General features: G+C 44.1%; 30 protein-coding genes, 2 tRNA genes and 1 pseudogene. 15 read left to right on the top strand and 18 right to left on the bottom strand.

Annotation, left to right across the window (positions count from 1 at the left end; all coding sequences use genetic code 11):
* Window positions 1-370 precede the first annotated feature (370 nt).
* Window positions 371-1825 (bottom strand): D-alanyl-D-alanine carboxypeptidase/D-alanyl-D-alanine-endopeptidase, encoded by a 1455-nt coding sequence (dacB, locus tag D0T51_RS10060; RefSeq protein WP_163728806.1) that lies wholly within the window; start codon window positions 1823-1825, stop codon window positions 371-373.
* A gap of 59 nt (window positions 1826-1884) precedes the next feature.
* On the opposite strand from dacB, the gene D0T51_RS10055 reads away from it, so the two are divergent.
* From D0T51_RS10055 to D0T51_RS10030, 6 genes and pseudogenes are all read left to right on the top strand, one after another.
* Window positions 1885-3027: an AI-2E family transporter gene (locus D0T51_RS10055; RefSeq protein ID WP_163728804.1), complete on the top strand. Its 1143-nt coding sequence runs from the start codon at window positions 1885-1887 to the stop codon at window positions 3025-3027.
* 81 nt (window positions 3028-3108) lie between these two features.
* Window positions 3109-3184, top strand: a tRNA-Lys gene (locus D0T51_RS10050).
* Between the two features lie 260 nt (window positions 3185-3444).
* Window positions 3445-3621: pseudogene (locus D0T51_RS10045) on the top strand (Arm DNA-binding domain-containing protein); the annotation flags it as partial.
* Window positions 3622-3860: 239 nt separating this feature from the next.
* Window positions 3861-4874, top strand: coding sequence for a sensor histidine kinase (locus D0T51_RS10040; protein WP_373457019.1), 1014 nt, complete (start codon window positions 3861-3863; stop codon window positions 4872-4874).
* Window positions 4875-4881: 7 nt separating this feature from the next.
* On the top strand, window positions 4882-5634 hold the full coding sequence (locus D0T51_RS10035; RefSeq protein ID WP_163728802.1) for a LytTR family DNA-binding domain-containing protein: 753 nt from the start codon (window positions 4882-4884) through the stop codon (window positions 5632-5634).
* Between the two features lie 77 nt (window positions 5635-5711).
* On the top strand, window positions 5712-6965 hold the full coding sequence (locus D0T51_RS10030; protein ID WP_163728800.1) for a DUF418 domain-containing protein: 1254 nt from the start codon (window positions 5712-5714) through the stop codon (window positions 6963-6965).
* 240 nt (window positions 6966-7205) lie between these two features.
* Here the strand turns inward: D0T51_RS10030 and D0T51_RS10025 are convergent, their stop codons facing one another.
* The 6 genes from D0T51_RS10025 to D0T51_RS10000 form a co-directional block, all read right to left on the bottom strand.
* Window positions 7206-7592 (bottom strand): GNAT family N-acetyltransferase, encoded by a 387-nt coding sequence (locus D0T51_RS10025; RefSeq protein ID WP_239056790.1) that lies wholly within the window; start codon window positions 7590-7592, stop codon window positions 7206-7208.
* 401 nt (window positions 7593-7993) lie between these two features.
* Window positions 7994-8075: transfer RNA gene (locus tag D0T51_RS10020), tRNA-Leu, on the bottom strand.
* 78 nt (window positions 8076-8153) lie between these two features.
* A complete protein-coding gene (locus D0T51_RS10015; protein WP_373457018.1) occupies window positions 8154-10814 on the bottom strand; it encodes a DNA gyrase/topoisomerase IV subunit A in 2661 nt (886 codons plus the stop codon).
* Window positions 10815-11249: 435 nt separating this feature from the next.
* Entirely contained in the window at window positions 11250-12368 is a 1119-nt protein-coding gene (dprA, locus tag D0T51_RS10010; RefSeq protein WP_163728794.1) for a DNA-processing protein DprA, read from the bottom strand.
* A 69-nt stretch (window positions 12369-12437) separates the two neighbouring features.
* Window positions 12438-12836, bottom strand: a complete 399-nt coding sequence (locus tag D0T51_RS10005) for a thioesterase family protein (RefSeq protein WP_163728793.1) — start codon at window positions 12834-12836, stop codon at window positions 12438-12440.
* A complete protein-coding gene (locus D0T51_RS10000; protein WP_203583368.1) occupies window positions 12836-14092 on the bottom strand; it encodes a peptidase U32 family protein in 1257 nt (418 codons plus the stop codon). Before D0T51_RS10000 ends, D0T51_RS10005 begins: the two co-directional genes overlap by 1 nt.
* A gap of 203 nt (window positions 14093-14295) precedes the next feature.
* Between D0T51_RS10000 and D0T51_RS09995 the strand changes: the two genes are divergently transcribed.
* Window positions 14296-15240, top strand: coding sequence for a FimB/Mfa2 family fimbrial subunit (locus D0T51_RS09995; RefSeq protein WP_163728790.1), 945 nt, complete (start codon window positions 14296-14298; stop codon window positions 15238-15240).
* A 93-nt stretch (window positions 15241-15333) separates the two neighbouring features.
* On the opposite strand, the gene D0T51_RS09990 is transcribed toward D0T51_RS09995, so the two are convergent.
* From D0T51_RS09990 to D0T51_RS09975, 4 genes are all read right to left on the bottom strand, one after another.
* Window positions 15334-17160 carry a DEAD/DEAH box helicase gene (locus D0T51_RS09990; RefSeq protein WP_239056788.1) on the bottom strand — a complete coding sequence of 609 codons (1827 nt, stop codon included), beginning with the start codon at window positions 17158-17160 and terminating at the stop codon, window positions 15334-15336.
* A gap of 60 nt (window positions 17161-17220) precedes the next feature.
* Complete coding sequence (locus D0T51_RS09985; protein ID WP_163728787.1) at window positions 17221-18282, bottom strand: tyrosine-protein phosphatase; 1062 nt, start codon at window positions 18280-18282, stop codon at window positions 17221-17223.
* A 70-nt stretch (window positions 18283-18352) separates the two neighbouring features.
* Entirely contained in the window at window positions 18353-19282 is a 930-nt protein-coding gene (locus D0T51_RS09980; protein WP_163728785.1) for a carbohydrate kinase, read from the bottom strand.
* A gap of 9 nt (window positions 19283-19291) precedes the next feature.
* Window positions 19292-19906: an SIS domain-containing protein gene (locus D0T51_RS09975; RefSeq protein WP_163728782.1), complete on the bottom strand. Its 615-nt coding sequence runs from the start codon at window positions 19904-19906 to the stop codon at window positions 19292-19294.
* Between the two features lie 164 nt (window positions 19907-20070).
* On the opposite strand from D0T51_RS09975, the gene D0T51_RS09970 reads away from it, so the two are divergent.
* Window positions 20071-21291, top strand: a complete 1221-nt coding sequence (locus D0T51_RS09970; RefSeq protein WP_163728842.1) for a pitrilysin family protein — start codon at window positions 20071-20073, stop codon at window positions 21289-21291.
* Between the two features lie 117 nt (window positions 21292-21408).
* Here D0T51_RS09970 and D0T51_RS09965 read toward each other — a convergent pair whose 3' ends face one another.
* The gene (locus D0T51_RS09965; protein ID WP_163728779.1) at window positions 21409-23100 is read right to left on the bottom strand and encodes a hypothetical protein; all 1692 of its coding nucleotides are present in this window, start codon (window positions 23098-23100) and stop codon (window positions 21409-21411) included.
* 303 nt (window positions 23101-23403) lie between these two features.
* On the bottom strand, window positions 23404-25650 hold the full coding sequence (locus D0T51_RS09960) for a trypsin-like peptidase domain-containing protein (protein ID WP_163728778.1): 2247 nt from the start codon (window positions 25648-25650) through the stop codon (window positions 23404-23406).
* Between the two features lie 138 nt (window positions 25651-25788).
* On the opposite strand from D0T51_RS09960, the gene D0T51_RS09955 reads away from it, so the two are divergent.
* The 4 genes from D0T51_RS09955 (at window position 25789) to D0T51_RS09940 (ending at window position 32203) form a co-directional block, all read left to right on the top strand.
* Window positions 25789-27429, top strand: a complete 1641-nt coding sequence (locus D0T51_RS09955; protein ID WP_163728775.1) for a fumarate hydratase — start codon at window positions 25789-25791, stop codon at window positions 27427-27429.
* 122 nt (window positions 27430-27551) lie between these two features.
* Entirely contained in the window at window positions 27552-28121 is a 570-nt protein-coding gene (locus tag D0T51_RS09950) for an ORF6N domain-containing protein (RefSeq protein ID WP_163728772.1), read from the top strand.
* A gap of 101 nt (window positions 28122-28222) precedes the next feature.
* Window positions 28223-31432: a S41 family peptidase gene (locus D0T51_RS09945; RefSeq protein ID WP_163728769.1), complete on the top strand. Its 3210-nt coding sequence runs from the start codon at window positions 28223-28225 to the stop codon at window positions 31430-31432.
* Between the two features lie 213 nt (window positions 31433-31645).
* A complete protein-coding gene (locus tag D0T51_RS09940) occupies window positions 31646-32203 on the top strand; it encodes an ORF6N domain-containing protein (RefSeq protein WP_163728767.1) in 558 nt (185 codons plus the stop codon).
* A 61-nt stretch (window positions 32204-32264) separates the two neighbouring features.
* On the opposite strand, the gene D0T51_RS09935 is transcribed toward D0T51_RS09940, so the two are convergent.
* The gene (locus tag D0T51_RS09935; RefSeq protein ID WP_163728765.1) at window positions 32265-33440 is read right to left on the bottom strand and encodes a CapA family protein; all 1176 of its coding nucleotides are present in this window, start codon (window positions 33438-33440) and stop codon (window positions 32265-32267) included.
* Between the two features lie 133 nt (window positions 33441-33573).
* On the opposite strand from D0T51_RS09935, the gene D0T51_RS09930 reads away from it, so the two are divergent.
* The 3 genes from D0T51_RS09930 to D0T51_RS09920 all read left to right on the top strand — a co-directional run bounded on the left by D0T51_RS09930 (window position 33574) and on the right by D0T51_RS09920 (window position 36670).
* A complete protein-coding gene (locus D0T51_RS09930; RefSeq protein ID WP_163728762.1) occupies window positions 33574-34221 on the top strand; it encodes a DUF2490 domain-containing protein in 648 nt (215 codons plus the stop codon).
* Between the two features lie 87 nt (window positions 34222-34308).
* Window positions 34309-35880: a beta-N-acetylhexosaminidase gene (locus D0T51_RS09925; RefSeq protein ID WP_163728759.1), complete on the top strand. Its 1572-nt coding sequence runs from the start codon at window positions 34309-34311 to the stop codon at window positions 35878-35880.
* Window positions 35881-35896: 16 nt separating this feature from the next.
* Window positions 35897-36670 carry a head GIN domain-containing protein gene (locus tag D0T51_RS09920; RefSeq protein ID WP_163728756.1) on the top strand — a complete coding sequence of 258 codons (774 nt, stop codon included), beginning with the start codon at window positions 35897-35899 and terminating at the stop codon, window positions 36668-36670.
* Between the two features lie 40 nt (window positions 36671-36710).
* Here the strand turns inward: D0T51_RS09920 and D0T51_RS09915 are convergent, their stop codons facing one another.
* The 4 genes from D0T51_RS09915 to D0T51_RS09900 form a co-directional block, all read right to left on the bottom strand.
* The gene (locus D0T51_RS09915) at window positions 36711-37733 is read right to left on the bottom strand and encodes an NAD(P)-dependent oxidoreductase (RefSeq protein ID WP_163728753.1); all 1023 of its coding nucleotides are present in this window, start codon (window positions 37731-37733) and stop codon (window positions 36711-36713) included.
* A 12-nt stretch (window positions 37734-37745) separates the two neighbouring features.
* Window positions 37746-38504 carry a metal ABC transporter ATP-binding protein gene (locus D0T51_RS09910; protein ID WP_163728750.1) on the bottom strand — a complete coding sequence of 253 codons (759 nt, stop codon included), beginning with the start codon at window positions 38502-38504 and terminating at the stop codon, window positions 37746-37748.
* The gene (locus D0T51_RS09905; RefSeq protein WP_163728746.1) at window positions 38497-39384 is read right to left on the bottom strand and encodes a metal ABC transporter solute-binding protein, Zn/Mn family; all 888 of its coding nucleotides are present in this window, start codon (window positions 39382-39384) and stop codon (window positions 38497-38499) included. Before D0T51_RS09905 ends, D0T51_RS09910 begins: the two co-directional genes overlap by 8 nt.
* A 174-nt stretch (window positions 39385-39558) precedes the next feature.
* Window positions 39559-40227, bottom strand: a complete 669-nt coding sequence (locus tag D0T51_RS09900) for an MIP family channel protein (protein WP_163728743.1) — start codon at window positions 40225-40227, stop codon at window positions 39559-39561.
* Between the last annotated feature and the right edge of the window lie 356 nt (window positions 40228-40583).

Raw genomic sequence — 40583 nt, 5'->3', positions numbered from 1 at the left:
ATCAAACTGCTCCACCACCGGCTACGCCGGCGGTCCCCCTCTTCTTTTCTAAGAAGAGGAGCTAAGATACTTTCCTGTTACCCTAAACACTTTCCTGTCATCCCAAACACTTTCCTGTCATCCTAAATACCTTTTGGTCGCAAATCTTCAATTCACTAATCACTAAACAATAATCATTAATCGTTTATCATTAATCGTTAATCACTAACCAATTTCCAATGTATATTCTATTGCCGATGCGCATCGGCAATATTGCTGAACGTGTTCGTCAATATTGCTGAACAGCATCGGCAACACTGCCGATGCCCATCGACAATAACATTTCCGGCCCATAATGAAAAGAACCACCTTCCCATATGACCTTTTTCAATCAGAAAAGAGCAGTCAACAATCGCTCCAATGCCCGGGTTATCTCCCGCCCCTCACAGTTGTAGTTGTTCGCAAAAAGAGCGACGGCATATCGTTTCCCATCTTTGTCAATATACCCGGCATAACATTTGACGCGACTCATGCCCCCACTTTTCAAACGAGTTCTGCCTTGCAACGAAGAGCCGCGGAGGAAATTGCGGACAGTCCCCTCCAGGCCGGCCTGGGGAAGAGATTGTATAAAAGCCTCCGATTGAGGTGATTGGGTAGCCATATAGACCAATACATCCGCTATAAATGCGGCAGAAAGCCTGTTGGTTACCGCCAACCCACTTCCGTCGTAGATATGCAAGGAAGAGGTATCTATACCTTTCTTTTTCCAAAAGGACTGCATCCATCGAACACCTTTGCCGAAGGAAGAAAGCACTTCTGTACGGGAGGCATCATACTGCAAGCCGAGGGTCTTGAGTAAGGCATCGGCATACAGGTTGTGGCTCTTCTCGTTGGTGACACGGACAATCTGCCGGAGAGGAGGCGAATAGGTGGTCACCAGGGCCGTTTTCTCCCCCGCATGCCATTGCCCGGCCGCATCAAGTTGGCGGTAACAGGAAGGAATGTCTCCGATAAGAAGACCTTCTTTCTGAAGCCGTTCATGCAATAAGCCTGCCAGGAAAAGAGCGGGATCCGGGATATCGCCTTTCAAGACATAGGAGGGGCGGTTGGGGGGTACGACACCGTAGAGGTAGCGATCGGGGGAATAAGGCCCTCCGAGGATGAAAGCACTGTCGATAGGGTAAGAAGCCGAAGTAAGGTAATTATGGAAACGAAGAGTTGGCATCGGGGGAGTCTGGGATTGTATGACCGGACGATCGCCCGGTTTCCCGGTCGTGAGGTGGAGTTGATACAGATTATCAAATACATTGAGCCCGTAACTTCCGGCTCCGTAATAACTTCCCATATCTTCATGTAAGCATTTGGGGGAGATGCCTTCGGTATCGAAAATGCTTTCGTCGGAAATAACAGAGCCGGTTATCTCTTTGATGCCGGCCTTTCGGATAGCTTCAACCCACTGCCGGAGGAAAAGATACCGATCGGAGGTGAAATGAGCCGAGCCTAAAGTCGGGTCACCACTTCCCGTAATGTAGAGATTGCCGTATAAGATACCGTCTTTCAGTTCCCCATCATATGCAAGGGTAGTGGGAAAACGGTAATCGGGTCCGAATACTTCCAAGGCGGTAGCCGTCGTGACGGTCTTCAGAATAGAAGCAGGAGTGACTTGGCGGTCGGCATCGTAACTATATAAAACACTACCTGTCTCCACCTCTTTGGCGATCAGAGAGAAGGAAGCTCCTTTCATTGAGTCGGCTTTCAATAATTGCTTCAGCGGTTGGGGTACTTGTGCTATCAAAGGAAGGATATAAAAAGATACCAGGAGAAGGCTGCATATTTTCTTTATCATGTTCTTATTCTTTTCTACTTTATTCTATCTTTGTCGGTAGCAAAGATAAAAAATATACTATGAATCCATTATTTAATAAGCCTTACACGTTTGACCGGGTAGCCCGGATTGTCTTCAGTATATTGGCGATTGCAGGGAGCATTTATTTAATCGGGTTGTTGAAGAATGCTTTGCTTCCTTTCCTGATTGCATGGTTACTGGCTTACCTAATGCAACCGATCGTGAAGTTCTTTCAATATAAGTTGAAATTGAAGAGCCGGATACTGGCTATAATAGGCGTTCTCCTGTTGATTATAAGTGTGATTACCCTGATAAGCGTCATCGTCCTGCCTTCGATTGGGCAGGAAATAGACAAAACAATGGAACTCTTGCGCACCCACAACCCCCAGGAAGGACATATTGCTTTCATCCCTGAATCGTGGTTGCACTTCCTGGAGACAAACATTCATGTAGAAGAATGGACGGAACTACTGAGTCGGGAAAATATAGAAAATGCAATCCGGCAACTGGCCCCTAAATTGTGGTCGATATTGTCCAATACCTTCTCGGTCTTGTTCAGCATCACAATTGTATTTGTTATTTTACTTTATTTCATCTTTATCCTATTGGACTATGAGAAGGTGGCGAATGGATGGTGCCTATTGGTGCCGGAGAAGTACAGACCTTTTATCGAAGGATTGGTGGAAGATGTAGAACTGAGCATGAATCGTTATTTCCGGGGACAGTCGCTTATTGCTTTATGTGTCGGGGTGTTGTTGGCCATCGGTTTCAGGATCATTGATTTTCCGCTGGGCATTACGCTGGGGCTTTTCATCGGTTTACTGAATCTGATCCCTTATTTGCAGACGATAGGCATTATTCCGATGATTTTACTGAGCCTGTTACGCTCGGCCGAGACGGGACAAAATTTCTGGGTTATCTTCGGTCTGGCATTGTTGGTATTAGGTATTGTGCAGGTCATTCAAGATCTGTTTCTTACACCACGGATTATGGGCCGGGCAATGGGACTGAATCCGGCTTTTATCTTGCTTTCCCTTTCGATATGGGGCACTTTATTGGGGTTTGTCGGTCTCATTATCGCTTTGCCACTCACGACCCTTTGCCTTTCTTATTACAAACGTTTCATACTTATGGAAGGGGATGAATATGCCAAGATAGTAACTGCCGTACCGGAAGAAGATACCTTTGTCGACGAGACATAAATAAAAAAACTATATAAAACCTTTGCATGTTTTAAAAATCTTTCTACCTTTGCACCCGCATTCCTAGAGAATGTATCGGATGATTTGCTAGCTCAGCCGGTAGAGCACATCCCTTTTAAGGATGGGGTCCTGGGTTCGAACCCCAGGCAAATCACCAAAAGGTCTCTAAAAGAAGAGAGCGAAAAAAATCCCTGGTTCCTACGGAGTCAGGGATTTTCTTTTTTGTACGGGTTACAGAAAAAAGCGAGAAAAAGGGGGTCAATCAGAAAAAGCAAACGAATAGTGCCCAAATCGTGGGACTTTTGAGATTTGCAAAAAGTTCCACGATTTAGGTTTTATTTCACTGAATTACAATATTTTGCGTAGTGTGTTTTTGAAGGATATAAAATAACTTTGTATCATTAAAAACGACGAGAAATGAGAAGAAAAACGTTCAGTGTTTTGTTCTTCATCAAGAAGAGCAAACTTTAAAAAAACGGAGAAGCCCCCATCCGTTTGAGAATCACAGTAGAAGGCAGGACGTGTGATACCCAAATCAAATGCAGTGTACCTGTTGAACTCTGGAATCAGACAAAAGAGCATGTTAAGGGCAAAGGGAATACTTAAAAGCAAACATCCGATTCCCACAATACACCGCTTTAGTATTGAACGGATTCAACAATTCGTCATAAACCTCCTTTTTTCGTTATTAGCCTGATTTATTATAATCTACAAGGCAAAATACTTATTTTCGTACTCTGCAGTATAAAAAGAGGAGATTGAAAGAAACGAGCGCAGAAGCCAAGTTTGCCTGGATTATGCCGAATCACGAAATGACTAATTTTAATGAACGTATGACTAAATTATCAACTATTTCTCGGCCCCATAAACTGTGTCTGATAAGCCTGTTGTGTGCTTTGTTTGTTTTGTATCCCGAAATAACCTGGATACCTTTTGAATTGAAGTATGTACCGGAAGCAAACCGGGGGCGTTATATCACGTTTTTTATTTTTCGTGCGCTTTATTATGCGGGAGTGACTTTCTTTTTGTTGAGATTTAATCTGTTGAAGATCAAAACGCCTTCTTTTAAGAAACGGTTCGGTTATAATTTTCTGATTAGCCTGGCAACATTTATCTGCTATGGAGTGATTTCTTTTCTTACCTATTCCAAAGTCCGGCATTTCGGTAGCCTGATACTGTTTCAGTTTTTCCTGATGTGCATTCTCTCGACCGTGATGGGGTATATTTACTGGCTGTTTGAAGAGCAAAGGAAAAAGGAACAGGAGATCGAACGGCTGAAACTGGAAAACCTGCAAAGCCAATACGACGCACTTACAAATCAGATAAACCCGCATTTCTTCTTTAACTCCTTGAATGGATTGACTTCCCTGATCCGTAAAAAGGATGATGAGACGACTCTTACCTACGTCAATAAACTCTCGGATGTGTTTCGCTATATCCTGCAGAGTGATAAAAAAGGCTTGGTGACTTTGGGCGAGGAACTGGAGTTTGTAGATGCCTTTCGTTATATGATGGAGGTTCGTTTTGCCAATAAACTGGAATATCGGATGAAGGTAGAGAAGGAGATGCTGTCGTATAAGATACCGGTATTGTCGATCCTTCCGCTGTTAGACAATATTGTGGTGCATAATATGATCGACAGTGACCATAAAATGGAGGTGTCGATCACTGTCAATGCGGCGAAAGAACTGGTTGTCTCTAATCCGGTCTACCCCAAAATTGCTCCTTCAGTAACCAATGGCACAGGGCTGCGAAACTTGGAAAATCGTTATGCCTTGTTGATGAACAAACAGATCCGGATTGCGGACGACGGTGTGACATTCCGCGTATATTTACCGTTAAAATAGCTAACGTATGAAAGTATTAATCGTAGAAGATGAAACGGCTGCTTATGAAAGCCTGGTAGAGATTCTCCGGGAAATAGACCCCGCAATAGAGGTCGTAGGAAATAGCGAGAGCGTCAAACAAACGGTTCACTGGCTGCAAACCCAGCCGGAGCCCGACCTGATATTGATGGATATTCATCTGTCGGACGGATCCTCCTTTCTGATCTTCGATCGTATCGAGGTGGAGACGCCTATTATCTTTACTACCGCTTACGACGAATATGCTATAGAAGCGTTTAAACTCAACAGTGTAGACTATCTATTGAAACCCATAAAAGCGGAAGAGCTGAAGCGTGCCCTGCATAAGTTTGAGAAATGGACACGCAAAGATCTCGATGCATACCTGTTGCGCTTAACCCAATTGGTGCCGCAAACACGCTACAAAGATAAATTCCTAATCCCTCTGAAAGACAAACTTCTACCGATTGACTTGCAGGATGTCGCCTATTTTTATACCACTGAGAAGAATACCCTTGTTTGTATGAAAGACGGTCAATCATATCCTTATACCAAAACACTGGAGCAGATCTTCGCTTCACTTAACCCCGCAGACTTTTACCGTGCGAACAAACAATATATTATCGCTCGCGACAGTGTAAAGAACATCACCATCTGGTTTGACAGCCGTCTGTTTGTCACCCTTACCACCGAGGTACCCGAACGCATCTACGTTAGCAAAAACAAAGCGGCCGACTTTAAGGCGTGGATTGTGAATGAGTAATTCGTTTTCATTCTCTTCTTTTTCGTGTTGGTCAGCTTTCTAATACAAGGGATGTGTTTTTGTTGAATCTTTGGTGTATGGAAACACAAAAGATTATATCGACACCCTTGCAACGGATCACGGTTCTGGACGCGTTAAGAGGATTTGCCCTGTTGGGCGTTATCCTGACTCATATGTGGCAACATTATGGTATCTTTTCCTTTGGGATGGAGCCACGCGAACCGCTGTTTGCGGCAATGGATGGACATATCCAATGGTTGATGCGGAATGTGATTATGGGAAAGTTTATCAATATTTTTGCTTTCCTGTTCGGATTGAGCTTTTTTATTCAAATGGACAGGGCCGACAGGAAAGGAATGGATTTCCGGAAACGCTTCCTGTGGCGAATGGTCATACTTTTTGTAATCGGGATGATCGGGAACCTTTTTTACACGGGAGATATCTTATCTATTTATGCTGTGTTCGGGGTGTTGATGGTTTTCCTTTACAAAGCTAAAAACGGGGTATTACTCTTGATTGCTTTTCTTTTGTTAATAGGCACACCCCGTATAACAACCTCTGTCTACAACCAAATGGTGCAAATGGAACAGACCACAACCGAAAATGCTCAGAACAACGAAACACGCAGAACAAGACCCGACCGAAACGAGAATACTCAGAAACCGTCCTTTCTTCGTTCGGCAAAAGCAAACCTGACCAGTGGTTTGCAAGGTAAACTAAACTATCAGTTTGGGGTATTCTCACGTGGATATATCACGATGGCTCTCTTCATTCTGGGGTTGGTAGTCGGGCGTTTGCGTTTCTTTGAACAGCTTCAGACACATAAGAGAAAAAATCTAATATTGTTCGCTGCTTTTGTAGTTGGCGTGGTTGTAATCAATCTGATAGTGGGTTTATTCCCGCAGGAGACAATGAATGTGCGAGCGATGCGACCGGGAAGTAGCCTGCCTCCCACCCTTCTGGCAACGATGGGACTGAATGATATCAAGGCGGTATGCCTGTCCGGAGCACTAGCTATGGGATTCATTATCTTGTATCAGATCAAAGGTGTCGGAAAATATCTGGATGCAATCAGTCCTTACGGACGCATGGGGTTGACAAATTATGAAATGCAGAATATCATAGGGTGTATGCTGTTTTCCATGTGGGCATTCGGTTCCTTCTTCGGACGTTTGGGAACTACGGAATTATTTCTCCTGGGAGTAGGCATATATGTTTTACAAGTCGTCTTCAGCAGGTATTGGATGAGATATTTCTTATATGGCCCTTTGGAATGGTTCTGGCGATCGGCTACTTACCTGAAAGTACAACCCTTCCGGAAAACGAAGTAAGAGGTTATATAAGAATTAAATAAACCGCTATACATAAGTGGAACCCTATTGACTTTAGTATAGTTCGAGGAGCAAAAATAAACCAAAGTATAGGCATCGAAATTTCCTAAAGAGCTTTCCAGTTACCTACTTAATTGTGTGATTTCACCTTCGGAAAAAGCAAAACATTTGCCACAATGTAGTCCGCAAGGGGATAGTCTTGATTTTATGAATTCATAATCCACTACATTATTCATGGTTTTATAGGCTTAAATGTAAAATCGGATAGTCCTTACCCGTTGAATCCTTCTCTGAGCGGCTGATTACTTTAAACCCAAATTTTTCATAGAATCCGACAGCCTGGGTATTCTGCTCATTGACATCGACTTTCTTTGCCCTGAGAGTTTCAATAGCATATAACAGAAGAGATTTTCCAAACCCTTTTCCTCTTGAATCTGAGGAGACAAATAACATTTCAATGTTTTCGCCCGACACTCCCATAAAAGCGGCAATCGCCTTATCTACGCGTATAACGTACAAATCAACATGCAGAAAATGATTGGGGATTATTTGTTTGAAGAACTCAAAATCCTCTATAGTCAAGAATTCATGGGTCGCTTTAACAGCACTCTCCCATACTGTTATCAACTGCTTGTAGTCGGCTTTTTCCCCTTTTTGTATTTGGTACGCTTCCACTACGGGCAAACTTAGATAAAAAAATTGGATTATCCCCAAATCGCTACCCGCTATTCAATAGACGCTCTGTCATCTCCTCATCAAAGCGATTCAAATCCTCCGGAGTAATAATCTCATCAAGAAGAAGCCCCACAAGAACCATATAATAGGTTGACCCTCTTAGGTCATTATATCGTTTTGCAATATGCTTGTCAAAGGATTTGATTTTCTTGTAAAGATTCATATATACCTCATGTGGACTTTTACTTTTTTGTTCTTGGTTAGAAACAAGGTTCTCTATAAAGCTCAATACCTATAAACCACCCCCAAACAAAAAATCCCCCTGAACTTAATCAGGAGGATTTTTAACCTTGTGCGGCTGAAGGGACTCGAACCCCCACGCCTCTCAGCACCAGATCCTAAGTCTGGCGTGGCTACCAATTACACCACAGCCGCATGGTTTGCGGGGGCAAAGGTAAAGTTTTTTCGGGAAATGACAAGCTTTTCATTGTTTTTTTGATGAAGAGGGGGTCGTTAATTGTCGAAAAGCTTCATTTGACCGGTGATTTCGTCTATAATATCCGTATTACTTTCTGCTTCGTCATCGCTGTTTTCTCCCTCCTCGTCACCATCAAACGATACTTCCGGTTGGTTTCCGGCATCGGGGAAACGGGTTGGCTCCAATTCATTCATTGTACTTACCTCAAAGGTGGTAATGCGTTTTCCTTTCGCTTTGAAGCCTTTCACACTGATGAATTCTTCGGCATCGAGGATAAGGGATTCCCGGAAACTGTCGTTTCCACCGAAGACCACTTCGATACGCGGGTAGGCTTCATCGGTCAATAAGAACAGGCGGCTGTTCGGATTTTCGCCGAGGAAGTTTTGTTTTTTAGCTGTTGCTTCCAATTGGAAACGTTTCAGGTAACGGTATCCCTGGTCGGCATCAAACAGAGCTGCTGTCCAAACCTTATGCGGGTTGTACTTCTCGATGGAGAGTATGTTATCTTCGTAATGATTGCTTAGATCAAAGTTCGTAATATAAAAATCGCCATTCCGCAATACGACTAAAATAGAATCTTCGCTATGGAACTCACCCAAAAGATCCCCTCGCCCGTCATAATTGAGGCGCAAGACGTCCCAGTCGAACCATACCTGTCGCCCTCCGAGTGTTGAACCTCCTTTTTGCTTGAGTGTGATTTTATGTATTTCTAATTTTGTCAGTGTATTGCCCCGGGAGCTGCGTCCTTTGATAGCGATCTCACTGAAATCCTTTTCGAATATAAGTATGCGGAGTCTGGGTTTGGGTTTGAGGATAACCTTTACTGTTTCGGCCTCTCCATTGGGATTGGCACTGAAATAAAGGACACGTGAGCCTTTGGTTCCCTGCGTCAGATCATATTCTTTATCTCGGGTAATACCCGTCACATTGAATCGTTTGATGAAGTTAACCCCCTCTTTTCCATCCCGATAAATGGCATTGTAGATGGTTCGTTTATCGTTTTTCTTGAAGACATTGAGATAAAGAATATCCTTTCCGACAAACATCTTATCGCTGACCTTTACGATCTTATAGATACCGGTACGATAGAAAATAATGACGTCGTCAATGGTCGAACAATTGCAGACGAATTCATCTTTTTTGAGACTCATTCCGATAAATCCTTCTTCCCGGTTGATATACAGCTTCTCCGTTGCTTCCACCACCTTGGTCGCTTCAATGGTATCGAAGTTGCGTATTTCCGTCAGACGTGGATACGTTTTTCCATATTTTTCTTTCAACATATTGAACCAATCGATCGTGTAAGCGATGATATTCTCCAGATGATGGTTGATACGTTCTATTTCCTCTTTGTATTGAGCGATTAAGGCTTCATTCTTTTCTGCATTGAATTTAAGGATACGTCCCATCTTGATTTCCATCAGACGAAGGATATCCTCCCGGGTTACCTCGCGGATCAGTTTCGGTTTAAAGGGGAGAAGACGTTTGTCGATATGAAGAATGGCTTCATCCATATCCTTTGCATTTTCAAATTCTTTATCTTTATAGATTCGTTCTTCGATAAATAATTGTTCCAGCGAAGCAAAGAAGAGGGCCTCTTCTTGTTCATTCTTATGAATTTCCAGTTCGGTACGCAACAGAACAAGCGTATTGTCTGCAGAGTTCTTCAATACATCGCTGACGGTAAGAAAGTGCGGTTTGTTGTCGCGGATAACACAGCAGTTCGGCGAGATGCTTATCTCACAATCGGTAAAAGCATAGAGTGCGTCAATGGTTTTATCCGAGGATACTCCGGGAGCAAGATGCACCAGGATTTCTACATTCTGAGCAGTATTATCGTCGACCTTCTTGATCTTGATCTTATTCTTATCATTTGCTTTCAGGATAGAGTCGATCACGGACGAAGTCGTTTTACCATAAGGTATTTCGGTAATAACCAATGTTTTGTTATCCAGTTTGGTTATTTTCGCCCGTACTTTAACCGAGCCTCCCCGTTCGCCGTCGTTATATTTGGAGACGTCGATAGATCCTCCTGTTTGAAAATCGGGATAGAGGGTAAATTCCTCCTCCTGCAGATAGGCTATCGAAGCGTCAAGTAATTCATTAAAGTTATGCGGTAATATCTTGGAAGAAAGTCCTACGGCAATCCCTTCCACGCCCTGAGCCAATAACAAAGGGAATTTGATAGGCAGGGTTATCGGTTCTTTGTTACGGCCGTCATAAGAGCTTTGCCACTCCGTTGTTTTCGGGTTAAAGACAGTCTCTAAAGCGAATTTGGAAAGGCGGGCTTCGATATAACGGGGAGCCGCAGCCCCGTCGCCGGTCAGGATATTCCCCCAGTTTCCCTGGCAATCGATCAACAAATCTTTTTGTCCGAGCTGTACCAAAGCATCGCCAATTGAGGCATCGCCATGGGGGTGAAACTGCATTGTATGTCCTACGATATTCGCCACCTTATTGTAGCGTCCGTCATCCAGACGTTTCATGGAGTGAAGGATACGGCGTTGCACCGGTTTAAGCCCATCGTTGATATGGGGCACGGCCCGCTCCAGAATCACATACGAAGCATAGTCCAAAAACCAGTTTTGATACATTCCGGAGAGGTGGTACATCTGTCTTCCTCCCGTTTTATCCGGTGTTTTATATTCTGAATGTGCCTGTTCTTCAGAGGGTGTATCACCCTGCGCGTCGGTCATATCGCCTGGTTCTTCGTTCTCGTTTAGTTCTTTGAAGTCGTCTAAATCCTCTGTATTCATAAATCGTCTGCTTTCTTTTACGGGGCTGAAACTATGGGGGTTTCAAATTGGGTGTAAATATAGGTAATTTTGCTGAAAAAAGAAAGAGACATTTCTTCTGACAGATTCAACGCGTATAGAAAAAAGGGAGCTTCGGAGGGGTGGATGTTTTCTTAAAAAAAACGGGATAATTCTACTGTTGATAGCTATCGTTAGTACTGATGATAACTATCGTTACTACTGATGATAGCTATCGTTACTACTGACGATAGCTATCAACACTAAAATATACCCTCGTTTTTTCAAGGAATTGAAAAGTGTTTTTCCTGGCGCAGACCCCATACAGAATACGAAGAAAGAGGTACAAGACGAAGTTCACAGAGGGAGAAAGCGTCTCTATCTTACCAATGCTTTATAAAGGCCTCCGGGTAAAGGCTTAATAAGGTTATTCATTTCCATTTCCAATAGCAGGGCTGAAAGTTGATAAACAGGCATATCTGCTTCCAAAGCCAATTGATTGATATGGATTTCCTTTTGTTCGTACAGAATGGTCCATATTTTTTCATAGGCAGCATTCTCCAGAAAAGGGATGGCATAGTTTTCTTTCATCGTCATAGGGTCCATCTGGGTATTTTCCCAACAAAGGAGACTCATCAAATCATCGGCGGAAGTGATCAAAGCCGCCTTATTCTGCCGGATCAGGGCATTGCATCCTTTCGACTGTATATCGGAAGCTCTGCCGGGAAAAGCCAACACATCTCTCCCGTAAGAGAAAGCGATATCGGCAGTAATCAGAGAACCTCCTTTTTCGGCCGACTCCACCACCACCGTTGCATCCGCCAATCCGGCTACAATGCGGTTGCGTTTCACAAAATGTGGTTTATCCGGCAATGTACCATGGGGGTAATCGGTTAACAAACCACCCCTTTCGATCATTTCAATAGCCGTATTGCGGTGTGCCGACGGATAGATGCGATCCAGTCCATGAGCCAGGACAGCGATCGTAGACAATTTATTTTTCAGGGCTTCCCGGTGAGCATTTATATCTATACCATACGCCAATCCACTCACGACAAGCAGGTCGGGACAGGCAATAGCCAGGTCTTCTATCAATTTCTCCGTCCATTCTTTTCCGTTATGGGTAGATCGGCGGGTACCTACGATGCTCAGTACCCGGCCCACATTCAGGTCTGCTTTCCCTTTCAAATAAAAGACAATGGGAGCATCCGGGCATTCCCGCAAACGGAACGGATATTCTTTATCACCCAGAAAGTAAAGGTCAATCTGGTTTTTTTCCACAAAGGCCAATTCTTCTTCGGCCAACAGAAGGGCTTGCGGACGTTTTATCTCGGCAATGTGTTTTCTTCCGATACCCGGGACCTTTTCCAAGATCCGTGGTTTCTCCGTAAACACCGCTTCGGCATCTCCTATGGTTTCTAACAAATGGCGGGCAAGTACGTCTCCAACGCCGGTAATCATAGTCAGGCCTATTTGGTAAATTCTTTTATCAGTCATTCGGGTAGGTTTTGATTATATAATGAGGGTTATTCACCGCTTAACGCTATTGGTTTCTCTTTGTCTCTGTCATAACTTTTTCAGTACCTCATCAAAGTATTCTCCCCGTGTTAATTTGCCTTGCTCTACAACGACTATCTCTACCCTTCCCTTGGCCGACAATACCTTATCGGATGCCCGATAAATATATTGATCAAAGACCAGTTTAATCCCTTGTTTGGAGACATCCAGGCAAGAGATGAAATGATCCCCACTGCGAAGAGAGGATTTAAACTGTATGTCGACACGCGAAACAAAGGCATCCACCCCTTTGTCATGCATCGCCCCAAAATTCTCTCCCAATGATTCCAGGAATTCATGCCGGGTATGCTCCATGTATCGTTGATAGTTGGAGTTGTTTACCACCCCTTGCAAATCACATTCATAATCACGCACCTTGAAAGGCAGCGAAAAAATATGTTCTTTCATTATTTCAATTCTTTTTTATCGGTTGCCACCAGTTTGTATAAACGATCGGAAGGGCGTACTTTCTCTGCTGTTTTAAACGAGAAACGCTCTCCTTTCACTGTTTGATCGACCGGTTTCAGTTCGACCCGTATCTCATCGATTGTTTGCATCACAGCACCGGTCGTAGGGCCGGTAATAAGTATTTCATCTCCTACGTTCAAGACGCCCGACTCCATCTCGAACTCTGCCACGCCCAAACCGGTGAAATATTTAATGCCTTTGGCCAGATAGACTTTCTTCTTCGTCGTTTCAGAGCCATACACACTGCTCCATTCTCCCAGGCGTTGTCCCAGATAGTAACCATCCCAGAAGCCGCGGTTAAACACACTCTTCAACCGTTTATCCCATTCCGTTATCTTCTCTTGCGAAAAGGTTCCATTGCAATAGGAAACGACCGCTTCCTTATAACATTCGGTGACAATACGCACATATTCCGGTCCCCGGGCACGGCCTTCCAGTTTAAATACCCTCACACCGGCATCCATCATCTTATTCATAAAATGGATGGTCTTGAGGTCTTTAGGCGACATGATATACTGGTTCTCTATATCCAGTTCAATGTTACTGTCCTTATCTCTTACCGTATACCCCCGGCGGCAAATCTGCATACAAGCCCCTCTGTTAGCAGACGAGTTCATCTCATGCAAACTTAGGTAACATTTACCGGAGACAGCCATGCAAAGGGCACCATGGGCAAACATCTCAATCCGAATCAACTCACCTTTAGGCCCTTTGATCTGCTGTTCCACTATTTCTTTATAGATGCCATTCACCTGCTCCAGGTTGAGTTCACGAGCCAGGACCACCACATCCGCAAAACGGGCATAGAACTTTAAAGCCTCCGCATTGGATATATTCAACTGGGTCGAAAGGTGTACCTCCTGTCCGATCGTATGGGCATAATTCATTGCAGCCACATCGGCGGCTATAATCGCAGACACCTCCGCTTCTTTTGCTGCATCAATGATTTGCCGCATCAGCGAAAGATCCTCGCCGTAAATAACAGTATTTACCGTCAGGTAACTCTTTATCCCATGTTCTTTGCAGATAGAGACAATCTTATGTAAATCTTCCGTAGTGAAATTATGAGAAGAGCGGGAGCGCATATTCAATCCTTCTATACCAAAATAAATAGAATCGGCACCTCCCTGAATAGCTGCCATCAACGATTCATACGAACCGACAGGAGACATTATTTCAAAATCTTTTTCGTTCAATGTATTATTGTTTTATAAGAGAATACAAATATAGGGGTTATTCTTGGAATACGATAAACTCCTTCGGCAAGAGCAGGGAGTGTTTCTTTAAAAAGAGAAGAAAATATTTTTTTACTGTCAATTTTTCAGCAAAACATTTGCAAATATCCCCGATAAATACTTCCTTTATATTTCTTATTGTTTAATAACCAAAAACTTACATTATGAAGACGAAAACATCTTTGGTATTTATTTACCTATTATTCCTGGTCGGTTGTAAAGACTCTGATAAAGAACCGATACCTCCCGAAGAAAGAATGTTCCCCTTCCATTTTACCATCCATCTGGAGAAAGAGATTCTGCCTTTTCCCAAAGTAACCCGGTCCATGCCGCCTTTTGATATGCCCGAGCCGGTTGCCAACGACAATGGAAATACAGAAGAGAAAGAATTTAATGAGTTATGTAACACGATTGAATACATCGTTTACAAAGAAGGAGAAACGGATAAAACCGTTAGATATGAGACCTTCACCTCGGAGGAGGATATGGATTTCGGAATTGTATATGACTCGCTTCCTGCCGGCACGTACACAATTGCTTTCCTGGCTTATAAAACCTGTGTGACAAGTTTATCTGATGGAAGTGTAAGCTTTCAGCAAGTCTCCGATGCCTTCCATGCCTCCTTTTCACAGGAGATAGAGGCAACAGAAGAAATAGATAAAGACATAACCCTCTCTCGGGTTGTCAGTAAAATTGAGTTTGTAGCCACGGATAATGTTCCGGAGGGGGCTGTAAAGTTCATCATGGAAGTCACCCCATACCCCGACCTATTGAATATTTGCACCGGAGAGGGTCTGGCAAGTACTGAAGAGGCCTCTGTTTTCACCCACAATTTTACCACGGAGGAAATAGGAAAGAATAAACAGACACATAGCTTTTTCACCTTCGTACCGGCAGACGATGGAACGTTTAAAGTCGAATTAAAAGCGATCGACTCCGACGAACAGGTACTCAGAAGCAGGGAGGTGACTGTTACACCGATAAAAAACAAGATCATCCGTTATACAGGGAAATTATACAGCCATGCCCCTTCGGATGATACGTTCGAACTTTCTATTCATGCCAATGGCAAATGGGACGAACCTGAAGAAAAGGAGTTGGAGGATTGAGGAGAAAAGAATACAGGAATACAAAAAGGGCTGTCCAAAATGAAAATGGACAGCCCTTTTGTATGTCTTAGCTGTTTTAATACAGCTCTTTGTTTATCTTTTGTGTTTGCGCTTCTCTCTTTCGGAAGACGTACGACGCCAGGGTTTATCCCCATTGCTGCGTTTGTCAAAGCGATCATAAAAACGACCTTCTTCTTTCTCTGAACGCTTTCCTTTCCAACCGCCACCACCGGAGCTGCGTCTTCCATTGCTGCGTCCACTGCCGCCTTCGCCTTTACCACTTTGGGCAGGCTCAACAGAAAGACGACGGCCATCGATTTCAAAGCCGTTCATACTATCCATCACGCGCTTTCCTTCGCTTTCGTCCACCTCAAAGAAAGAGAATTTTTCCCGCAGGTCGATCTTTCCTATCAAGACTTTACCGGGAACACATTTATTGACTAATTCTATCAGTTGGTTGGGATATAGTCCGTCGGCTTTACCAAAATTAAGGAAGAAACGGGAAAAACCCGGTTCCGGACCGAAAGAGCGGCGACTGCCTCTTCCCATATTATCCCCCTTTTCACCGCGTTCCCGACGAGAAGAGTTCTCATCTACCATCTCTATCTCTTCCGCTTCTTTATAGTAATCAATGATTCGGTTAAATTCGAGAGAAACAACGCGCTTGATGATATCTTCTTTATCAAGCCATTCGAGTTTGCGGAAAATAGAAGGCATCAATGTTTCTATCTCTTCCTCGTTCACTTTTACCTTTTCAATCTGATCGACCAGGCTAAACAACTGTTTTTCACAGATGGCCTGTCCGGAGGGCATTTCTCCCTTTTCAAATTTTTTATTGATGATCCGTTCGATATCACGTACTTTTCCTTTCTCCTTGATATGACAGATAGAGATAGAAATACCCGTCTTGCCGGCACGCCCCGTACGTCCGCTTCGGTGTGTATAAGACTCGATTTCATCGGGTAAACCGTAGTTAATAACATGGGTCAGGTCGTTCACATCCAACCCGCGGGCAGCCACGTCGGTTGCCACCAATAATTGCAAGTTCTTGATACGGAATTTCTGCATCACGTAATCCCGTTGCGCCTGGCTTAATTCACCGTGCAACGAATCGGCATTGTATCCGTCCTGGATCAGTTTATCTGCAATCTCCTGTGTTTCTTTCCGTGTACGGCAGAAAATAATGCCATAAATATTCGGATAGAAGTCCGCTATACGTTTAAGTGCAAGGTATTTATCCTGTGCACGTACCATATAGTAAATATGCTTGATGTTCTTGTTCCCTTCGTTTTTGTTCCCGATAACAATCTCTTTCGGCTTATTCATATACTTGCGGGTAATGCTAGCAATACCCTGGGGCATAGTGGCCGAGAACAATAACATATTCCGGGAAGCCGGTACTTCGGCAAGAATAGCATTGATACTATCCGTAAAGCCCATATTCAACATTTCATCCGCCTCATCCAGAATGACATTCTTTATCATTCCCAGATCAACCGTTTTCCGGTTCATAAGATCCAATAAACGTCCCGGAGTGGCAACGACAACGTGAACTCCTCGTTTAAGTGTTTTAATCTGACTGTCGATACTGGAACCTCCATAAACAGGAAGCACCTTCAACTTATCCATGTATTTTGAATACTCGTTCAAGTCGTCAGCAATCTGCAGACAGAGTTCCCGGGTCGGACATAATATAAGAGCTTGCGGGTGATATTGACTAATATCTATTTTTTGTAAGATAGGTAAACCAAAAGCAGCCGTTTTACCGGTTCCTGTTTGAGCCAAAGCAATAACGTCGTTATCTTCTCCCAGTAGAAGAGGAATCACTTCTTCTTGTACCGGCATGGGTGATTCGTATCCCAATTCCTGAATTGCCTTCAATATAGGTGCGGCAACTCCTAATTCTTCAAATGTTTTCAAAAAAATATGATTTTATTGTGTATAGAGGGCGCAAAGGTAGGGAATTAATTTGGATTCACCTCAGTATAACAACATATCTTTCAGCTTTTCACGATCCTTTTCCGAAAAATTAAGTTCTGTAGCCAAATACTTTTCAACAGAACCATAGTCTTTGTTCTTTTTGATCTTTTGAAAAAGAGGATGCATGAAGGATTGATTGGCAGAAAGCAATAAAGTGATGACTTCCTGGGCATCTGCATTTAGATCCTGGGCAAGGGAGGCATAGCGATTCTTCTCAATATAATTATTCGAATCCATATAATCCTGCATAACGATCTCTTCCGATACAGACAGAGCAGATAGTACCATAGCAGCCAAAAAGCCTGTAGCATCTTTCCCCAGGGTACAGCTAAACAAAATAGGGTAATTGTCTTTGTTCAGAAAGAGTTCCAATGCCTCAGCAAATGATTCTTTATTTGTTGAAAGGAACTTTAGGTAGGCATCTTGCATATACACAACAGCATCTCCCTTGCGTATTCTTCCCTCTTGCAGATAAGGTTGGATTTCTGTCAGATCGCCGGAGTTAACAGGAATATTGACAATTGTAGGGCCCGTAAAAGTCAGAGGAGCCTCAGTCATTTCACGCTGGCTGCGAAGATCGATAATCGTTTTAATATTCAATTTGCTTAAGCGCAATGAATCCAGGGTACTTAAACCACTCAGTCCCCCCGAGCGATACACCTTTCCCCAACGGATCATCTTATGCTTTGTGTTATAATATCCTCCCAAGTCGCGCAGGTTCTGCACACTGTCCATAGGTACAAACCGTGCCCCTACGACCTGATGATATTTATCTTTAAATGTCAGGCGGAAATATTTACGGGAGATATTATTATTCGTGATATAGGTCGCGATACCCTGGTCTATATTTGCATATACAGCCGGTTCACCCTTTGCAAACTTTTCCGGATTATCAGAGGCATAGATCTTTACTATGCCTTCCAACGGAGGATCCGTTTCCCATTTAATCACATAATTCCCAATCCCATCCCGCAAACAGAGTGTATGGATATCAGGAGCATCGGAAGAACAACCTACGAATGCCACCATGCCGATAAATAAAAACAATATTCTTGTTGTCATAGCGTTCACATGAGTAACTCTTGGCAAATATAATAAAAGAAGCGTTCGTAACACAGCCGATTAATGATATTTAATACTGCCCGGCATACCTCTCTGCAAATGTCTTTGAGATATAATTCTCATAACTGCCACATACCTGCGTCGAAAGATCAATCCCACAACGAATAAGTCTCTCCCATCCCTCCCTATCCAGGGTAGATAAATCCTTGCGACGGATATTATACTTTAACAGCCCGTAAATGAAGCCGGCATTGAAATTGTCTCCGGCACCGACTGTGCTCACCGGAGTAAGGGAAGGAACATCAAAAGATTCTCTTCTTTCTTTATCAAACAGGCTTATTTTACCGGAACCTTGCGTGACAATCAAGCGGTCACAGTAAAAACGGATATATTGTTCATACACCTCCTGCATATCTGTTTCTCCAAATAAATAAAAGAAATCTTCATTGGATCCCCGCACAATATCAGCAAACTCCAGATTTTCGATCACAGCAGGGCGTAACCGCAAAGACTCATGTGCATGGGGTTTACGGAAGTTCGGATCGTAATAAATAATAGCTTTCCGTTCCTGTGCATACCGGAGGAACTCAAACATACGTTCTCTAAGCGCTGGGTTCAAAGCATAATAGGAACCGATAATAAAAATATCATCTTCATTTATTTGCGGAAGCGCCACCTCCAGTCGCTGGGCCGGATAATCTTTATAGATAAGGTAACTGGCATTTTGCTCATCATCCAAAAAAGCCAGGGCTAGCGGACTTTTTCCATCCGGGAAACAATCGATGAAATCGGAAGAAATATTGTTTTCCGCCATAAAAGACCGGAGAATCTCCCCTACCCGGTCATTCCCCAATTCACTGATAAAGGAAACCGGCACGCCCATGCGGGCCAATGATACAAATCCATTGAAAACCGTACCTCCCGGAATAGCCGCATGGGGTTGGTTGTCTTTAAAGATGATATCCAGGATGGTTTCCCCCACCCCTATAACTTTTCGCATATAAGGTATTTATTCTTCCTTCGCACTCTGTTCACGACTCTTTGAGCCAAGATATCCTCCATGGTGACGGACCGCATAGTCTTTATTGGTAAAACCAATCCTGCGCATCGTTCCGACAACAAGGATATCTCCCATAACAGTCATCATGGTAGTGGAGGTGGTAGGTGTCAAACCCAGCGTGCATACTTCTTTCGGCGCACCAGTAGATAAACAGACAGTCGCTTCATGCGCCAGGGCACTTTCCGGATTACCTGTAATCACAATAAACTGCATATCAGGTGCTATCCCCCGTGTCAGTTCCACCAATTCAAGCAGTTCGCGGGTCTTTCCCGAATTGGAGATCAAAAGCATCAGGTCATTTTTACGCACCAACCCCAAATCGCCATGTTGTGCTTCGCTGGGATGCAGGAAATAAGCCGGAGTTCCCGTTGAACTAAAAGTAGTTGCAATGTTCATGGCGATCTGCCCGGCTTTCCCCATTCCACTGGTAATCAATGTACCTCCCTGTTCATGAATATAACGGGTAATTAAGGTCACCGCTTCATTATACCCATCTGTAACGGGAATATTACGAACGGCATGGGCCTCTTGTTCTAAAATACAAGTAATTTCTTCAGTTGTCATGGGTCTCTTGTTTTTTGGATACAAAATTATGCATTTTAATCATTCACCCATGGTAAAGCCGCTTTTTTTTGTCAATCAACCGTATTTCCGTTATAGCAACAGGAGATTTACGGTCTGATCTTTTTATTGTACCTTTGCCCGTTCAACAAACACGCACGATGGTTATGCTTTATCATTCACATACATTACCCAATGGACTTCGTATCGTTCATTTGCCGATGGATTCGCCTGTTTCGTATTGCGGATTCGGAATTAACGCCGGGACACGGGATGAATCGGCGGATGAGTTTGGACTGGCACATTTCGTTGAACATATGCTATTCAAAGGGACCAAACATCGTCGGGCATGGCATATCCTCAACCGGATGGAGCATGTAGGGGGTGAACTAAATGCATATACCACCAAAGAGGAAACCTTTGTCTATTCCATTTTCATGGAAGAACACTACGACCGGGCATTTGAATTACTGACAGACCTTGTCTTTCACTCCCAATTTCCCGAACAAGAAATAGAAAAAGAAGTAGATGTTATCCTCGACGAAATCAACTCCTACGAAGACAGTCCGGCAGAGCTTATTTACGATGAATTCGAGAATTTATTGTTTGCCGGACATGCATTAGGACATAATATATTGGGTGATGAGAATTCGCTGTTACGTTTCCACTCCGCCTCCGGCCTCTCCTTTACACAACGTTTTTATGTGCCGGAAAACATGGTCTTCTTTTCCATGGGACGAAAGGATTTCGGCAAGATTGTCAAGAGGGTGGAACAAGCATTGGCAGGTATCTCTCGGCCTCTGTCCGGACGGGAAAGGCATGCACCTGCTCCCATAGAACCCTATATGAAACGGGTGAAGAAAGAAACGCATCAGACACATGTACTGATTGGCGGAAGAGCCTGCAGCATGTACGATGACAAACGTATTCCCTTGTTCTTATTGAATAATATATTGGGAGGCCCAGGCATGAACAGTCGGTTGAATCTTTCTTTACGTGAAAAGCATGGACTGGTTTACAATGTAGAATCCAATCTTACCTCGTATACAGATACCGGATTGACCCATATCTATTTCGGTACCGATCCCAAAAACCTTGACAAAGCGATTCGGCTGGTACATAAAACACTGGAATCACTTCGGGATGTAAAGCTCTCCCCCTCTCAACTGGCAACAGCCAAGAAACAGGTTATTGGTCAGTTGGGTGTATCCGGTGATAACAAAGAAGGGCTGTTCCTGGGTTTGGGAAAGAGCTTCCTGCATCATAACCGGTATGATAGCTTATCCGAGGTATTTGCCAAGATACAAAAACTAACAGCGGAGGATATTCAGGAGATAGCCAATGAGATATTTGCTCCGGACCATCTATCCTGCCTGATTTACGAATAAAATGAAACCCGGTCCTTTGTAGACTTCGTTTCTTCCCCTTTGAAAAAACATTTTCCTCAAATAAAAAGGGCTATTCCACTTTTGGAACAGCCCTTTTCATTTTTACAATGTCTTTATTTAGCGAACCAGACTTGTAAAGTCTGCGTTTGTTGCATATTTAGCAAATTCAAGGTCAAGAGCAGCCGCTTTTGCCAAGGCTTTGTCTTTTACAATCGCTGCTTTCAGACTACTGATCACACCACTTGCATTATTTGTACGAGCAGCAACCACTGCTTTCAAATATTCAGTTACACCGTCTGCGTTTGTGATAGCAGCTAATGTTTGTTGCGCTTTGCTGTAATCCTTCACCATGATCTGTGCCAAAGCAGCATTGTTGCTCTTGGTTGCACCGAAAGAATTAACCGCTTTTGCATATTCACCTTGTTGCAGGTAAAGAACACCCATTGCTTCGCTTAATTCAGCCACACCCGAAGCACTACCTAACAATTGTTGCGCTTTTGATTTATCACCTTTTGTCAAAGCGATCAATCCTAAGTTCATGTTTGCTTCAGGATTATTCTTTGTAGCGTTTGCTTTGTTGAACATTTGTTCTGCAGCACTTAGGTCACCTGCACGGAAACGCATCATTCCGATGTTGTTCCATGTACGGCAGTCAGCAGGATACAGTTCGCTTGCTTTCTTATAGATCGTTTCTTTTTCACTTGCATTATTCGTCAAAGTAGCTGCATAAAGAATTTCTTCTACTGTCAGTTCTTTCGGATTGCTTTTTGCCAAAGCGCTGATTTCATCGTCTGATTTACCGATAATCTCGATATTCGCAGTCAAGCGAGAACGACGCAATTGCGGCAGAATTTCGTCAGCCAATACACTGAATACAGAAGAGATGTTTTTAATTTCCTGTTCGCGTTGTTCCGGATCTTTGTACATAGAGAGAACACGTAATACAAGGTCTTTGTCCTGGATGTTCGATTTAGACACCAATTCCTGGAAACCTTCCCAGTCCTGAGCTGTATAACGAGCATCTACGGGAACGTCTACTTTGGCTTTCTTCAATTCTCTTTCCAGATATTTTGTGGTATTGCTTTCACGTCTTTCAGCCAGACCGGTATTCAACTTAACACCTCCGTCAGGAGAAGCATAAGCAGAAATCTCGATAGCTACATTCTGGTTTGGAGCTTCGTCTGCATTCTTTACCAGGTTTTTCCAGTCTTTAATATCTTGTTTGTTCAATTCTTTGGAACGAAGTTCGGCTTGTTGGATAAGGAACATGATGTTTGCATCATATGCTTCTTTGATGATACGTTGGAACTTATCTGCACCAATCGCGGCCGTTGCTGTTGCTCCATCAGCCAATTCCGATGTAGCCACAACGCCTTCACCGATTTTTACGTCCGGCAATTGAATCGTTTTGTTTTTGATCTTAGCATCAAATGTCAGATACAGTTCTGACTTTTTCATTTCAGGTTTGTAGGTGAAAGAAGATTTCATAGTCACATTTCCACCGGCTTTTTGAGGGATTACCTGATTGTTTCCGCTTACTTTTTCTCCCTGATAGGTATAAGCCGTTCCCCAAGCTTCACCGCCTGCATAACGCAATACAGGAGTTACCGTTAGTGTAGCATTTTTGTTAAACCATTTTGCTGGGAAGGTTGCATTAATTGTTACTGGCACTTGGCCACCGATAGCTTCCAACGGCTGAGGTTCCGCTTTGATATACTCTTCAGCTAACGGTTTCAACTTGTTTGAACAAGAGGAAAAGGTTAAGATGGCTGCCATCACAAAGAATGGCAATAAGAATTTTTTGTTCATAATTTGATGTAAGTTTAAAATGTTACGTATATATATTTCCTATTTACTTCAATACCGTTATCCACTACTATGCAAAACTAAACCATTTTTTTGTTATGAATAGCAAAGAAGCCATAAAATCTTACGAATTAATACTTATTAATGAAAACGGGCTTCCTTTCACACTAAAACAGGCTGTAATACCATAGGAATGCCCCTACCCCCTCCCAAAAGAATCCTATTTTAAGTAAAAATAGGTGTATTTTTATAGGTTGGAGACAGCATTAAATGTTAATAAATCTTGGGTAAACAATTGTTTTTTGATTAAAACAATATCTTTTGCACAAACTCTTTATCCCCATAGGTAAGTTTCGCCAGATAAATACCCGGAGCCCTTCCTGGAAGTTGCAGAGTGGATTGGTTGGTGGAAAGGGTATAATCCTGCCAAACCCGCCCATGCATATCTATCAGTGAAAGACGGGCCTTTTCTATTCCTTCGGGAAGAAGTACATGGAGCGTTCGACGCTCAGCCCCTACAATTATTTGCACCCGTGTTTGCGGGTCGATGGGGTCCGAACCGACTGTTGTCCGTTTCTCCTGTACCACCGGATCGATATAAAGGGATGTATGCATAGGATACACCGAATATTCACTGGCTTGTATCCATTTCCCTTGATAAAGAAGCCAGGTCGTATTCCGGGTAGTACTTCCTTTGGACAGATTAAAGGCGGAAAAATAAACATCCTTCGGGCAGGAAGGAAGCACCCTGTATCCGATGAAGAAGCGTCCTTCCACTTCTACTGGTGTTGAAAAATGAATAAAACTCTCCTGGTCACGATCCATCGGTTTATTAATCTCATAAAAAGTGCTCGTCCCTTCTTTGTTATCCGTATAAGCAGGACGAAAGACTTCCGTATGCAACAGCGTTTCCGGTTTGTCTACCCCATTATACACACAAATCTCCACATCCAAACCGCTATAATCTCCTTGCAGGGAAGGGGTTACTATATAAGTACCGTAAAGTCGTGAAGACTGTGCTACCGTATAACTTTCAACAAAGGAGGTTACTCCTGTGACATGCGCACCGAACAAAGGCACTGACGGATTCTGCGGAAGAGAGGTTGTTTCTATTTTTTCTGTATCCCCATTTGTTCGTACATTACTCAACCGCTCACAGACCGGGTGGTTCGCATAAGGATCCAAGCCGTCTAAGCGAGTAACACCCTTTTTTTGAGGGTCCAACCAATGTTTCAGTTGTGCTGCCGCCTCATCTTGAGGTTCCCATACTCTGGATAAGGCATAATAATAATCTTTCACCGGGTTACTGCATGTAGAAAATCCTCCGGAAAGAGCCCCAATAACAGCCCCTTCGCGATCAAACAAAGGAGAGCCTGAAGAACCACCAGCAGTACATCCGGCATCCCATCTTCGGATATACCAATGGGCATTGGTCTCAAACTCAAAAGAGGTATGAAAAGTGGTTATCTCCGGGACTTCTTCACATTGATTGACCCGTTTCACATACCCTCTGGGATGATGAATACCCAAGAAAGGAGGGGTTAGCTCTTCAGATAAGTTCCAGCCTGCATAATAAGGCTGGTAATAGACAGGAGGGGTTTCCAATAAAGCTAACAAAGCCATATCATGCTTTTCGTTCAAGGCGACACAGGTAGAAGAAGCAACAGACAATTCCTCTGATCCCCGGAGAACCGGCTCACAAAGAGGACTATTATAATGAAAGAAACAAACAATGCTGCCGGCTATCTTAATATACCCCTCCGGGCTGTCTACCTGAAAATTTCGGTTGATGCAATGAGAGGCAGTCAATATATACGGCTTCCCGTCATGCGAGGTATTATTCACCATGACCCCCGTACAGGAGGTAGTGCCTTCAATAATAAGTAATACAACACTTTGGCTTAACTTCGTTATTTCCGGATCGTCTGTACAAACAGGAGAAGGCATGCAAGGATAAGGATCCGTCAACTCTCCCCCCGGTTCTCTGCCCCGCAGAAATCCCCGGTAAGCATGGTTCACCTCTCCTACCGTCAGTCTTCCCGGAAAAGAAGCATGAGCCGGCTCCTGGTATTCGATAATCAATTCCTCTCCATAAACAGGGGATACCGGCAATATGCCTAAATCAGAATTGTTCAGATGCGTAAAAGCCCCCAACACCTGTGTCTGATCCGCATTATAGAGGAACAAACGTCCGCCTTCTGGCAATTCATAGTCGGTGAAAAGGATATTTATGGATAGTGCACCGGAAGAACGTATGCCCAATCGCCAAACCCTCGTCCCATCCGGTAAGGTAAAAGAGAGGCCTGCATTTCCCCGGTTATAATCAGTTATAAATTTATAGGCAAACCTATAACTACTGCGAAGATCTGTTTCATTCAGGGAGTCAATGCGCAACTCTTCCGCCACATCAAAAGAAGGCATTTCCTTAAACCACTGATCGTCAGAAATACGCGTGCGAATCAATGGCAAAGGTTCTCCTCCATAGCTTACCTGCGAATGACAAACAGGAAGAAGGCAGCAAACAAGAATAAGAAAGAGAGCTATTCTTCTCATACGAATGACAAATGTAAATAATTCTTTTCACTTCTTTCCTAAATTATTGATAACCTGTGTCCGGCTATAGCAAATTATTCTTTACTTTTGCCCATTGCAAAAAAAGACAAATCAAATAATAAACTAATAGTAAAGAATATGGCAACACCTCCTTTTAAGTATCAGGAGCCATTCCCAATGGGAAAGGACACAACGGAGTATTATCTGCTTACAAAAGATTACGTATCTGTCAGCGAATTTGAAGGCAAAGAAGTATTGAAAGTTGAACCGGAAGCGCTGACTCAGCTCACGAAAACCTGTTTTCATGATGTCGCTTTCTATCTGCGCCCGGATCATCAGGCACAGGTGGCTAAGATCTTATCCGACCCCGAAGCAAGCGACAACGATAAGTTTGTGGCGTTAACTTTCCTGCGTAATGCCGAAGTATCGGCCAAAGGACAATTGCCTTTCTGCCAGGATACGGGTACGGCTATTATCGTTGCCAAAAAAGGACAACAGGTATGGACCGGTTACGACGATGCCGAAGCGATGTCGAAAGGAGTTTATGAAACTTATACGGAGGATAATCTGCGTTACTCGCAGAACGTGCCTCTGAACATGTACGACGAAAAGAACACCGGAACGAACCTGCCCGCACAGATCGATATCTATGCCACCGAAGGTATGGAATACAAATTCCTCTGCGTCGCCAAAGGGGGTGGTTCGGCAAATAAAACCTATTTGTTCCAGGAAACCAAAGCGTTGTTGAATCCCGACACATTGGTTCCTTACCTGGTAGAGAAAATGAAAACATTGGGAACAGCAGCCTGTCCTCCGTATCATATCGCTTTTGTGATCGGTGGTACTTCGGCGGAAACCAACCTGAAAACCGTGAAATTGGCATCTGCTCATTACTACGACAACCTACCTACCGAAGGGAACGAAGGTGGCCAGGCATTCCGCGATATCGAACTCGAGAAACAAGTGTTCGAAGCGGCATGTAATATCGGGTTGGGAGCTCAGTTCGGCGGTAAATACTATGCGCACGATATCCGCATTATCCGCTTGCCACGCCATGGCGCTTCCTGCCCTGTGGGTATGGGCGTATCTTGCTCGGCCGACCGGAATATCAAAGCGAAGATCAATAAAGACGGTATCTGGATTGAAAAGATGGAAACCAACCCCGGACGTCTGATCCCCGAAGAACTGCGTCAGGCAGGCGAAGGCAACGCGGTGAAGATCGATCTCAACCAGCCGATGGCTGATATCTTGAAAGAACTGGATAAATATCCGGTATCGACCCGCTTGTCTCTGAGTGGAACGATTATCGTTGGTCGGGATATCGCCCACGCGAAACTGAAAGAGCGGATCGACCGTGGCGAAGGACTGCCTCAATACGTGAAAGATCACCCGATATATTATGCCGGTCCGGCAAAAACACCGAAAGGCATGCCTTCCGGTTCGTTCGGCCCGACAACAGCCGGACGTATGGACTCGTATGTCGACCTGTTCCAGGCCAATGGCGGTAGTATGATTATGATCGCTAAAGGAAACCGCAGCCAGCAGGTGACCGATGCATGCGCCAAGCATGGTGGTTTCTACCTGGGAAGTATCGGAGGCCCGGCGGCCATCCTGGCACAAGAGAGCATCAAAAAGGTTGAATGTCTGGAATATCCGGAACTGGGAATGGAAGCGATCTGGAAAATCGAAGTCGAAGATTTCCCTGCCTTTATCCTTGTCGATAACAAAGGAAACGATTTCTTCAAACAACTCAAACCCCGTTGCAGCGGATGTAAATAAGTTTGTTTGATCAGAATATTTATAAAGAGGATATCCGGGGGTAAAAACCGGGTATCCTTTTTTTCTTTATTCTGTTTTTGTTATATTTACGTTTTCCAGTATAAACCATAACTGCAATAACTATGGAACTCACACTTATTCAATCCAAGATTTATGAGATTCGCGGGCAGCGGGTGATGTTAGACTTTGACCTGGCTGAGATATATGGAATTGAAACCAAGTATCTCAAACGGTCGGTAAGAAGAAATCCCGAAAGATTCGAAGGTGAAGATTTTATGTTTGAACTCACTCGTGAAGAACTTTCAAGGTTCCAAATTGGCACCTTGAACAGGAAACAGGGTAGTAATATCAAATATTCCCCTTTTGCCTTTACTGAACTTGGTGTTGCTATGCTAAGTAGCATACTCAATTCTTCTACTGCTATTGAGGTAAACCGGGGGATTATGCGTGCTTTTGTAACTATGCGCCAACGATTGACAAACCCTCCGATTGACAAATACAATGAACTGAAAACCGAAGTGCGGGAACTCAAAGAATATATCGAAGAAGTATTCACCGATTACAATGACCTGCATGAAGACACCCGCATGCAACTCGAACTGATCAATGAATCCCTGGCCGAATTGCAAGCCAACCGCAAACTGTCCGATAAACCTCGTAATCCGATTGGGTTTATAACCGCCAATGAATGAAAATACTCCTCCTCCAAACTCGTGTTAATTTATTAACTTCCAAGTTTGTTTCCGTATTCGGCTTTCACTATCTTCGCATATAAAACTAAATGCGAATATATATGATAAAAAGATCAATTCTTTCTTTGTGGGTATGCTTCAGTATGTTGGCCGGGATAAACGCGGCTGATGAAGCACGTTTGTTACGTTTCCCGGCAACAAACGGGAGCGAGATCGTCTTCTCGTATGCCGGCGATCTTTATAAGGTATCGGTCAATGGCGGCGAAGCGCAACGATTGACTTCACATGTCGGCTACGAGATGTTCCCCAAGTTCTCGCCCGATGGCAAAACCATCGCTTTCACCGGACAATACGATGGGAACACGGAGGTGTACACCATCCCCGTAACAGGTGGGGAACCCCTGCGCCTGACCTATACGCCGACCAACCAGCGCGACGATCTGGGCGACCGTATGGGACCGAACAATATGGTGTTGGCCTGGCATCCCTCCGGGCAACATATCGTGTACCGGAACCGGATTAGTACCGGATTCACCGGCAAACTTTATACCGTCGACCGGGAAGGTGGTCTTTCGAAAGTGATTCCTTTGCCTGAAGGAGGATTCTGCAGCTATTCGCCCGACGGCAAACAACTGGCCTACAACCGGGTGATGCGCGAATTTCGTACCTGGAAATACTACGAAGGGGGTATGGCCGACGATATATGGGTGTATTCGCCCGACAAAAAAGCGGTAGAGAACATCACCAGTAACAAAGCGCAGGATATTATGCCAATGTGGATCGGCGATGATATATTTTATCTCTCCGACCGCGACCGGACCATGAACCTGTTCGTTTACAATACAAAAAACAAACAAACGACCAAAGTAACCGATTTCACCGAATATGATATCAAATTCCCCAGCGCGCACGGCAATACGATCGTGTTCGAGAACGGCGGATATATCTACACCATGGACGCCGCCAGCCGGCAACCGCGGAAGGTGAATATCTCCCTTTCTTCCGATAATATCTATGCCCGCGGCGAGATCAAAGACGGCAGCGGATATATTCGTGCCATCAGCCTTTCTCCCGGTGGCGAACGGGTGGTGATGACCGCCCGCGGCGAGGTGTTCAACCTGCCGGTCGACAAAGGGGTGACACGTAATATCACCCGTACACCCGGCGCGCATGAGCGTGACGCGGCATGGGCGCCCGACGGCACATCTATCGCTTATATCTCCGATGAAACGGGAGAAACCGAACTTTATCTGCAACCGGCAGCAGGCGGCGAAGCCGTGCAGTTGACCCGTAATAACGACACTTATATCCGTACGTTCCGTTGGAGTCCGGATGCGAAAAAGATCGTTTACACCGACCGGAAAAACCGGGTGAACCTATTGGATGTGGCAACCAAAAGAGTAAACGAACTGTTTCGCGATCCCAATTCAGAGATACGTGTAACGGATATATCTCCCGATAATCAATGGATTGCTTATTCCCGCCCGGCGGATAACACATTCTCGATTATCTACCTCTACAACCTCAACGAGCGGAAAGAATACGCGGTGACCGACAAATGGTACGATTCTTCTTCACCGGTGTTCAGCACCGACGGCAAATACCTGGTGTTTACTTCGGCACGCGATTTCAATCCGACCTACGGATCGACCGAGTGGAACCATGTGTATAATAATATGAATGGGGTTTACCTGGCTTTATTGTCAAAAGACACGCCTTCTCCTTTTATGGAAAAAGACGCGGAACTGAAAGCCGAAAAGAAAGAAGAGGCTAAAAAAGAAGAAACAGCAGCTGTCAATGTCCGCTTCGATCCGGAAGGAATTGCGGAACGTATCGTGAAACTGCCTTTGCGGGGTGGCCGTTATTTCAATTTCTATTCCGATGGTAAGAAAGTATATTATTACTCCCAAGGTGCGACGAAGGTGTACGACCTGGCCAAACAAAAAGAAGAGACCGTAATCGAAGGCGCGTCCATGTATGTGACTCCGGGAAGTAAAAAGGCGCTTTTTGCCAAAGGCACGCAATATTACGCAATGGATATCCCCGGTGGAAAGGCCGATTTGAAAGAAGCGATCAACCTGTCGAATATAAAAATTCCGGTGGATTATCCGCAGGAATGGGCACAGATCTACGACGAGGCATGGCGGGCATTCCGCGATGGATTCTATGTGGAGAATATGCATGGGGTCGATTGGAAAGCGATGAAAAAGAAATACGAAGTATTATTGCCTTATGTAAAAACCCGTCTGGACCTGAATTATGTGATCGGTGAACTGATCGGCGAATTGAATTGCGGTCACGCGTATGTGAATCCGGGAGAGACCGACCGTCCGAAGCGGATCGCATTGGGATTGCTCGGCGCTGAGATCTCCCGCGATAAGAGCGGATTCTTCCGCCTGGAAAAAATTCTGCCGGGTGCGTCGTGGAGTAAAGATCTGCGTTCACCACTTACCGAGCCGGGCGTAGAAGCCAAAAAGGGCGAATTCATCGTAGCTATCGATGGGGTTGCCACCAATAGTGTAAAAGATATGTATAGCCTGTTGGTTGGGAAAGCCGACGTGCCGACCGAACTGATGCTCAACACCAAACCGCAACTGGCTGGTGCCCGTAAGGTAGTAATCAGTCCATTGATGGAAGAATATTCGCTTTACCACTACAACTGGATACAGGACAATATCCGCAAAGTGGATGAAGCGACCAACGGCAAAGTGGGTTATATTTATATCCCCGATATGGGTGTGGACGGATTGAATGAGTTCTCCCGTTATTTCTATCCGCAGCTCGATAAAGAAGGACTGATTATCGACGACCGGGCCAATGGCGGTGGCAATGTTTCACCGATGATCCTCGAACGCCTGGCGCGCGAACCGTATCGCCTGACGATGCGCCGTGGTTCGGCAATGATCGGAACTGTGCCCGACGCCGTACAGATCGGACCGAAAGTCTGCCTGATCAATAAATATTCGGCATCCGACGGCGACCTGTTCCCTTGGGGATTCCGTGCCCTGGGACTGGGTAAACTGATCGGTACACGTACCTGGGGTGGTATTGTCGGCATCAGTGGCCCGCTGCCTTATATGGACGGAACAGATATCCGCGTACCGTTCTTTACCAGCTACGATCCGAAAACCGGCGATTGGATTATCGAAAACTACGGAGTTGCTCCGGATATCGAAGTGGATAACGATCCGATCAAAGAATGGAACGGCGAAGATCAGCAATTGAACCGCGCGATCGAAGAGGTGATGAAAGACCTGAAAAAACGGAAACCGAAAGCTCCGATCCCAGGTCCACGGGTATGGAATAAGTAAAATCTATTGTCTCCCACCGAGCTTCAGATCAATACCTTTATCATTCCAAACTTTATCTTTGATTATACAGCGGTGGTCTTTACTGGCAAGAGAGCATAAAAAAGTGGATTACAAAGAGGATATCCAGGGGATAAAACCGGGTATCCTCTTTTTTTCTTTATTCTGTTTTTCTTATTTTTACGTTTCCAACTATAAACCATAACAACAATAACTATGGAACTCACACTTATCCAATCCAAAATTTATGAGATCCGCGGTCAGCGAGTGATGTTAGACTTTGATCTGGCAGAGATGTATGGAATTGAGACCAAATATCTCAAACGGTCAGTGAAAAATAATATCAAACGTTTTCCTTCGGATTTTATGTTTGAAATGACTAAAAATGAATTTGACAGTTTGAGGTGCCAAAATTGCACCTCAAAACGTGGAGGTACTCGTTATATGCCTTACGCTTTTACCGAATTAGGGGTATCTATGCTTAGTAGTGTGCTTAATAGTGATATAGCAATCGAAGTCAATGTATCCATTATGCGTGCTTTTGTCGCTGTTAGGCGGTTGCTGGCCAATCCTCCGGTCGACAAATACAATGAGCTGAAAACCGAAGTGCAGGAACTTAAAGAATATATCGAAGAGGTATTCACCGATTACAATGACCTGCATGAAGATACCCGCATGCAACTCGAACTGATTAATGAATCCCTGGCCGAATTGCAGGCCAACCGCAAACTGTCCGATAAACCCCGTAATCCGATTGGGTTTATATCACCTTAATTGCCTATTTACATATGCAACAAAATCTTGCGATTTAGTACAACTGATAACATACTTCTTTTTATAAGTGCGAACGAGATTTTTTTTTGTAAAAGTTGCTATATGTCAGATTTTGGAGTGTCTTCCGGGCATCATCATAAAATTGCATCATATTTCCCCGGCTTACGGCATTCAACTCATATTTTGTTGAATCACGCAAGTAATCGTTTACCGGAATGATGCGATAAAGCGAGCGGATATGATCATTGTATCTGTTCACCCAAAAAGGTTCATAGGCGACAGAGTGGAGTGCAAGCCGGTTCTCTGATTTGACCAAAATAACTTCAAAAACAATACCGCAATCAGAATATCTCCACCGCTGATTAGAAACAAAATTACCCAGAGAGTAAATGACCGGTACCGTATCTCCTTTTTGCGTAATTATCTTGTCGAAAGGCTGAACAACATGGGGATGAGCACCCACAATAAGGTTGGATCCGTTTTCTGCCAGAAAACGTGCGAGCTCACGTTGGTTTTCATTTTCTTTCTGCTGGTATTCCTCTCCCCAGTGGATACAGGTAATGATATAATCGGGCGCTTGACTCTTGGCTTTTTCCAGGTCTTTTTTTATCTGAAGCGTATCGATCCGGTTTACCAGATTGGGTTTGTATACCGGCATCCCGTTAGTGCCATAGGTATAATTCAATAGACATAGTTTGATGTTTTTGGCTTCTACCAATAGTGGATAGTTCTCTGCCCGCTCGAGGGAGTCCTTGAAAGATCCGGTAAAAGAGGCACCACTCTTCTTTAAGTGTTCAAGAGTCCCTTCGATCCCTTTTTTCCCTTTGTCGGCCACATGGTTGTTGGCTGTAAAAAAAACGTTGAAACCGGCTTTTATCAAATCGTCCACTATTTCCGGAGGAGAAGAAAACATCGGATAACCAGTATAAGGTTTCCCCCCGAAAGGGACCTCCAGGTTCGCCATACTAAAGTCTGCCGAAGAAATATATTCTTGGATGTACTGCAAGGTCGGATGGAAGTTGTACATACTATCTCCTCCTTCGTAAAGAGCAGCTTCAAACTGACGGGAATGTACCATGACATCCCCCACAAAAAGGAGTTTCAATGTATCGGGCAAGACCACAGTTTCTTTCTCTATGGTTTCTTCTACAGAGGCTTTCCCCCGGGTAGAATAAATGATCAGACCGGCAAATAGGAAAGTAACTAAAACCGGAACTATGTACTTTGTTTGTTTCATGGAAGTAAAGATTCTAAAAGCCGAGCGCAATCCAAAGGGGTATTATTCTCCATAAGAAATTGCCAAACCTCATCCTGTTTTCAGCAAAGATAGAAGAATAATTTGTAGTTTTGTACAGATCCTTTTTTATACCATGAAAAAACAAAGTCTTCTTTTCCTTCTTTTTTCTCTTATTACAGTGCCTGTTATGCATTCACAAAAGAAATCGGATGTTTCCGGTTGGATCACCACAGACCTCGTTTTGACACAGGGGCATTGGGATTATACGGCCAGTCTGGAATACCGTTCCAAAGAGAATATGGGGGAGATGGATCTCTTTTCTATCGGAACGTATGGACGGTATACTTTTTCTCCTCTTTTGAAAGTAAGTGGCGGCTATGAGGCTTTTTTAACCCATACCTTTGATAGGGGTACTATCTGGGAACATCGTTTGTTGTTGCAAAATGAATCTTCGTTTTACTTTCAGGGAATTAAGATTGACAACCGTTTTTCTTTTTTAGATGATTTCGAAAAGATCAACACACCCTCCTGGGGAATCCGGGACCGTCTCAGGCTGAAGTATCCCGTCAGGAACATAGAGCCTTATACCTACCTGGAGTTGTATTATTATGTAAAAACGAAACAGATGGTTCATCATAAAAACAGGTATGCCGTAGGACTGAACTATATGATCGACTCACAGCATTTCCTGGGAATGTATTATATGCGGGAAGCTTATTTCCAGAAAACTTTTGCCAATAACGTCATTGGAATATCCTATGTAATGACTCTCTCTATATAGAATTACTCTTTTCGGGGAAGTATGTAAGAGAAGATTTTTATCTTTGACGGAAAGTTTAAAATCTTATAATTTAATAGATATCATTGTATGAAAACACAAATTCAACTCATTTTGCTTTTTGCATTCTTAAGCACTTCGCTTGGGGCGCAAATGCCTTTGTTTCCTACTCCGGCAAAAACAATGCAAGGGAAAGGATCCTTTGTGGTCGGTAATAACCTCTCAATCGAAGCGCAGGGAGATGCCCAAAAGATTGCCGATCAGTTCTCTCAGAACCTGAAAGAGATGCATTTATCCGATGCTGCATCAAGTGGAACGGTTCATTTTAAATTGAACAAAGAAAAAGCCATGGCTCCGGAAGCTTATTCTTTGCAGATCACCTCTTCAGCTATTCAGGCAGAGGCCTCTTCCATATCCGGTTTGTTTTATGCCAAAGAAGCTTTATTGCAATTGATTCGTTTCAACAAAGGTTCTTTAAATGCCTGCCGGATTGAAGATCAACCGCGATATGGTTGGCGTGGCTTTATGCTCGATGAGAGTCGCCATTTCTTTGGAAAAGAAAAGGTGAAGCAATACCTGGACATCATGGCCTCTCTGCGCATGAATATATTCCATTGGCATTTAACGGATGAACCGGGATGGCGTATTGAAATCAAACGTTACCCGAAACTGACAACAGTCGGTGGCATAGGTAACTGGCACGATCCGAAAGCACCGGCCACCTATTATACCCAGGAAGATATCAAAGAGATAGTCGCTTATGCAGCTGAACGCCAGATCACGGTGATTCCCGAGTTCGATATGCCCGGACATGCAACAGCGGTCTGCCGGGCTTATCCGGAAGTATCCGGGGGCGGGGAAGGACGTTGGCAGCATTTTACCTTTCATCCCTGCAAAGAAGAGACCTATGAGTTTATCAGCCATGTACTTGATGAAATCATTACCCTGTTCCCTTCTCCTTATATCCATATTGGAGGCGATGAGGTGCATTATGGGAATCAGAGTTGGTTTACAGATCCGGAGATTCAACAGTTTATCCAGGAGAAGAAATTGGTGAACGAAGTGGGGTTGGAACATTATTTTATTCGCAGAATAGCCGATATGGTAGCGTCTAAAGGGAAAACAATCATTGGCTGGGATGAGATTGTGGATGCGGGTGTTTCACCCTCTAAAGCCGTTGTGATGTGGTGGCGCCACGATCGCCAGTATCAGTTGGTAAAGGCTTTGGAACAAGGCTTCCGCGTAATCATGACTCCACGTCGTCCTTTGTATGGTGATTTTGTACAATACGGAGGGCATGCTGTCGGACGTTTATGGAATGGCTATAACCCGATTGAGGATATTTATCGTTTTCCGGATAATGTCATTCATCTGATGAAAAATTATGAAGACCAGATCATGGGGATGCAAATGTCTATGTGGACAGAACGTATAGCTGACCCTAAACGATTGGATTTTATGGTCTTCCCTCGTCTGGTAGCCGTGGCAGAGTCGGCCTGGACATTGCCTAAGGCCAAAGAAAGCTCTCTTTTTATGAAAAAGTTACCGCGTTTCCTGGAGTTCCTGGACACTAAAGGTATTTACTATTTCAATCCATTCGCTCCGGATATGCGCCCCGAACCGACCTCACCGGAGAAAGAAGATTTATTGCAAAACGGATAATAAAAAGCAAAAGAATATGAAAAAGGAAATCGTTTTATTTATTTGTTTGTTTGTCTTTCAAGTAACTCACCTTTTTGCCGCTGAAAAAGTAGAAGGCAATGGGCATACGATTACAAAAAAGATTGATGTGGAAGAGTTTGATCAACTCTTTTTAGGGAGCGGGATCGAAAGCAGTGGTTCCGGGATTCGTTTTTTAAAAAAGAGTACAAAGAAAGAGTTATCTTTTGAATATACGCAAAGGAACGGATCGGCTACTTTAGTGATCACGATGGATGAAAATCTTTTTGATTATCTGTCGGTTGAACAAAAAGGAGGATCTCTTCGGATTCAGGCAAAGGAAAACTACCAGATCCTGCCTACATTGTTGAGTATAAAAGGTGGATCTTCCGCCTTGAAAAAGGTGGATATCACCGGTTGTCTGAATTTCATTGTCGAAGGTGCATTACAGGCCGATGAACTGAAACTGGGAGTATCCGGGGTAGGCAATATCACCCTCTCAGATCTGTCCTGCCAGGTATTGAACGGCTCTGTTTCCGGAGTAGGGAATCTCTCTCTGAAAGGGAAAGTGGATAAGGCCAAATACGACCTTTCCGGGGTAGGTAAAATCTTCGCTTATGATTGCGTGGTAAAAGAATTGGCATGCCATGTCAGTGGAGTGGGTAATATGGAGGTGAGGGCCTCCGAAAAGTTGTCTGCCAAAGCATCCGGAGTAGGAAGTATCTCTTATAAAGGAGAGGCTACCGTAAATGCTAATGCCTCCGGAGTGGGACGCATAAAAAATGCAAATTAAAGAAGAGAAAGAATAGACAAAGAAAGGTTGGTTGTGTGAATCACAGCCAACCTTCTTTTTTATACCATTGAATCGTTTCTTCTAATCCTTTTTGTAAGGGGTAAGCAGGCGTGAATCCCAAATCCTCCTGAAGCGGTGTCGTGTCGCATATCCAGTTACGCTGTTTAAGGATGATGTATTTATCGCTGTTGAGCGTCATGCTTTTCTTCATTATTTTTCCGATTCCTTCGGACAGGCAACAGGCCATATAGGTGCATGCCAAAGGGATACGTGCGTGCAACACCCGTTTTTTCTGTAATATCTGCTGAATCTGTTGGGCAAAAGAATGATCGGTATGTACGTCGCCATCGGCCACGAAATAATGCCGGTTCTGCACTGCCTCATTTTCCAAAGCCAGGAAAGCTACTGTCGCCAGATCTTTCACATAGATGAATGTGATACGTTGAGCAGTATATCCGACTGCAAAATCGAATCCGGACTGTATACTTTTGATGGCCATATAATAATCTTTCTCTCCCGGACCGTATACACCTGTCGGGCGAAGAATGACATAAGGGAAATAGGTTTGGCTGCGTACATAGTTTTCAGCTTTCAGTTTGCTTTTTCCATAAACCGTAAGGGGATTCTGGGCATCGTCCAGGCGGATCGGACGAAAAGTCTTTTCATCTCCTGTGCCATAACTGCTCAGGCTACTCATCAACAGGAACTTTTCCGGCCGGCAACCGGCAATAGCCAGGGCTTCGATAAACGTATGTGTATACTCGGCATTCACGCGGAAGAAGTCTTGTTTATCTATCGTCTTGGTGAGGCCCGCATTATGGATGATATACTTCCAGGGACCATGCTCTGCGGCAAAAAGAGCGAGTTGTTGTTTGAGTTTGTCTTTGTCGTTATATGCTAAATCAATGAAATGAATACGTTCATCCTGTAAGTGGGCACGGCTGCTCCCCGAACGGATACCGGCCCATACATCGTACCCTCTTTGCAAGGCTTCTTCCACCAGAAACCCGCCAATGAATCCACTGGCACCCGTGATCAATACTTTTTGTTTCTCTGTTTTCATCTGATTGACATCTTACTGTTTGTGGGACTTGAGTATCCGGTGCGGCAAATCTCCATGACCTACCAGTTCCATAGGACAGGCATAGGTGTTATCCAGCCATTCTTCCGCGACATCCGTGCCCGGATGATAGTGTAATGTTTCATTTACACAGGCTATATTCTTTACGATGGGAAGGATTGTTCCCATATCGTGGGATACCAGGATGATGGCACTTTCTTTATTGATCTCTTCCAATAACTGATAGAAACGGGAAGCAAAACGTTTATCCACATACGAATTCGGTTCATCCAAAATCAATACCTGTGGACGGGAAACGAGGGACCGCCCTAATAACACACGTTGCAACTGCCCACCGGATAGTTCGCCAATCGGACGCGCCTCCAGGTCTTCCAGACCCATCTGTTGGAGTGTCTCGTCTATCCGCATTTGTTGTGTTTTATCAAAACCCCGGAAAAGAGGTTTTTCGGAAGAAAGGCCGGAAGATATTACCTCCCTGACAGAGATGGGGAACTTCTTATCAATCCTATTGAGTTGAGGCAGATAACCGATCCGTAACGCAGGAACCACCGTGTCTTCCTGAAAAAAACGGATACTTCCCGATGTAAGGGGAAGCAGGCCGAGAATCACTTTGAGAAGCGTCGTCTTGCCTCCACCGTTCGGCCCGATAATGCCTAAGAAATCGTTCGCATACACACATAAGGAGATGTCACGCAGGACTGTCTTTTCCCCGTACCCGGCACTCATATCTCTTAACTCAATCAATTTATTCATCCATCAACGATTTAGCGATATGCATCATTTCTTTCTGCCAGTCGTAGGCCAACGGGTTAATCCGTATAATGCGGCAACCGGTCTCTTTCGCGATCAATTCGGCATTTTTCTGGTCAAACTCTTCCTGAACGAAGACCACCTGTGTATTGTGATTTCTGGCTGTATCGACCAACTCTTTCAATTGGGCAGGAGAAGGCTCCTTTCCATCCATCTCAATGCATAATTGGGTGAGGTTGTTTTCCTCGGCAAAATAGGTCAATGCCGGGTGATAGATGATGAATGTACGGCTTAAAACCGGTTTCAACAGTTGCTTGATGGTTTCGCCTGTTTTTTCGATTTCATCGATCAAAAGGGCATAATTGGCTTGGTAAAAGGCCGCGTTCTCTTTGTCTAATGCCACAAAGGCTTTGAATGTGTTTGCCGCTATTTGCCGGGCTCCGTGAACAGAACTCCAGATATGCGGATCAAGCTCCCCGTGGTGGTGATGGTGGTGGTGAGCACATTCCTCTCCGTCAGGATGAGGGTGAATAGATTCTTCCTTGTTCGCGATAAACCCTACCCCTTCGGACAAATCAAAACAGATCAGATCCGGATTATTCTCTTGTATACTTTTCATCCAGGCCTGTTCGAATCCGATAGGCCCTATTTGCAGATATGCTGTGCTTTGTCCGATTTGCACCATTTGCTGCGGCGTCGGGTCATATGTCTCCGGGCTTTGTCCGACCGGTACGACGGTGTTTATCTTGTACTTGTCGCCTGCGATCTTTTCTGCAAAGAAACGTTGCGGTTCGATAGTCACCGAAATTACTTTCTCTGATAGCGGTTTGGATTGACAAGAGACAAGGAGTATCCATGAAATAAAAAAATAGAAATGTTTCATCCTGAAATTGTATTTTTGACAAAGGTACGAAAACAATTATTCATAAAAAACCGGCTGAAAGGTTTAAAAAAAAGCCTTCAGCCGGTTTATTTCGACAATATTTTTATTTTTCAAACCTGCGTTTGAAACAATCTTTCGGATCGTAAATCCTTTTTCTTAGCCTGTTCGGCCGGATTATTCTTCTGTGTCGTTATCGAGCGCTTTCCATGTAAAGGCAGCCATGGCTCCTCCCAAGAACGGGGCTACGATGAATAACCACAATTGAGAAAGTGCTTCACCACCCTGGAATAAGGCCGGACCTATGCTACGTGCCGGATTCACCGATGTGCCGGTGATAGGGATACAAACGATATGAACCAATACCAAAGCTAAACCGATGGCAACACCGGCAAATTTGTTTTCGGCTCCTTTAGAAGTAACACCTAATACCACCAATACGAAAATAAAGGTGAATACTGTTTCTGCTATAAATGCAGGAAGAACATTTGAATATCCGTTCGCGCCTGTCAGGGTAGTGGTCGATCCCGAATCTTTTGCTAATATATACAGTATAGCCGAACCCAGAATGGCTCCTACTACCTGAAACACCATATACATACCTGCATCTTTACCTGAAATCTTATTGGAAAGTAATAAACCCAACGTTATCGCCGGATTGATGTGGCAGCCGGAAATTTTTCCAATGGTATACACCATCGCTAATACAGCCAACCCAAAGGCAAAGGCTACTCCTAATGTGCCCACAGCGGCAAATGGCTGCCCCGTGCCAGCAAATACGGCACTACCACAACCCATAAGTACAAGGACCATAGTCCCGATTAATTCTGCAAGATACTTTTTCATTTTTCTTTTATATTTAAGTTAAACAGTCTTTGCAAAGGTAGAGAAATAAATTTATTTACTCTAATTTTTAACGATTTGCCGTATGCTTAACAAAGAGAGAGGGATTATTGTTTTCAAATTAAATCATAGATCGCTTCGCGAAGCGTAAAGCAAAATGGGGAATAAGGTAGTGTCTGATACTATCCTGGCCGGGGCTGACCCAAAAGTCCGAAAAACTGATTTTCACCCCTGTTACAGATACCTGTAGAGGGGGTGATTATAAGAAAAACCGACTTTTGGGTCAGCCCCCCGCAATACATCCCCTTACACCAACCAGCACTATCTTGGCTCCTCTTCTTGGATAAGAAGAGGGGGAC

The sequence above is a fragment of the Parabacteroides sp. 52 genome (genome assembly GCF_010500925.1).
In the GTDB taxonomy this organism is placed as follows: Bacteria; Bacteroidota; Bacteroidia; order Bacteroidales; family Tannerellaceae; genus QVMG01.
The sequence above is the reverse complement of the archived record's forward strand: the minus strand, read 5'-3'. Positions and strand labels throughout refer to the sequence as shown.

Bases quoted from the DNA above. Each gene is read 5' to 3' on its own strand.
- dacB (WP_163728806.1), bottom strand. From the start codon at position 1,825: ATGATAAAGAAAATATGCAGCCTTCTCCTGGTATCTTTTTATATCCTT.
- D0T51_RS10055 (WP_163728804.1), top strand. From the start codon at position 1,885: ATGAATCCATTATTTAATAAGCCTTACACGTTTGACCGGGTAGCCCGG.
- D0T51_RS10040 (WP_373457019.1), top strand. From the start codon at position 3,861: ATGACTAAATTATCAACTATTTCTCGGCCCCATAAACTGTGTCTGATA.
- D0T51_RS10035 (WP_163728802.1), top strand. From the start codon at position 4,882: ATGAAAGTATTAATCGTAGAAGATGAAACGGCTGCTTATGAAAGCCTG.
- D0T51_RS10030 (WP_163728800.1), top strand. From the start codon at position 5,712: ATGGAAACACAAAAGATTATATCGACACCCTTGCAACGGATCACGGTT.
- D0T51_RS10015 (WP_373457018.1), bottom strand. From the start codon at position 10,814: ATGACCGACGCGCAGGGTGATACACCCTCTGAAGAACAGGCACATTCA.
- dprA (WP_163728794.1), bottom strand. From the start codon at position 12,368: ATGACTGATAAAAGAATTTACCAAATAGGCCTGACTATGATTACCGGC.
- D0T51_RS10005 (WP_163728793.1), bottom strand. From the start codon at position 12,836: ATGAAAGAACATATTTTTTCGCTGCCTTTCAAGGTGCGTGATTATGAA.
- D0T51_RS09995 (WP_163728790.1), top strand. From the start codon at position 14,296: ATGAAGACGAAAACATCTTTGGTATTTATTTACCTATTATTCCTGGTC.
- D0T51_RS09985 (WP_163728787.1), bottom strand. From the start codon at position 18,282: ATGACAACAAGAATATTGTTTTTATTTATCGGCATGGTGGCATTCGTA.
- D0T51_RS09980 (WP_163728785.1), bottom strand. From the start codon at position 19,282: ATGCGAAAAGTTATAGGGGTGGGGGAAACCATCCTGGATATCATCTTT.
- D0T51_RS09975 (WP_163728782.1), bottom strand. From the start codon at position 19,906: ATGACAACTGAAGAAATTACTTGTATTTTAGAACAAGAGGCCCATGCC.
- D0T51_RS09970 (WP_163728842.1), top strand. From the start codon at position 20,071: ATGCTTTATCATTCACATACATTACCCAATGGACTTCGTATCGTTCAT.
- D0T51_RS09965 (WP_163728779.1), bottom strand. From the start codon at position 23,100: ATGAACAAAAAATTCTTATTGCCATTCTTTGTGATGGCAGCCATCTTA.
- D0T51_RS09960 (WP_163728778.1), bottom strand. From the start codon at position 25,650: ATGAGAAGAATAGCTCTCTTTCTTATTCTTGTTTGCTGCCTTCTTCCT.
- D0T51_RS09955 (WP_163728775.1), top strand. From the start codon at position 25,789: ATGGCAACACCTCCTTTTAAGTATCAGGAGCCATTCCCAATGGGAAAG.
- D0T51_RS09950 (WP_163728772.1), top strand. From the start codon at position 27,552: ATGGAACTCACACTTATTCAATCCAAGATTTATGAGATTCGCGGGCAG.
- D0T51_RS09945 (WP_163728769.1), top strand. From the start codon at position 28,223: ATGATAAAAAGATCAATTCTTTCTTTGTGGGTATGCTTCAGTATGTTG.
- D0T51_RS09940 (WP_163728767.1), top strand. From the start codon at position 31,646: ATGGAACTCACACTTATCCAATCCAAAATTTATGAGATCCGCGGTCAG.
- D0T51_RS09935 (WP_163728765.1), bottom strand. From the start codon at position 33,440: ATGAAACAAACAAAGTACATAGTTCCGGTTTTAGTTACTTTCCTATTT.
- D0T51_RS09930 (WP_163728762.1), top strand. From the start codon at position 33,574: ATGAAAAAACAAAGTCTTCTTTTCCTTCTTTTTTCTCTTATTACAGTG.
- D0T51_RS09925 (WP_163728759.1), top strand. From the start codon at position 34,309: ATGAAAACACAAATTCAACTCATTTTGCTTTTTGCATTCTTAAGCACT.
- D0T51_RS09920 (WP_163728756.1), top strand. From the start codon at position 35,897: ATGAAAAAGGAAATCGTTTTATTTATTTGTTTGTTTGTCTTTCAAGTA.
- D0T51_RS09915 (WP_163728753.1), bottom strand. From the start codon at position 37,733: ATGAAAACAGAGAAACAAAAAGTATTGATCACGGGTGCCAGTGGATTC.
- D0T51_RS09910 (WP_163728750.1), bottom strand. From the start codon at position 38,504: ATGAATAAATTGATTGAGTTAAGAGATATGAGTGCCGGGTACGGGGAA.
- D0T51_RS09905 (WP_163728746.1), bottom strand. From the start codon at position 39,384: ATGAAACATTTCTATTTTTTTATTTCATGGATACTCCTTGTCTCTTGT.
- D0T51_RS09900 (WP_163728743.1), bottom strand. From the start codon at position 40,227: ATGAAAAAGTATCTTGCAGAATTAATCGGGACTATGGTCCTTGTACTT.